Origin of the sequence: Pseudomonas sp. PsB, from assembly GCF_043658375.1 — a bacterium.
Classification (GTDB): Bacteria; Pseudomonadota; Gammaproteobacteria; order Pseudomonadales; family Pseudomonadaceae; genus Aquipseudomonas; species Aquipseudomonas putida_Z.
Genome location: NZ_JBIGLU010000016.1, coordinates 56390 through 111806 on the forward strand (window position 1 = coordinate 56390; position 55417 = coordinate 111806).

At 63.9% G+C, this 55417-nt stretch carries 53 protein-coding genes, 1 tRNA gene and 1 pseudogene (2 of these 55 cut by a window edge); 31 read left to right on the top strand and 24 right to left on the bottom strand.

The window, feature by feature from the left end; all coding sequences use genetic code 11:
• A protein-coding gene (locus ACGLHT_RS18950; RefSeq protein WP_003256313.1) for a DUF3015 domain-containing protein crosses the window boundary here: on the bottom strand, positions 1 to 421 show its 5' portion. It extends 68 nt beyond the left edge of the window; only the first 421 of its 489 coding nucleotides appear in the window; its start codon is at positions 419 to 421; the stop codon falls past the left edge of the window.
• A gap of 253 nt (positions 422 to 674) precedes the next feature.
• Between ACGLHT_RS18950 and ACGLHT_RS18955 the strand changes: the two genes are divergently transcribed.
• From ACGLHT_RS18955 to ACGLHT_RS18975, 5 genes are all read left to right on the top strand, one after another.
• On the top strand, positions 675 to 3113 hold the full coding sequence (locus ACGLHT_RS18955) for a Lon protease family protein (protein WP_013970817.1): 2439 nt from the start codon (positions 675 to 677) through the stop codon (positions 3111 to 3113).
• Between the two features lie 161 nt (positions 3114 to 3274).
• Positions 3275 to 3613 (top strand): hypothetical protein, encoded by a 339-nt coding sequence (locus ACGLHT_RS18960; RefSeq protein ID WP_003247487.1) that lies wholly within the window; start codon positions 3275 to 3277, stop codon positions 3611 to 3613.
• 192 nt (positions 3614 to 3805) lie between these two features.
• Positions 3806 to 4294 carry a TIGR00645 family protein gene (locus ACGLHT_RS18965; RefSeq protein WP_003247486.1) on the top strand — a complete coding sequence of 163 codons (489 nt, stop codon included), beginning with the start codon at positions 3806 to 3808 and terminating at the stop codon, positions 4292 to 4294.
• A gap of 158 nt (positions 4295 to 4452) precedes the next feature.
• Entirely contained in the window at positions 4453 to 4758 is a 306-nt protein-coding gene (locus ACGLHT_RS18970) for a DUF6482 family protein (protein WP_013970818.1), read from the top strand.
• 85 nt (positions 4759 to 4843) lie between these two features.
• The gene (locus ACGLHT_RS18975; protein ID WP_003256315.1) at positions 4844 to 5461 is read left to right on the top strand and encodes an FKBP-type peptidyl-prolyl cis-trans isomerase; all 618 of its coding nucleotides are present in this window, start codon (positions 4844 to 4846) and stop codon (positions 5459 to 5461) included.
• A 127-nt stretch (positions 5462 to 5588) separates the two neighbouring features.
• Here ACGLHT_RS18975 and ACGLHT_RS18980 read toward each other — a convergent pair whose 3' ends face one another.
• From ACGLHT_RS18980 to ACGLHT_RS18990, 3 genes are all read right to left on the bottom strand, one after another.
• Entirely contained in the window at positions 5589 to 5834 is a 246-nt protein-coding gene (locus ACGLHT_RS18980) for a hypothetical protein (protein WP_003256316.1), read from the bottom strand.
• Between the two features lie 84 nt (positions 5835 to 5918).
• On the bottom strand, positions 5919 to 6260 hold the full coding sequence (locus ACGLHT_RS18985) for a zinc ribbon domain-containing protein YjdM (RefSeq protein ID WP_009686103.1): 342 nt from the start codon (positions 6258 to 6260) through the stop codon (positions 5919 to 5921).
• A gap of 166 nt (positions 6261 to 6426) precedes the next feature.
• A complete protein-coding gene (locus tag ACGLHT_RS18990; RefSeq protein WP_003256318.1) occupies positions 6427 to 7395 on the bottom strand; it encodes a polyprenyl synthetase family protein in 969 nt (322 codons plus the stop codon).
• Between the two features lie 244 nt (positions 7396 to 7639).
• On the opposite strand from ACGLHT_RS18990, the gene rplU reads away from it, so the two are divergent.
• The 5 genes from rplU (at position 7640) to ACGLHT_RS19015 (ending at position 11336) form a co-directional block, all read left to right on the top strand.
• A complete protein-coding gene (gene rplU / locus ACGLHT_RS18995) occupies positions 7640 to 7954 on the top strand; it encodes a 50S ribosomal protein L21 (RefSeq protein WP_003247466.1) in 315 nt (104 codons plus the stop codon).
• Between the two features lie 38 nt (positions 7955 to 7992).
• A complete protein-coding gene (gene rpmA / locus ACGLHT_RS19000) occupies positions 7993 to 8250 on the top strand; it encodes a 50S ribosomal protein L27 (RefSeq protein WP_003247464.1) in 258 nt (85 codons plus the stop codon).
• Between the two features lie 189 nt (positions 8251 to 8439).
• A complete protein-coding gene (gene cgtA, locus ACGLHT_RS19005; RefSeq protein WP_274119765.1) occupies positions 8440 to 9666 on the top strand; it encodes an Obg family GTPase CgtA in 1227 nt (408 codons plus the stop codon).
• Positions 9667 to 9751: 85 nt separating this feature from the next.
• On the top strand, positions 9752 to 10870 hold the full coding sequence (gene proB, locus ACGLHT_RS19010; RefSeq protein WP_025337635.1) for a glutamate 5-kinase: 1119 nt from the start codon (positions 9752 to 9754) through the stop codon (positions 10868 to 10870).
• A gap of 22 nt (positions 10871 to 10892) precedes the next feature.
• Positions 10893 to 11336 (top strand): CreA family protein, encoded by a 444-nt coding sequence (locus ACGLHT_RS19015; RefSeq protein WP_274079183.1) that lies wholly within the window; start codon positions 10893 to 10895, stop codon positions 11334 to 11336.
• Positions 11337 to 11462: 126 nt separating this feature from the next.
• On the opposite strand, the gene mksF is transcribed toward ACGLHT_RS19015, so the two are convergent.
• Genes mksF through mksB form a run of 3 tightly spaced genes read right to left on the bottom strand, consistent with a single transcriptional unit; the run spans position 11463 to position 16280 of the window.
• A complete protein-coding gene (gene mksF / locus ACGLHT_RS19020) occupies positions 11463 to 14297 on the bottom strand; it encodes an Mks condensin complex protein MksF (protein ID WP_015268901.1) in 2835 nt (944 codons plus the stop codon).
• The gene (gene mksE / locus ACGLHT_RS19025) at positions 14294 to 15001 is read right to left on the bottom strand and encodes an Mks condensin complex protein MksE (protein WP_013970824.1); all 708 of its coding nucleotides are present in this window, start codon (positions 14999 to 15001) and stop codon (positions 14294 to 14296) included. Before mksE ends, mksF begins: the two co-directional genes overlap by 4 nt.
• Positions 14991 to 16280 (bottom strand): Mks condensin complex protein MksB, encoded by a 1290-nt coding sequence (mksB, locus tag ACGLHT_RS19030; protein ID WP_274079177.1) that lies wholly within the window; start codon positions 16278 to 16280, stop codon positions 14991 to 14993. The genes mksE and mksB overlap by 11 nt, the downstream gene beginning before the upstream one ends.
• Positions 16281 to 16707: 427 nt before the next feature.
• Here mksB and ACGLHT_RS19035 point away from each other — a divergent pair, with 427 nt between their 5' ends.
• The 3 genes from ACGLHT_RS19035 to can are packed head-to-tail and all read left to right on the top strand — an operon-like array spanning position 16708 to position 18636.
• Positions 16708 to 17493 carry an energy transducer TonB gene (locus ACGLHT_RS19035; protein WP_274119764.1) on the top strand — a complete coding sequence of 262 codons (786 nt, stop codon included), beginning with the start codon at positions 16708 to 16710 and terminating at the stop codon, positions 17491 to 17493.
• On the top strand, positions 17490 to 17945 hold the full coding sequence (gene rimI / locus ACGLHT_RS19040; RefSeq protein ID WP_063911193.1) for a ribosomal protein S18-alanine N-acetyltransferase: 456 nt from the start codon (positions 17490 to 17492) through the stop codon (positions 17943 to 17945). Before ACGLHT_RS19035 ends, rimI begins: the two co-directional genes overlap by 4 nt.
• 52 nt (positions 17946 to 17997) lie before the next feature.
• A complete protein-coding gene (can, locus tag ACGLHT_RS19045) occupies positions 17998 to 18636 on the top strand; it encodes a carbonate dehydratase (protein ID WP_025337641.1) in 639 nt (212 codons plus the stop codon).
• A 54-nt stretch (positions 18637 to 18690) separates the two neighbouring features.
• Here can and ACGLHT_RS19050 read toward each other — a convergent pair whose 3' ends face one another.
• Complete coding sequence (locus ACGLHT_RS19050; protein ID WP_137164761.1) at positions 18691 to 19380, bottom strand: NYN domain-containing protein; 690 nt, start codon at positions 19378 to 19380, stop codon at positions 18691 to 18693.
• 284 nt (positions 19381 to 19664) lie between these two features.
• Between ACGLHT_RS19050 and ACGLHT_RS19055 the strand changes: the two genes are divergently transcribed.
• Positions 19665 to 20249, top strand: coding sequence for a D-Ala-D-Ala carboxypeptidase family metallohydrolase (locus ACGLHT_RS19055; protein WP_170978810.1), 585 nt, complete (start codon positions 19665 to 19667; stop codon positions 20247 to 20249).
• Here ACGLHT_RS19055 and ACGLHT_RS19060 read toward each other — a convergent pair.
• Positions 20189 to 21106 carry a LysR substrate-binding domain-containing protein gene (locus ACGLHT_RS19060; RefSeq protein WP_085617302.1) on the bottom strand — a complete coding sequence of 306 codons (918 nt, stop codon included), beginning with the start codon at positions 21104 to 21106 and terminating at the stop codon, positions 20189 to 20191. The genes ACGLHT_RS19055 and ACGLHT_RS19060 overlap by 61 nt on opposite strands.
• A gap of 244 nt (positions 21107 to 21350) precedes the next feature.
• Here ACGLHT_RS19060 and ACGLHT_RS19065 point away from each other — a divergent pair, with 244 nt between their 5' ends.
• Complete coding sequence (locus ACGLHT_RS19065) at positions 21351 to 21965, top strand: LysE family translocator (RefSeq protein WP_025337645.1); 615 nt, start codon at positions 21351 to 21353, stop codon at positions 21963 to 21965.
• Positions 21966 to 22064: 99 nt separating this feature from the next.
• On the opposite strand, the gene ACGLHT_RS19070 is transcribed toward ACGLHT_RS19065, so the two are convergent.
• Both ACGLHT_RS19070 and ACGLHT_RS19075 read right to left on the bottom strand, forming a co-directional pair.
• Positions 22065 to 22141, bottom strand: a tRNA-Met gene (locus tag ACGLHT_RS19070).
• A 130-nt stretch (positions 22142 to 22271) separates the two neighbouring features.
• Positions 22272 to 22832, bottom strand: a pseudogene (locus ACGLHT_RS19075) (FecR family protein); the annotation flags it as partial.
• A 181-nt stretch (positions 22833 to 23013) separates the two neighbouring features.
• Between ACGLHT_RS19075 and ACGLHT_RS19080 the strand changes: the two are divergent.
• The 3 genes from ACGLHT_RS19080 (at position 23014) to ACGLHT_RS19090 (ending at position 25792) form a co-directional block, all read left to right on the top strand.
• Positions 23014 to 24228, top strand: coding sequence for an MFS transporter (locus tag ACGLHT_RS19080; RefSeq protein WP_023661338.1), 1215 nt, complete (start codon positions 23014 to 23016; stop codon positions 24226 to 24228).
• A gap of 185 nt (positions 24229 to 24413) precedes the next feature.
• On the top strand, positions 24414 to 24551 hold the full coding sequence (locus ACGLHT_RS19085; RefSeq protein ID WP_166674214.1) for a hypothetical protein: 138 nt from the start codon (positions 24414 to 24416) through the stop codon (positions 24549 to 24551).
• An 83-nt stretch (positions 24552 to 24634) separates the two neighbouring features.
• A complete protein-coding gene (locus ACGLHT_RS19090) occupies positions 24635 to 25792 on the top strand; it encodes an MFS transporter (protein ID WP_025337647.1) in 1158 nt (385 codons plus the stop codon).
• 160 nt (positions 25793 to 25952) lie between these two features.
• Here the strand turns inward: ACGLHT_RS19090 and ACGLHT_RS19095 are convergent, their stop codons facing one another.
• From ACGLHT_RS19095 to ACGLHT_RS19105, 3 genes are all read right to left on the bottom strand, one after another.
• Entirely contained in the window at positions 25953 to 28421 is a 2469-nt protein-coding gene (locus ACGLHT_RS19095; RefSeq protein WP_274119763.1) for a TonB-dependent receptor, read from the bottom strand.
• A gap of 95 nt (positions 28422 to 28516) precedes the next feature.
• Positions 28517 to 29473, bottom strand: coding sequence for a FecR domain-containing protein (locus ACGLHT_RS19100; protein ID WP_137162960.1), 957 nt, complete (start codon positions 29471 to 29473; stop codon positions 28517 to 28519).
• Positions 29460 to 29975: a sigma-70 family RNA polymerase sigma factor gene (locus ACGLHT_RS19105; RefSeq protein ID WP_137162961.1), complete on the bottom strand. Its 516-nt coding sequence runs from the start codon at positions 29973 to 29975 to the stop codon at positions 29460 to 29462. The genes ACGLHT_RS19100 and ACGLHT_RS19105 overlap by 14 nt, the downstream gene beginning before the upstream one ends.
• A 172-nt stretch (positions 29976 to 30147) precedes the next feature.
• On the opposite strand from ACGLHT_RS19105, the gene ACGLHT_RS19110 reads away from it, so the two are divergent.
• The 3 genes from ACGLHT_RS19110 (at position 30148) to ACGLHT_RS19120 (ending at position 34449) form a co-directional block, all read left to right on the top strand.
• Positions 30148 to 30774 carry a DNA-3-methyladenine glycosylase gene (locus tag ACGLHT_RS19110; RefSeq protein WP_085592599.1) on the top strand — a complete coding sequence of 209 codons (627 nt, stop codon included), beginning with the start codon at positions 30148 to 30150 and terminating at the stop codon, positions 30772 to 30774.
• Between the two features lie 148 nt (positions 30775 to 30922).
• Positions 30923 to 31981, top strand: coding sequence for a bifunctional DNA-binding transcriptional regulator/O6-methylguanine-DNA methyltransferase Ada (gene ada / locus ACGLHT_RS19115; protein ID WP_274119762.1), 1059 nt, complete (start codon positions 30923 to 30925; stop codon positions 31979 to 31981).
• Between the two features lie 56 nt (positions 31982 to 32037).
• Positions 32038 to 34449 (top strand): DUF3772 domain-containing protein, encoded by a 2412-nt coding sequence (locus tag ACGLHT_RS19120; RefSeq protein ID WP_274119761.1) that lies wholly within the window; start codon positions 32038 to 32040, stop codon positions 34447 to 34449.
• 114 nt (positions 34450 to 34563) lie between these two features.
• Here the strand turns inward: ACGLHT_RS19120 and ACGLHT_RS19125 are convergent, their stop codons facing one another.
• From ACGLHT_RS19125 to ACGLHT_RS19150, 6 genes are all read right to left on the bottom strand, one after another.
• Positions 34564 to 35781 carry a DUF3422 domain-containing protein gene (locus ACGLHT_RS19125; protein ID WP_137162964.1) on the bottom strand — a complete coding sequence of 406 codons (1218 nt, stop codon included), beginning with the start codon at positions 35779 to 35781 and terminating at the stop codon, positions 34564 to 34566.
• A gap of 182 nt (positions 35782 to 35963) precedes the next feature.
• Positions 35964 to 36200: a DUF6429 family protein gene (locus ACGLHT_RS19130; RefSeq protein WP_075043732.1), complete on the bottom strand. Its 237-nt coding sequence runs from the start codon at positions 36198 to 36200 to the stop codon at positions 35964 to 35966.
• A gap of 124 nt (positions 36201 to 36324) precedes the next feature.
• Positions 36325 to 36570 carry a hypothetical protein gene (locus tag ACGLHT_RS19135; protein ID WP_143493469.1) on the bottom strand — a complete coding sequence of 82 codons (246 nt, stop codon included), beginning with the start codon at positions 36568 to 36570 and terminating at the stop codon, positions 36325 to 36327.
• A gap of 419 nt (positions 36571 to 36989) precedes the next feature.
• On the bottom strand, positions 36990 to 38420 hold the full coding sequence (locus ACGLHT_RS19140; protein WP_274078972.1) for an aldehyde dehydrogenase family protein: 1431 nt from the start codon (positions 38418 to 38420) through the stop codon (positions 36990 to 36992).
• Between the two features lie 13 nt (positions 38421 to 38433).
• A complete protein-coding gene (locus ACGLHT_RS19145; protein WP_274119760.1) occupies positions 38434 to 39933 on the bottom strand; it encodes a cytosine permease in 1500 nt (499 codons plus the stop codon).
• A gap of 94 nt (positions 39934 to 40027) precedes the next feature.
• Positions 40028 to 40417, bottom strand: a complete 390-nt coding sequence (locus tag ACGLHT_RS19150) for a nuclear transport factor 2 family protein (RefSeq protein WP_274119759.1) — start codon at positions 40415 to 40417, stop codon at positions 40028 to 40030.
• Positions 40418 to 40597: 180 nt separating this feature from the next.
• On the opposite strand from ACGLHT_RS19150, the gene ACGLHT_RS19155 reads away from it, so the two are divergent.
• Both ACGLHT_RS19155 and ACGLHT_RS19160 read left to right on the top strand, forming a co-directional pair.
• Complete coding sequence (locus tag ACGLHT_RS19155) at positions 40598 to 41587, top strand: Fic family protein (protein WP_274119758.1); 990 nt, start codon at positions 40598 to 40600, stop codon at positions 41585 to 41587.
• Between the two features lie 306 nt (positions 41588 to 41893).
• Positions 41894 to 42913 (top strand): transporter, encoded by a 1020-nt coding sequence (locus ACGLHT_RS19160; RefSeq protein ID WP_024086247.1) that lies wholly within the window; start codon positions 41894 to 41896, stop codon positions 42911 to 42913.
• 15 nt (positions 42914 to 42928) lie between these two features.
• On the opposite strand, the gene ehuA is transcribed toward ACGLHT_RS19160, so the two are convergent.
• From ehuA to ehuB, 4 genes are all read right to left on the bottom strand, one after another.
• Complete coding sequence (gene ehuA, locus ACGLHT_RS19165) at positions 42929 to 43723, bottom strand: ectoine/hydroxyectoine ABC transporter ATP-binding protein EhuA (RefSeq protein ID WP_274119810.1); 795 nt, start codon at positions 43721 to 43723, stop codon at positions 42929 to 42931.
• A gap of 59 nt (positions 43724 to 43782) precedes the next feature.
• Positions 43783 to 44439, bottom strand: coding sequence for an ectoine/hydroxyectoine ABC transporter permease subunit EhuD (ehuD, locus tag ACGLHT_RS19170; RefSeq protein ID WP_137162968.1), 657 nt, complete (start codon positions 44437 to 44439; stop codon positions 43783 to 43785).
• Entirely contained in the window at positions 44436 to 45095 is a 660-nt protein-coding gene (gene ehuC / locus ACGLHT_RS19175; RefSeq protein WP_025337663.1) for an ectoine/hydroxyectoine ABC transporter permease subunit EhuC, read from the bottom strand. Before ehuC ends, ehuD begins: the two co-directional genes overlap by 4 nt.
• Before the next feature lie 62 nt (positions 45096 to 45157).
• Entirely contained in the window at positions 45158 to 46012 is an 855-nt protein-coding gene (gene ehuB, locus ACGLHT_RS19180) for an ectoine/hydroxyectoine ABC transporter substrate-binding protein EhuB (RefSeq protein ID WP_085665074.1), read from the bottom strand.
• A gap of 239 nt (positions 46013 to 46251) precedes the next feature.
• On the opposite strand from ehuB, the gene ACGLHT_RS19185 reads away from it, so the two are divergent.
• The 8 genes from ACGLHT_RS19185 to ycaC form a co-directional block, all read left to right on the top strand.
• On the top strand, positions 46252 to 47646 hold the full coding sequence (locus tag ACGLHT_RS19185; RefSeq protein WP_274119809.1) for a PLP-dependent aminotransferase family protein: 1395 nt from the start codon (positions 46252 to 46254) through the stop codon (positions 47644 to 47646).
• A gap of 214 nt (positions 47647 to 47860) precedes the next feature.
• The gene (gene eutB / locus ACGLHT_RS19190) at positions 47861 to 48832 is read left to right on the top strand and encodes a hydroxyectoine utilization dehydratase EutB (RefSeq protein ID WP_274119757.1); all 972 of its coding nucleotides are present in this window, start codon (positions 47861 to 47863) and stop codon (positions 48830 to 48832) included.
• Positions 48833 to 48863: 31 nt separating this feature from the next.
• Positions 48864 to 49856, top strand: coding sequence for an ectoine utilization protein EutC (eutC, locus tag ACGLHT_RS19195; protein WP_274119756.1), 993 nt, complete (start codon positions 48864 to 48866; stop codon positions 49854 to 49856).
• A gap of 36 nt (positions 49857 to 49892) precedes the next feature.
• Positions 49893 to 51083 (top strand): ectoine hydrolase DoeA, encoded by a 1191-nt coding sequence (gene doeA / locus ACGLHT_RS19200; protein ID WP_025337668.1) that lies wholly within the window; start codon positions 49893 to 49895, stop codon positions 51081 to 51083.
• 3 nt (positions 51084 to 51086) lie between these two features.
• Positions 51087 to 52106: a N(2)-acetyl-L-2,4-diaminobutanoate deacetylase DoeB gene (gene doeB / locus ACGLHT_RS19205; protein WP_025337669.1), complete on the top strand. Its 1020-nt coding sequence runs from the start codon at positions 51087 to 51089 to the stop codon at positions 52104 to 52106.
• Between the two features lie 36 nt (positions 52107 to 52142).
• Positions 52143 to 53609: an NAD-dependent succinate-semialdehyde dehydrogenase gene (locus ACGLHT_RS19210; protein WP_274119755.1), complete on the top strand. Its 1467-nt coding sequence runs from the start codon at positions 52143 to 52145 to the stop codon at positions 53607 to 53609.
• Positions 53610 to 53621: 12 nt separating this feature from the next.
• Positions 53622 to 55007 carry an aspartate aminotransferase family protein gene (locus ACGLHT_RS19215; protein WP_075043744.1) on the top strand — a complete coding sequence of 462 codons (1386 nt, stop codon included), beginning with the start codon at positions 53622 to 53624 and terminating at the stop codon, positions 55005 to 55007.
• Between the two features lie 124 nt (positions 55008 to 55131).
• Positions 55132 to 55417: the 5' portion of an isochorismate family cysteine hydrolase YcaC gene (gene ycaC / locus ACGLHT_RS19220; protein ID WP_010951959.1), read on the top strand. 335 nt of this gene lie beyond the right edge of the window; 286 of the gene's 621 nt are visible here — the first part of the coding sequence; it begins with the start codon at positions 55132 to 55134; its stop codon lies beyond the right edge, outside the window.

Below are 55417 nucleotides of genomic sequence, written 5' to 3' on the forward strand. Positions count from 1 at the left end.
CGGTTTCGGCAGTGACGTCGGCGCTGCTGAAGATCTGGTTGAAGTGCTGATGGGTGACCGATGCGAAGTAGCCACGGTCTTCAGGGGCCACGCCGAGAACCACGGCATAGGTGGTCAGTGCTTCGCCCTGGCCCATGGCCATGTCTTCGGAAAGCTCATTCATCATGCCGTTCATGGCGAACCAGGACTTGCCGCCGTAGGTCAGCGACGCTTTGGTCGAGCAACCGTTGGTGCCGGAGGTCATGCCGAAGGTGGCGTTACCGGAGGTGCCGTTGGTGGTGGAAGCCAGGAAGTGTGCCGGAGTGCCGCGCTGGCCTTCGAACAGCATGTTGCCCCAGCCGCAGTTCGGGCCGCCTGGCGCTTCGGCCATGGCATTGATCGAGACCACGGTGAACAGAGTACCCAGAAGAATCCGTTTCATAGCATTTGTTCTCTATTTGACTTAACCAAGGGTCAGGGTTTCTGGCAACTCGGTTGCCAGGTCGGGAAAGCTTTTCACCCACCCGCGCAGCTTGGAGTTTAGGCACGATCTAAGAGTTGCGTTGTTGATTGCGAAAAATTTGCTGTTGCATGACCCGCACCGGCTGCGACATAAAGTCCTGCGGAGCCTTGCAAGGCGCGCGCGGGCAGCGCCAGAATGCTGCGTATCTGCCCCGCCGAAGTAAGGAAACCCAATGCCCGATCCTGTCGCTGCGCGCCTGCGTCTCGCGCCTGAAGCCCTGACCCGGCGTTTCTCCCCCGAGCAGTTTGCCTTTACCAATACCGACGATCTGGAGCCGTTTCGCGGAGTCCTGGGCCAGGAGCGTGCTGTCGAGGCCCTGCAGTTTGGCGTGGCCATGCCGCGCCCTGGTTACAACGTGTACGTGATGGGCGAGCCCGGCACCGGCCGCTTCTCGTTCGTCAAGCGCTACCTCAAGGCCGAGGGCAAACGTCAGCAGACCCCGGCCGACTGGGTTTACGTCAACCACTTCGATGACACGCGCGAACCCCGCGCACTGGAATTGCCGTCCGGCACCGCCGGGGCGTTCATCGCCGACATGAACGGGCTGATCGACAACCTGTTGTCGACCTTCCCTGCGGTATTCGAGCACCCGTCGTACCAGCAGAAGAAAGGCGCCATCGACCGCGCCTTCAACCAGCGTTACGACCGCGCCCTGGATGTGATCGAGCGCGCCTCGCTGGAAAAGGACGTGGCCCTGTACCGCGACGCCAGCAACGTCGCCTTCACCCCGATGGCCGACGGCAAGGCGCTGGATGAAGCCGAATTCGCCCAGTTGCCGGAAGAGGTGCGCGAGCAGTTCCACGAGGATATCGCCCTGCTCGAGGAACGCCTGAACGAAGAGCTGGCCAGCCTGCCGCAATGGAAACGCGAGTCGAACAACCAGCTGCGCCAGCTCAACGAAGAAACCATCACCCTGGCCCTGCAGCCGTTGCTGGCGCCGCTGTCGGAGAAGTACGCCGAGAACGCTGCGGTCTGCGCCTACCTGCAGTCTGTGCAGCTGAACCTGCTGCGTACCGTGGTCGAGCAACTGGTCGATGACAGCAAGACCGACGCGGCCGCGCGCAAGCTGCTGGAAGAGCAGTACGCCCCAAGCCTGGTGGTCGGCCACCACGCCGATGGCGGTGCGCCGGTGGTGTTCGAGCCGCACCCGACCTACGACAACCTGTTTGGCCGTATCGAATACAGCACCGACCAGGGTGCGCTGTACACCTCTTACCGTCAGCTGCGCCCAGGCGCGCTACACCGCGCCAACGGCGGCTTCCTGATTCTGGAAGCCGAGAAGATGTTGGGCGAGCCGTTCGTCTGGGACGCGCTCAAGCGTGCGCTGCAGTCGCGCAAGTTGAAGATGGAGTCGCCACTGGGCGAGCTGGGGCGGGTGGCCACCGTTAGCCTGACGCCGCAGATGATCCCGCTGAACATCAAGCTGGTTATCATCGGTTCGCGCCAGCTTTACTACGCGCTGCAGGACCACGACCCGGACTTCCAGGAAATGTTCCGGGTGCTGGTGGACTTCGACGAAGACATGCCCATGGTCGACGAGAACCTGGAGCAGTTCGCCCAGCTGTTGCGCACCCGCACCAACGAAGAGGGCATGGCGCCACTGACCAGTGACGCGGTGGCGCGTCTGGCCACCTACAGCGCCCGCCTGGCAGAAAACCAGTCGCGCCTGTCGGCACGTATCGGCGACCTGTTCCAGCTGGTCAGCGAAGCCGATTTCATCCGCCAGCTGGCCAGTGACGAAATGACCGACGCCGGGCACATCGAGCGTGCGCTCAAGGCCAAGGCCACCCGCACCGGGCGTGTTTCGCAGCGGGTGCTGGACGACATGCTCGCCGGCATCATCCTGATCGACACCGAAGGCGCGGCCATCGGCAAGTGCAACGGCCTGACCGTGCTGGAAGTGGGTGATTCGGCGTTCGGTATGCCGGCGCGTATCTCCGCCACCGTGTACCCGGGCGGCAGCGGTATCGTCGACATCGAGCGTGAGGTAAACCTCGGGCAGCCGATCCACTCCAAGGGTGTGATGATCCTCACCGGCTACCTGGGCAGCCGCTATGCCCAGGAGTTCCCGCTGGCGATCTCGGCGAGTATCGCCCTGGAACAGTCCTACGGCTATGTGGACGGTGACAGTGCCTCGCTGGGCGAAGCCTGCACGCTGATCTCGGCCTTGTCGCGCACGCCGCTCAAGCAGTGCTTCGCCATTACCGGCTCGATCAACCAGTTTGGTGAAGTGCAGGCGGTGGGTGGGGTCAACGAGAAGATCGAAGGCTTCTTCCGCTTGTGCGAGGCGCGTGGCCTGACCGGCGAGCAGGGGGTGATCATCCCGCGTGCCAACGTTGCCACGCTGATGCTCGACGAGCGTGTGCTGCAGGCAGTGGAGAACGGCATGTTCCACGTGTACGCGGTCAGCCAGGCCGACGAGGCGTTGAGCCTGCTGGTGGGCGAGGAGGCCGGTGTGCTGGATGACAAGGGCCAGTTCACCGAAGGCAGCGTCAACGCGCGGGTGGTGGAGCGCCTGCGTGAGATTGCCGAGATGATCAGCGAGGAAGAAATCGAGAAGGCGGAGAAAGAGCGCCTGGAAGAGGTGATTGCCCAGGCCAAGCCGGCCTGAGTCAAGAAACCGGCGCTGGCGGCGATGTGCTACCGTTCAGCGCCGGTTTTCCATCTTTCTGTACCGTTCTTCTATGCTGGAACTTAAGGACGGTAACAGCGTTCAGGATGGAAACAGCCTGAGGTTCAGGCTGAACAAGGCTTATTGGAGGGGGCGCGGCCATGCGCAATCTCAGCCTCACACGCCAGTGCCTGGGCCTGGTGACCCGCATCGAATGCAGCATCCGTCCGCTGGCCGGGGATAACGGCATGTGGACGCTGCTGTTCGCCGCCGGCATGGCCGGTGAACAACCGTCCGCGATCAAGGCCCAAGGGCCGTTCCATGGGCCGCTGGTGGCCGAATCTGTGCTCAATGCCATTGTCGACAGCCTGACCTTGCATGGGTACCAGGTGGCCGAGGATCCGCAGATCTGGTGTTTGCATTTGCAGGCGCAGTTGCGGCGGATCAACGGTGAGCGGTGTAGGAATCTGGGGGATTACCAGTTTCATCCTGAGACCTGATTGATGCAGGGGGCCGCTTTGCGGCCCATCGCGACACAAGGCCGCTCCTACAAGGGACCGCGATCTCTTGTAGGAGCGGCCTTGTGTCGCGATGGGCTGCAAAGCAGCCCCGTTCACCGGGCTTTTGCTGTAACAGGTGGCTGGCTATACTCGCCGTCGCTTTTTTAGTCACCTGATGAGTCCCGAAACTCCATGGAACGTATCCTCGAAAATGCGATGTATGCCTCGCGCTGGCTGCTCGCCCCCATCTACTTCGGCCTGTCCCTCGGCCTGCTGGCCCTGGCGCTGAAATTCTTCCAGGAAGTGGTCCACGTCCTGCCCAACGTCTTCGCCCTCAGCGAAGCCGACCTGATCCTGGTGATCCTGTCGCTGATCGACATGTCGCTGGTGGGCGGCCTGCTGGTGATGGTGATGATCTCCGGCTACGAGAACTTCGTCTCGCAACTGGACATCGACGAGAGCAAGGAAAAGCTCAACTGGCTGGGCAAGATGGACTCTTCGTCGCTGAAGATGAAGGTTGCCGCATCGATTGTGGCCATTTCGTCCATCCACCTGCTGCGGGTGTTCATGGACGCACAGAACATCTCCACCGATTACCTGATGTGGTACGTGATCATCCACATGACCTTCGTGGTCTCGGCATTCTGCATGGGTTACCTGGACAAGCTGACCAAGCACTGAACCTTTCAGGCCTCTTCGCAATCCCTCTGGGAGCGGGCAAGCCCGCGAAGAGGCCGGCACGGTCCAACTGACGAGCGGCGTCAGTCATGCCTTGTGCATTCGCCCTTTCTGTACAAAAAATGAGCTCTCATGCGTGGTTCCCATCGCGAGGTGCTCTCATGAACCTGCATCAGCTCAACACCGAGGCCAGGGCTGGCCATGTCGACGAACTGAACCTGATCGCCATCGAAGGCGGTGACTACCTGCTCGAAGCGCGGATCAAAGGCCACCCCCATCCTCTCTCCGACACCCGTGGTGAACGCTTGCGCGTGCATTCGGTGGAGGATGCGCGCAAGTTGCTGCAAACCATCCCCATGGTCTCGATGAACCTGGTGCACTGGTCGGTGCAGGACGAAATGTGCGGCATGGGCACGCACCCGGAAGAAGACTTGAAGGTGCCGATTTCCCAGCGCTCGGCCTGGTAGCTGCTCGCAGCGCCCCAGTGTGCTAGGCTGCTCGCCCTTTTCATCAAGGGCGCGGCTTCACTGCGCCCTGCAGTGGAGCACGACAATGTCCGAACTCAACCTGTCCACCGACGAAACTCGCGTCAGCTACGGCATCGGCCGTCAGCTGGGCGGCCAGCTGCGCGACAACCCGCCACCGGGCGTCAGCCTGGAAGCCATCCTGGCTGGCCTGACCGATGCCTTCAACGGCGCCGACAGCCGCGTCAGCGAAGCCGACCTGTCGGCCAGCTTCAAGGTGATCCGCGAAGTGATGCAAGCCGAAGCAGCTGCCAAGGCTGAAGCCGCTGCTGCCGCTGGCAAGGCATTCCTGGTCGAGAACGCCAAGCGTGACGGCATCACCACCCTGGCTTCGGGCCTGCAGTTCGAAGTACTGACCGCAGGTGAAGGCGCCAAGCCGACCCGCGAAGACAATGTGCGCACCCACTACCACGGCACCCTGATCGACGGCACTGTGTTCGACAGCTCCTACGACCGTGGTCAGCCGGCTGAATTCCCGGTAGGTGGTGTGATCGCTGGCTGGACCGAAGCCCTGCAGCTGATGAACGCTGGCAGCAAATGGCGCCTGTACGTGCCGAGCGAGCTGGCCTACGGCGCCCAAGGCGTTGGCAGCATCCCGCCGCACAGCGTGCTGGTGTTCGACGTCGAGCTGCTCGACGTTCTGTAATGCCCTCGGGGCCGCTTTGCGGCCCATTCGCGGGCAAGCCCGCTCCCACAGGTACAGCGCAGGATTCAAATGCTGTGGAGTCCCTGTGGGAGCGGGTTCACCCGCGAAGAGGCCGGCCCTGCCAGCCTCAATTCCAGTCTGTCCCCCCGGGGCGCAACGCCCGCGCATAGCAGAACAGAAACAGATTCCGCACCAGCTCCTTGAGTACCCCCGGTTCACTCGAATTCAGCCCGCTCATGTCCAGGTCGCCCTGGTCACGCAGCTCGTCGAGCGCTTCTTCTTCAAGCACCGCGCACACTTCGCCGGTTTCCCGATGAAGAATGCGCAGGTAGGGGTGAGGGCGGTCCAGCCAGGCGTCGATCAGATAAGTCATGGCTATTCTCCTTGGATAGCAGTCCCAATGAGAATAATTCTTATTATCTGAATAGCAAGCGCCAATTGGCGGTTTTTTGGAAAATCAGACCTTGCGTACGAACTCGGACTTCAGCTTCATGGCGCCGATGCCGTCGATCTTGCAGTCGATGTCGTGGTCGCCGTCGCACAGGCGGATGTTCTTGACCTTGGTGCCGACCTTGACCACCAGGGACGAGCCCTTGACCTTGAGGTCCTTGATCACGGTGACGGTGTCGCCATCCTGCAGGATGTTGCCGACCGAGTCCTTCTTCACCACCTCGTCGCTGGCCGCTTCGGCGTCGCCGCTGGCCGACCACTCGTGGGCGCATTCAGGGCAGATCAGCTGCGTGCCATCCTCATAGGTGTATTCGGAGTTGCATTTCGGGCAGGGTGGCAGAGTGCTCACTTCGGTTCCTCAAACAAACAGACGGGCGGTTAAAAACCCGAATTGTATAAGGTATTTTTTCGGAAGTGATTATGTCCGGACAAAAGCATCGCGGGCAAGCCAGCTCATACAGGCGACGCAATCCTGTAGGAGCGGGCTTGCCCGCGAATGAAGACGACTCGGTCTATCAGTGAGTACGCGCGACAGCAAACTCGCTCAACTCGACCAGCGCATCACGATATTCGCTGGCCGGCAGCACTTCCAGGCACTGGATGGCACGCTTCACATAGTCACGCGCCAGCTCCGCCGTGTACTTCAGAGCACCCGACTCCTCGACTGCCACGCGAATCTGCTCCAGGTCTTCCAGGCCACCCTTCTGGATCGCCTGGCGCACCAGCGCAGCCTGTTCGGCGGTGCCTTCGCGCATGGTGTAGATCAGCGGCAGGGTAGGCTTGCCTTCGGCCAGGTCGTCACCGACGTTCTTGCCCAGGGTCTGCGAGTCGCCCTTGTAGTCCAGCAGGTCGTCGACCAGCTGGAACGCCACGCCCAGGTGGTCACCGAAGGTACGCAGGGCCTCGCGCTGTTCGTCGGTTGCTTCGGCCAGCGCGGCGGCGCTGTGGGTCGAAGCCTCGAACAGCATCGCGGTCTTGCCGCGGATGACCTCCATGTAGACTTCCTCGGTGGTGCTGGCGTCGCGTACCCGCGACAGCTGCAGCACTTCACCTTCGGCAATCACGCGGGTGGCCTTGGACAGGATCTGCATGACCGGCATCGAGCCCAGTTCGACCATCATCTCGAACGAGCGCGAATAGAGGAAGTCGCCCACCAGCACGCTCGGCGCGTTGCCCCACAGGGCATTGGCGGTGGAGCGGCCACGGCGCATGCCGGACATGTCGACCACGTCGTCGTGCAGCAGGGTAGCGGTGTGCAGGAATTCGATGGTGGCAGCCAGCAGGCGCAGGTCGTCGCCTTCGCGGCCCAGGGCCTTGCCACACAGCAGCACCAGCAGGGGGCGCAGGCGCTTGCCACCGGCGGACGTGATATAGTCGCCGATCTTCGATACCAGCGGCACGCGCGAGGTCAGCTGCTTCTTGATGATCTCGTCGACGGCGCTGAAATCATCAGCCACCGCGCGGTAGAAGGATTGGGGTTGCATCGGCTGCTCCAGTGAGGTTGCGCGGCATGCTAGGTCGCGGGTCCCGGTGTGTCAAGGCGCGGTGCCAGCGCCCCGGGGGCGGCACTTGCAAGCAAAACCGCGGTTGCGTACAATCGCGCACCCTAACTTCCTGGGCAGCACCTGCCTTACGCAATTGCACCGGGCCGTTCCAGCCCTGTGCAGCCATGCCAGCCAATACTCATCATATAAAGCGCTGGGTGAGCAGGATTATCGGAGAAATACCATGTCTTACGCAGTAATCGTTACCGGCGGCAAGCAGTACAAAGTCGCTGAAGGTGAATTCCTCAAGATCGAAAAACTGGAAGTCGCCACTGGCGAATCCGTGACCTTCGATCGCGTCCTGCTGGTCGCCAACGGTGAAGAAGTCACCATCGGTGCTCCAGTTGTTGCTGGCGCTAAAGTAGTGGCCGAAGTCGTTTCGCAAGGCCGCCACGACAAGGTTCGCATCATCAAGTTCCGTCGTCGTAAGCACCACATGAAGCGTATGGGCCACCGCCAGTGGTTCACCGAGATCAAAATCACCGGTATCCAGGCTTAATCCCCTAGATCCCCTGAATTTATTTGGAGAATTGAACCATGGCTCACAAGAAGGCTGGTGGTAGTACTCGTAACGGTCGCGACTCAGAATCGAAACGCCTTGGCGTGAAGATGTATGGCGGCCAGGTTATCAAGCCAGGCAACATCATCGTCCGTCAGCGCGGCACCGAATTCCACGCTGGCTACGGTGTTGGCATGGGCAAGGATCACACCTTGTTCGCCAAGATCGAAGGCGTGATCAAGTTCGAGAAAAAAGGCGAGTTCATGCGCCGTTACGTGAGCATCGTCGCCGCTTAATCGCGACGTCGCTCCAGAAGCCCCGTCATGCGACGGGGCTTTTTCGTTTGTGGTGAGCCTCTTGCAAAGCTGTTTGTATGGGCTGCCGGCGTGGGTTTCTACGGTCGTACGGGGCCGCCGCGCTCATTTTTGCAAGAGCCTCAGGTTTTTCAGGTATTCAACTCGCCAGCAGGCGAGAGGCGGTTTTGAATGAAGTTTGTTGACGAAGTATCCATTCGGGTCAAGGCCGGTGACGGCGGCAACGGTTGCATGAGCTTCCGTCGCGAGAAGTTCATCGAGAACGGTGGCCCCAACGGTGGTGACGGTGGCGACGGTGGTTCGGTGTACATGATCGCCGACGAAAACCTCAACACCCTGGTCGACTATCGCTACACCCGTCACCACGAGGCCCAGCGTGGCGCTAACGGCGGCAGCACCGACTGCACCGGCAAGAAGGGCGACGACCTGTACCTGCGTGTGCCGGTCGGCACTACCGTGATCGACGCCTCCACCCAGGAAGTGATCGGTGACCTGGTCACCCCGGGCCAGAAACTGATGGTCGCCCAAGGCGGCTGGCACGGCCTGGGCAACACCCGCTTCAAGTCCAGCACCAACCGTGCACCGCGCCAGACCACCCCGGGCAAGCCAGGTGACCAGCGTGACCTGAAGATGGAAATGAAAGTGCTGGCCGACGTCGGCCTGCTGGGCCTGCCGAACGCCGGCAAGAGTACCTTCATTCGCTCGGTTTCGGCCGCCAAGCCGAAAGTGGCCGACTACCCGTTCACCACCCTGGTGCCGAACCTGGGCGTGGTCAGCGTCGACCGCTGGAAGAGCTTCGTCATCGCCGACATCCCCGGTCTGATCGAAGGTGCTTCCGAAGGCGCCGGCCTGGGTATCCGCTTCCTCAAGCACCTGGCGCGTACCCGCGTGCTGCTGCACCTGGTGGACATGGCGCCGCTGGACGAAAGCAGCCCGGCCGATGCCGCCGAAGTCATCGTCAACGAGCTGACCCGCTTCAGCCCGTCGCTGGCCGAGCGCGAGCGCTGGCTGGTGCTGAACAAGGCCGACATGGTCATGGACGACGAGCGCGACGAGCGGGTCAAGGAAGTGGTCGAGCGTCTGCAGTGGGAAGGCCCGGTCTACGTGATTTCGGCCATATCCAAGCAGGGCACCGAAAAGCTCAGCCACGACCTGATGCGCTACCTCGAAGACCGCGCCGACCGCCTGGCCAACGACCCGGCTTATGCCGAAGAGCTGGCTGACCTTGACCAGCGCATCGAAGACGAAGCCCGTGCCCAGCTGCAGGCCCTGGACGACGCCCGCACCTTGCGCCGTACCGGCGTCAAGAGCGTGCACGACATCGGCGACGATGACGGTTGGGACGATGATTTCGAGGACGACGAAGACGGCCCGGAAATCATTTACGTGCGCGACTGACCGGTTGCAGTACACTAAACGCCGCTCTTCGGAGCGGCGTTTTTGTATCCACGGTATCTACAGATTCGACATAGGTTGGAAGAAGATGCGAAGCAAGGTGACGGGCGCCAAGCGCTGGGTCGTGAAGATTGGCAGTGCTCTGCTGACCGCCGATGGCAAAGGCCTCGACCGCGGTGCCATGGCCGTTTGGGTCGAGCAGATGGTCGCGCTGCGTGAGGCAGGCGTGGAGTTGGTACTGGTCTCCTCCGGGGCCGTGGCTGCCGGCATGAGCCAGCTGGGCTGGACGTCGCGACCGAGTGCGATGAACGAGCTGCAGGCGGCTGCCTCGATCGGCCAGATGCGCCTGGTGCAGGCCTGGGAGTCGAGCTTCGGCGAGCACGGCAAGCACACCGCGCAGATCCTGCTGACCCATGACGACCTGTCCGACCGCAAGCGCTACCTGAACGCCCGCAGCACCCTGCGCACGCTGGTCGACCTGGGCGTGGTGCCGGTGATCAACGAAAACGATACCGTGGTTACCGACGAGATCCGTTTCGGCGACAACGACACCCTGGCGGCGCTGGTGGCCAACCTGGTCGAGGCTGACCTGCTGGTGATCCTCACCGACCGCGATGGCATGTTCGATGCCGACCCGCGCAACAACCCCGACGCCCAGCTGATCTACGAGGCCCGCGCCGACGACCCGGCACTGGACGCCGTGGCCGGCGGTACCGGTGGCGCCCTGGGCCGTGGCGGCATGCAGACCAAGCTGCGCGCCGCGCGCCTGGCAGCCCGTTCCGGTGCTCACACCATCATCATCGGTGGCCGCATCGAGCGCGTGCTGGATCGCCTCAAGGCTGGCGAGCGTCTGGGTACCTTGCTGTCGCCCGAGCGCGGCATGCTTGCCGCGCGCAAGCAGTGGCTGGCCGGCCACCTGCAGACCCGTGGCACCCTGGTGCTGGATGCCGGTGCCGTGCAGGCGCTGCGCCAGGCCAACAAGAGCCTGCTGCCGGTTGGCGTGAAGACCGTGCAGGGCAGCTTCCGCCGTGGCGAGATGGTGGTGTGCGTCGGCCCGGACGGCCATGAAGTGGCGCGCGGCCTGGCCAACTACAGCGCCCTGGAGGCGCAGAAGATCATTGGCCAGCCATCGGATGCCATCGAAAGCATCCTGGGCTATATCGCGGAGCCTGAGCTGGTGCACCGCGACAACCTGGTTCTGGTCTGAGGGCGCGCACGTGCTGAAAAGGATGATTACCGTGGCGGCACTGGCGTTGCCGATGCTGGCCGGGGCCGAGGAAATCGGCCAGGTGTCCACCGTGTTCAAGTTCCTCGGGCCGAATGACCGTATTGTGGTCGAGGCGTTCGACGACCCCAAGGTCGAGGGTGTGACCTGCTACCTGTCGCGGGCCAAGACTGGCGGCGTGAAGGGTGGGTTGGGGTTGGCGGAGGACCGGGCGGAGGCATCGATTGCCTGTCGTCAGGTCGGGCCGATCAGCTTCAAGGGTGAGCTGAAGGATGGCGAGGAAGTGTTCAAGGAACGCACCTCGCTGGTGTTCAAGACCATGCAGGTGGTGCGCTTCTTGGACAAGAAGCGCAATACGCTGGTGTACCTGGTGTACAGCGACCGCATGATCGAAGGCAGCCCGCAGAATGCGGTGACCGCGATTCCGATTCTGCCTTGGGCTCATTGATAGCTTGGTAGATCCTGGGAGGCCTTTGGCCTCCATCGCGACACAAGGCCGCTCCTACAGGGGGACGCGAATCCCTGTAGGAGCGGCCTTGTGTCGCGAAAGGGCCGCAAAGCGGCCCCAATTACCTCAGGCCAATTCCTCGGCCTGATGATCCTCACGCACAACCGCCTTCACCTCATCGCGACGGCTGATGAACTTCCAGTCCGCCTCGTCGATGTAGATGCCATTCGGCCCGCTACCACCTTCCAGGTCGATCGCCACGCGTGCAGACACCTGCGGCTTCACGCTCGCCAGGATCGGCACGAAGCCCAGCTGCAGGCTGGTTTCCAGCAGCGCAGCCTGGTTGCGTTCGTCGATGTCCGCCGCTTCGTCCAGGTAGTACGGCAGGCGGATGCGCCCGGCCAGGTCGCGGTCCATCAGGTGCAGCAACAGGTACATGTTGGTCAGCGCCTTGATGGTCATGGTGGTGCCGTTGGATGCCGCGCCGTCGATGTCGGCATGGATCACCGGCTGGCCGTTGACCTTGGTGATCTCGAACGCCAGCTCGAACAGGTCCTTCAGGCCCAGCTGGTTGTGGTTGGCTGCCACCAACCGTGCCAGGTATTCCTTGGCCTCTTCGTTCTTGTTGTCCTGCTCGGCGCTCTGGGTCAGGTCGAACACCGACAGGGTTTCGCCTTCTTCGTACTGACCGGCGCTGTGGATGATCTGGTCAATGTGCTTGAGCGCTTCCTTGTTCGGCGCCAGCACCACGCGGAAGCTCTCCAGGTTGGATACCTGGCGCTTGTTGATCTCGCGGTTGAACAGGGCCAGCTGGTGCTCGAGGCTGTCGTAGTCGCTGCGGATGTTGCGCAGGGTCCGGGCGATGTCGGTGACCGCGGCGCGGCGGGCCTTGGCCAAGGTCAGGGCTTCGTCGGTGCGGTGCGCATAGGCATTCACCAGCAGTTGCAGGCGGCGTTCCATGTCGTCTTCGCTGTCGAACTTGGCCACGCCTTTCAGGCGCACCTGGGCGTACAGCGCCTCGATCTGGTTGTCCACCCGCTGCAGGCTCTGCCAGCTGTCCTGGTAGTCGTTGAGCAGTGGCAGCAGGTTGTCCATCGAGTCGTCGATGGCTTCCATGTACGGCGTGCCGTAGGGCAGGTCGGCCGGCAGCAGCTGGCGACGGCGCAGGGCGTCTTCCAGGGTGCGCTGCTTGGCCTCGAGGTCGCCGATCTGCCGGCCGACCAGTTGCAGCTTGGCCGACAGCTGCTGGACGCGTTCGGTGAAGGCGTCGCTGGAGCGCTTGAGTTCGTCCTGGGCGGCTTCGAGCTGCGACAGCTGCTCCAGCTTCTCGGGCTCTTCGGCGGCCAGGGTTTCGCTGCGGCGGAAGTCTTCCAGCGCTTTCTGCGCGTCCAGTACTTCCTGGTACAGGGCCTCGGTCTGCGCCTTGGAGGCGGAGCGGTCGGCGGCCACGGCCTGCTGGGTCTTGAGCTGCTTCAGCTCTTTTTCCAGGCGCTCTTTCTGGTCACGCAGGGCAGCACGGTCGGCCAGGGCCTGCAGCGCCGGTGGGTCGATGTGCGACAGGTCGATGGACAGGCCCGGGGCTTCGAAGCGTTCGCCCTTGAAGCCGTCGAGTACCGCTTCCAGCGATTTTACCCACAGGTCGCTGTCGTCCAGTTCGATACCGCGGTCACCCAGCGGCAGGCTGAACAGCGCGCCATTGAACAGGCGCATCAGGCGGTCGACGTCCTGCTGCGAGAACTCTTCGCGCAGGCGGGCGTAGCTGTTGTTGTCGGCGTGGTCGAGCTGCTGCTTGACCTGCTTCAGGCGCTTTTCCAGGTCGCGGACGCGTTCGTCCAGGTCTTCGGCGCTGAACTGCCGCGACTGGGCCAGGGCGCCGGCCAGTTCGTCGTGGGCGTCCTTGGCCGCCAGCAGTTGCTGCTCCAGCACCTTGACGTCATCGACCAGGGCGAAGCGGTGCTTGAGCACCGACAGCTCGCCCAGCCAGCGCTGGATACCGGTGATTTCACGCTCCAGGCGCATCAGCTCCTGAGTACCGCCGCGCTGGTCGTTCTGCAGGCGGTCCTGCTCGCCACGGTAGTGCTCGGCCTGGATCACCAGCTCTTCCTTGCGCGCCATGGCGTATTCCTGCCAGGTGCCCAGCAGGGTGTCGAGCACTGGCGAAATGCGGTGCAGCTTGCCGCGCAGGATGTCGCGCTGGGCCACGCCACCGGCCAGGGCCTCGACCAGCGGGCCGGCGGCGACCAGGGCGTTGTAGTCCTGTTCCATGCGGCGCACGTCGCGGAAGGCTTCCTCGCACGCGGCGATATAGTCGACGCTACCAGAGCGCAGGCTGTGCTCGAAGGCGTCGAGGAACAGTTGCTTGAGCTTGGCGGCGGTGATTTCGCGCATGTGCAGCAGGTTGATGAACAGCGCGCGGAAGGTTTTCAGGCTTTGCTCGCTGGTCGAGCGCAGCGGGATCATGGTCAGGTCCAGCGGCACCGAGGTGTGGCCACCGACCAGCAGACGACGCAGTTCGTCCGGCTTCAGCTCGTAGGCCTTGATCCCCAGGCGCTCGAGGTTGGTGAACAGCTCTTTCTGGCGCAGGCAGGTGTCGTTCTTCTGGTAGTGGGCCAGGTCCAGTTCGCCCTTGTAGGCAAAGAACTGGTGGCCGAAACCGCCGCCCGGGCCGCGGCCGACAACGCCGATGACGTGCGGGCCGTGGGGCAGGCTCAGTTCGCAGAGAATGTACGAGGTGTCGCTGGCGAAGTAGAAGCGGCGCGACTGCTCGAGGCTGTACTTGCCGAAGCTCATGTCCGACATGCGCGCCAGGATCGGGAACTGCAGGGCGTTGATCGACGCCGATTTACCCAGGTTGTTGGCACCGTATACCGACAGTGGGTGCTCCAGCGGGAACAGGCCAAGGCTGTAGCCGGCGGTGTTGAGCAGTGCGAAGCGGCGGATGCCGTAGCGTTCCTGGCTCATGCGTCAATCTCCTGTTGCTCTTCGCGGATCGCCCGGGCCAGGGCTTCCTCTTCGCTTTCCTCGCCCTCGAAGGGGCTGAGGTCGAGCGGGTCGTCGGTGCGGTTGAGTTCTTCGGGGCTTTCTTCCTCGACCAGTACCGGGGTCGGCAGCGGTAGGTCGCTGTGCAGCGTGGCCGCCAGGTCGCGGTCCTGCTGCACGGCCAGGCACACGTCGAGGAAGCGATGCATCGGTGGCAGGAAGCGGTAGATGCCGCCTTCCTCGAAGGCGAAGCCGAGCTGGGTCATGCGGCGCAGGATTTTTTCTTCCAGCTCGTCCACGGTCTGCACTTCGGCCTGCAGGAACAGGTCGCGGTACTTGTCCAGCAGCGAGGGCAGTTCGTCACGGCCGATGCTGCCGCCATCGAGCACGGCCATCGGGTCGCGGCCCTGGTCGGCCAGGTGTTCGACCAGGATGAAGGTGAACAGCGACAGGCGTTGCGCGGTCTTGTTGACCTGCGCGGCGGTCATGTCCGGCACGAAGTAGTAGAAGCCACGGGTGTCGCACACCAGTTCGAAGCCCAGGGCCTTGAACAGGGTGCGGTACTGGTCCTGGAAGTTCGACAGCTGGGCGTACAGCTCGGGGTCGCGGCGGCTGACGTGGAAGCCTTTGAACAGCTCGCGGAAGATCGGCGCGAGCTGGGACAGTTCGGAAAGATCAAGATGCATGGGCTGGGCTCGCGTTGGATTCGGTAGGCGCGCTGGCGGCGTCTTCGCGGCTGGAGGTCAGGGCGAACGAGCGCAGGCTGACCAGGTGTTCCTGGGTGATGTACTCGCGGCGGTCGAGGCGTTCGCGCTTGAAGCGCTTTTCTCGCGACAGGCGCGAGAACCAGTACAGCAGCTCGTCGGTGGCGCCTTCGGGTTCTTGCTCCAGCAGCCAGACCATCAGGTCGGGCAGCGGCAGGGCCTGTTCGCAGCGTTCGGCCATTTCCTTGACCGTGCGCGGTGCACGGGGCAGGGCGCCGGACTGGATCTTGTGGGCCTTGGGGAAGCGCGCCGGCTTGGGCTCGAAGCGGGCCAGGGCGTAGACATAGGCCTCGACCTGGCTGGCGCTGCCGAGGAAAGTGCTTTGCGGGCGGGTGAACATCGGCATGGCCGCTTGCGGTACGGCGTCGATGCCCTTGCGCCGGATCACCGACAGGGCCAGTGCGGCGCCACGGGTCACGGCGTTGTGCCGGCGGGCTTCCTCACGCAGCGGCAGCAGCAGTTCGCGGGCGTGGCGCAGGGTCAGCTGGGCGCTGGTCTGCATTTCCAGGATGCGCGCGTGGGTGCGCAGCAGCATGTCGTCGTCGACCAGGTGGCCCAGGCGCGCCTGTTCGCCCAGCAGCTTCAGCAGCACGGTCTCGACCTTGCGCACGCCCTGTTCGAAGGCACCGTCGGCGTTGACCAGCTGGATCATCGGCTCGACATACTCGTCCCAGGTCGCCAGTACTTCGGCATAGCGCTGGCGCAGGGGGATCTGGCGGTTGCTGGTCTTGGCCCGCTCGGCCACGGCCACCAGTGCCTGCTCGTCGTTGTCGAGCTTCTTCAGTACATCGCGCACGCGCATGTCGAGCAGGCGCAGCTGGCGCGCCAGGTCGTCGCTGTCGCGGTTGTCGAAGGCGTCCTGGATATGCCCGGCCAGGCGCTCCAGGTGGCGCAGGTAGGCTTCGATCTCCAGGCACAGGCCCAGCCGGTGTTCGCGGCGCAGGTAGGCGAGGAAATCGTGGATCTGCGCGTTGAGCTCGAAACGGTTCGGGCTCTTGGCCACCGGGACCAGGATATCCAGGCGGATCCACACGTCGAGCAGCTGGGTGATGTCCTGCGGGGTGCTCTCGACCTGCTGGCGGGCCACATGCTGACGCAATTCGACCAGGCTCAGGGTGCCCTGGTCGAAACGCTCGCACAGCGGCTCGATCAGGGCCCAGTGTTCGGCTAGGGCGCGCAGGACGCGCTTGGGTTCGATCATTGGCTTCGACTCGTTGCCAAGAAAAAGGGAGCGATTGTACTGCATACGGGGGGGAGGTTTTCACCCCTTGGTCTGTAATGAGAAATAGCCTTGTGTGTATATGGGTATGGTTCGGTTTTTGTAGTGGCATTTAGATCGAGCGCCGCCCGCGCGGCGCTTCGCAGCACAAGGCTGCTCCTACATCTGTTTCGGGCCAATTATTTCTGAAGGAGCGGCGCGCGGCCCTTTGGTGTTCACCTCGATATCGTGCAGGGCAAACAAGGCGGCCGCGTGCGCGGGGACAGGCGTGACTGGCCAGAAACAAATGTAGGAGCAGCCTTGTGCTGCGAAGCGCCGCGCGGGCGGCGCTCGGTCTGATAGGCGCTGCAAAAACCAAGGCGTACACGTTAGAATGGCCCTTTGTCTCCACCCCTCGGAACCCCGCCCCTTGCTCACCGAACCCCGTCGCCGCGCCTACCTTTCCGCCATGCAAGTGGTGCACTGGCTGCCGCGCGCCGAACTGCCGTTCGCCGCACCGTCGCGGCCCGAGCTGCTGCTGCCGGTGGCGCCGGTCGAGGACCTCGATTTCGACGTCAGGCCGGCACCGGCTGCCAACGAGGCGCCAGTCACCTCCCAGGCCCGCTCCGGCGAGCGACCGAAAATCGAGATTCCGCGCCCGAGCAATGCGCCCAAGCCGGCCGCCAAGCCCGCCGAGGCCGAGGAGCAGGCCGCGCCACCGCGCCCGGCCCCGGTGCCACCCCCGCGCTTCTCGTTGCAGTTGCTGCGTGCCGGCAGCTGCCTGCTGCTGGTGGAGTTGGCCACCGGCCAGCCGTTCCAGAGCCGCGACCCGTCCTACCTGCTGCTCAAGGACATGCTGCGCGCCGCCGGCCTGCCCGACGCCCCGCAGATCATCGGCGAGCCGGTGCGCTGGCCGCTGCTGGTGCGCGGCAACATGGACCAGGGCCCGGAGGCGGCGCGCGATTTCGTCCAGGGCTTTGTCCAGGCGCGCCTGGAAGACGCCCCGTGCACCTGCCTGTGGCTGGTCGGCCTGCCGGCGCTGCGCTTTGCCGCCAATGTCGACGGCGAAGCCTATTACCAAACCCTGAAGCTCGAGGGCCTGGGCGAAGCCTGGGCGTTGCCGGGCCTTGAACTGTTGATGGACGAGCCGCAGCGCAAGGCGGACGTCTGGAAAGCCATGCGCCAGCTGATGGCGCGCTGGAAGAGCGTTGAATGAGTGACTCGATCAGCTTCCGCCCGATGACCGAGGCGGATCTGGATGCCGTACTTAAGATCGAATATGCCGCGTTCAGTCATCCCTGGACTCGAGGGATCTTTCAGGATGCGCTCAAGTCGTACGAAATCTGGCTGATGTTCGACGGCCAGCAGCAGGTGGGCCATGGGGTGATCAACGTGATCATCGACGAGGCGCACCTGCTCAACATCACCGTCAAGCCGGAAAACCAGGGCCGCGGCCTGGGCCTGCGCCTGCTCGAGCACCTGATGGCCCGGGCCTACCAGCTCAATGGCCGGGAGTGCTTCCTGGAAGTGCGCGCCAGCAACCAGTCGGCCTATCGTTTGTACGAGCGCTACGGTTTCAACGAAATCGGCCGCCGCCGCGACTATTACCCGGTTGCCGGTGGCCGTGAAGACGCCCTGGTGATGGCCTGCACCCTGCTCGAGGACTGACCTTGCAGGGGCTGGCGCTGTCACGCAGGCAAACCCTGATGAGGCAACGACCATGCACGACCTGCAGGAACTGATCGACAACAACGCCCGCTGGGCCGACGCGATCAACCAGCGCGACCCCGACTTCTTCGCCAAGCTGGCCCGCCAGCAGACTCCCGAATTCCTCTGGATTGGCTGCTCCGACGCCCGCGTGCCGGCCAACGAAATCGTCGGCATGCTGCCGGGCGATCTGTTCGTCCACCGCAACGTTGCCAACGTGGTGCTTCACACTGACCTCAACTGCCTGTCGGTGATCCAGTACGCGGTGGAAGTACTGAAAGTGCGGCACATCCTGGTCACCGGCCACTACGGTTGCGGTGGTGTGCGCGCCGCCATGCAGGACCGCCAGCTGGGCCTGATCGACGGCTGGCTGCGCTCGATACGCGACCTGTATTACGAAAAGCGCGCCGAGCTGGCCAAGCTGGACAACGAAGAGGCGAGGGTCGACCGCCTGTGCGAACTGAACGTCATCCAGCAGGTGGCCAACGTGGCCCATACCAGCATCGTGCAGAACGCCTGGCACCGTGGTCAGGAACTGTCTGTGCATGGCTGCATCTATGGCATCAAGGATGGCCGGTGGAAGAGCCTGGACACCACCATCAGCGGCTTCGCCCAGCTACCGCCGCAGTATCGGTTGCGGGCGTTGGAGTAGCAGTTTGTCGCAACTCTCCTTGCGGCAACCCGGGTTTTGAAACGGCTTTCATCATCACCAGTACGCGGGCTTCAGTGCCGGTTTTTTCTGGGTGGGAACCCGATCGGGAAACTGATGGGAGGCTAGTTCGTCCTCCGTTACCATCTGGCGCATCCAGTGGGCGTTATTTCTGAGTGAGCCCGGCAGCGTTCGCTTCATGCCTTTCCGATGCGGCAGGATCACACCCAATCGCAAATCGGGGAAGTCTTCGCGGATGGCTCTCAATGCTGGTGTCAGGTCGGTGTCAGCGGAAACCAATACCAGTTGTTGGACTCGCTGATCCGCTGGGAGCCTACTTTCTTGGGCTGCGAGTCGATACATGCTGATGGCGATGTGTACATCCGTTTCTTTTTCTTCCAGCTTCCAGATAGCCACCTGGTCGAGCCTGGAAGGTGGCGTTTCCTTGTTGACGAAGCGAGGCGCGTTGCGCGGCTCGAGTTGATGCCGGCCGTAATGCACGTCGACACCTTGCGCGATCAAGGCGCGCAGGTAGCTATCCTGCGCCTCTTTTGAAAGGTTCCCGCGGCTGGCGAGCGATGGCTTAACCCCGGAAGTAAAAAAGCTGATGGCTGTCAGTTCGCTGTCAGGTTGTTCGACGCAGAGAATGTGCTTCAGTAAGGCAGGCAGGTTCAGCCACTTGTAGCTTGTGCCTGCCACCAGGCCATAGAACACGTTGTAGCCATCAACAAAACAGGCAGTACGCAAGGGTTTCATTTCCCTGAAAACGAAAAAACCGGCACTAGGCCGGTTTTCTCACCCCAACAGCCGACGAACTGAATCATCGCGTACGAGGCTGAGTAGTGAATGGAATTATGCCACCGTGGCTGAGTCAGTCAACGGGTGTGCATGATCCGGCGAGCAGTTACAGGGCAATGATGGCTGACAATGGCCGATCTTGGGGGATCAATAACTAGGAAGTGTGTTTCCCGGCGTTGCACACGAAATGGCCTGAAACATAAGCATTGAACACGTTAGGCGAAGGAGCCGATATGGGCAGCACAAGGTGCTGGTTGCTGACGCTGGGTTTGGCGTTGGGCGGAGTGGCCCACGCCGACGAACGCGACCTGTGGATGTTCGCCCAGTGGGCTGGCGACCATCACACTCGTCCCTTCCGTGAAATGCTGGTGGATGCCCGCCTTTACGGCATAGTGCCTATCCATCAGCTGCTGCGTTCGGCTTCGGACTGGAAGCTGTGCCACGCGTCCCCCTTCGCCGTGCCGCCTGCCAGCAACTGGCCGGCAGTGCGTTCTACGCTCTCGCTGATCAAGGCGCTCGACGACCAGGGCATCCTGCGCCAGTTCGAGGTGGTTTCGGCCTATCGAGACCCACGCCTGAACGTCTGCGCCGGCGGGGCTACCAACAGCGCCCATACCCGGGCCTTCGCCGTCGATATCCTGCTACCCGACTGGGCGGACCCCAACCCGCTGTGCCGTTTCTGGCAGCAGTATGGCCAGGCCTGGAACATGGGCCTGGGGCGCTATCCGTCCGGGCGGATTCATGTGGATACCGCGGGTTACCGCACCTGGGGTGGTGACGGCCGTGCAGGTTCGTCGTTCTGTATCAAGCCCAGATGAGCCAGGCAGCTCCTGCATTCGCCCATCACCCACGTGGCGAAGCGCTGGCGCTTGCCGTCGTCTTCCAGCGGCTGAGGGCTGAGCAGGTGGTAGGCCGAGCCGTCACGCACAAAGCCGAACGGCGCCTGCAACTGCCCGCTGTCGAGTTCGTCGCGCACCATGAGGGCTGAGGCCATGGCCAGGCCCAGGCCGGCGCTGGCGGCCTGAATCGACAGGTAGAAGTGCTCGTAGTCGCTGCGCTCGGTATGCCGGGCCTGCTGGCCGCTCAGGCGCAGCCAGTTGGGCCAGGCGCCGGGGCGGGTGGCGCTGTGCAGCAGGCGTTGGCCTTCAAGTTGGATGGGGGCGGTGGGGTGGCAGACCGGGCCGATCCATTCGTCGCAGATCTTCTGGTTGTACAGCTGCTTGTCCCAGTGGAAGTCATCGCGGCGAATTGCCAGGTCGACACCACTGCGGGCGAAGTCCAGTGGCCCGCCTGCGGCCACCAGGTGCAACTGCAGGTCGGGATGGGCGGCATGGAAGCGGGGCAGGCGCGGGATCAGCCAGCGCATGGCGATGGTCGGCTCGCACGACAGCACCAGCACGTTGTCGCGGGCCTGTTGTTGCAAGCGCTGCACGGCGCCTTCGAGCTGTTCGAAGATCGCTTGGGTGGTGCCCTGCAAGGCGCGGCCGGCAGGGGTGAGGAAAATGGCCCGGTTGCGGCGCTCGAACAACTCCACACCAAGGCTTTCTTCAAGCAGGCGCACCTGGCGGCTGACTGCGCCATGGGTGACGTGCAGGTGCTCGGCGGCGCGCACGAAGCTCTCGGTTTCGGCGGCGATGTCGAAGTAGCGGAAGGCATTGAGTGGCGGCAGTTTCATGGCATTTGTGTTGCCAGTACCGGCCTCTTCGCGGGCTTGCCCGCTCCCACAGGGTTTCACAGCGACTGAGAGTTGTGGGTTACCTGTGGGAGCGGGCGAGCCCGCGAAGAGGCCGGCACCGGCACTACACCTCTGTGAAGAAAACTATCAGATTTGCTTCACTATAAATCGATTTTTCCTGGGCTATAAGCTTTCGATAATTACCTGGTCTGTGCATTTCCATCGCCTATCGAGAGCCACCAGCATGACCGAACTCATCGCCGTCGCCCTGTTCACCCTGCTTGCCGTCATCAGCCCCGGTGCCGACTTCGCCATGGTCACCCGGAGCAGTTATGCACAGGGCCGCAAGGCCGGGCTGGCTGCCGCCGTGGGCATTGCCCTGGGAGTGCAGGTGCACGTTCTGTACACGGTGCTGGGCATCGCGGTGATCATCAGCCAGAGCCCGACCCTGTTCCTGGGCATGAAAGTGCTGGGCGCGGGTTACCTGGTCTACCTGGGTTACCAGTCGCTGACCAACACCCGGCGCATCAGCCTCGACGGGGTTGCCGCATCGGCTGCCAGCGTAACGCAGGCCCTGCGCACGGGCTTTCTGACCAACGCCCTCAACCCCAAGACCATGCTGTTCGTCATCAGTGCCTTCACCCAGGTGGTGCAGCCTGGCAGCTCGCTGGCGCTGGATTTTGCCTATGGCGCTTTCATGTCCGTTGCCCACTGGCTGTGGTTCAGCCTGGTGGCGGTGTTCTTCTCCAGCACGGCATTGCGCAAGGCGATGATCGAGCGGCAAAGGCTGGTGGACCGGGTAATCGGCCTGGCGCTGATCGGGTTGGGCCTGGCTGTGGCGGTGACCGGCATGCGTTGAGGTAGCGATTGCATGGCCTGTGGGGGAGGGGGCAGGCCTGTGGTATTTTTCGCAGGCAAAGAAAAAGGGCTTACCTTGCGGTAAGCCCTTCGTCTTGTTTGGTGGCTACACAGGGACTTGAACCCCGGACCCCAGCATTATGAATGCTATGCTCTAACCAACTGAGCTATGTAGCCGATGGCGCGCATTATTCTCTTGAACGGCCCCCCTGTCAACACTCATTTCAAAAAAAATTTGCACGCTTTCAAAAACTTAGCGGCCAGGCCCTGGTTCTGCGTTGCCCAACGGCATGTCGCCGGCTTTCTACTGCCCGTTGCGCCAGCCATCGGTGCCCTTGAGGTCGGCTTTCTGTAACGGGCCGATACGCCCGCCATCGAAGGTTACCCGCTCGCCCGCCGATACAAGGCGCTGTTCGCCACCCTGGATAACCATGGCCTTGCCACTGAACACCACCAGTTCGTCATGCCCGGCATGGCGGGCGACCTGCAGGCGGGTACCGAACACCTGGATGCGCGCATCGCCCACTGTCACCTCCATGGCCCGGCCGTCGAGCATCACTTCCAGGTATACCCGGCCCTGCACCAGCTGCAGCTGGCGCGTGCGGCCGCGCAGGTCGGCGTTCATCGCGCTGGCGCTGCCCAGGTGCAGGGTGGTGCCATCGGCCAGGCGGATACTGCGGCGTTCACCTGCATCGGTGTGCAATTCGCTGCCCAGGCGCTGCATCAGCGGCCAGGCCAGGTAGGCTGCAGCGCCCAGCCCCAGCAGGAATAGCAGCGCCAGCCATTTGCCCAGGTGGCTGCGGCGCGTGTTGATCTGCCGTGGGCGGGGGCGGTCAGGCTGCTGCTGATTGGCGAGCATCTGGCTCATGGGTTCGATCTGCTCGCGATAGGGGCCGTTTCGCCCAACGATGACAAGGTATGTGGCAAGGATGCTAATTATATTGATAACCATTTTCAAGTACGTCGCGACAGAGGGATAAAAAAGGTAGCTATGTATCTATTTGTTTCCCGATAATCGGATCCCAAACTGCTGACGGAGATTCAGGCACATGGCTATCAGTAGCGCCTCCACGGCGCCCACCAGTGCGGCGGCGAGCCAAGCCACGCCGCTGGTGATGCGCATCATCGGTTTCTGCGCCCTGGCGCACCTGATCAATGACCTGATCCAGTCGGTGCTGCCGGCGATCTACCCGATGCTCAAGGCCAACTACGACCTGAGCTTCGCCCAGATCGGCATGATTACCCTGACGTTCCAGATCACCGCCTCGCTGCTGCAGCCTTGGGTTGGCTTTTTCACCGATCGCCGACCGGCGCCGAACCTGCTGCCGCTGGGCACCCTGTGTACCCTGGTGGGTATAGTGATGCTGGCCTTCGTCGGCAGCTTCCCCATGATTCTGCTGGCCTCGGCGCTGGTGGGGATCGGTTCGTCGACCTTCCACCCGGAAACCTCGCGTATTGCGCGCCTGGCCTCGGGCGGGCGCTTCGGCCTGGCCCAGTCGACCTTCCAGGTCGGCGGCAACACTGGATCTGCGCTGGGCCCACTGCTGGCGGCGGCCATTGTCATTCCGTTCGGCCAGAGCCACGTGGCCTGGTTCGGCCTGGCTGCGCTGTTCTTCCTCGGCGTCACCCTGATGCTGCGTGGCTGGTACAAGGAGCACCTCAACCAGGCCAAGGCGCGCAAGGCAGTGCAGGCGACCCACGGCATTTCCCGCGGGCGGGTGGTCGCAGCGCTGATCGTGCTGGGCCTGCTGGTGTTCTCCAAGTACTTCTACATGGCCAGCTTTACCAGCTACTTCACCTTCTACCTGATCGAGAAGTTCGATGTGTCGGTGGCCAGCTCGCAGCTGCACCTGTTCCTGTTCCTCGGTGCGGTGGCGGCAGGTACCTTCTTTGGCGGGCCGATCGGTGACCGCATCGGGCGCAAGGCGGTGATCTGGTTCTCGATCCTCGGCGTGGCGCCGTTCACCCTGGTACTGCCGTATGCCGACCTGTTCTGGACCACCGTATTGAGCGTGGTGATCGGCTTTATCCTGGCTTCGGCGTTTTCCGCGATCGTGGTGTATGCGCAGGAGCTGGTGCCGGGCAGCGTGGGCATGATTGCCGGGATCTTCTTCGGGCTGATGTTCGGCTTTGGTGGCATCGGTGCAGCCTTGCTGGGGTATGTGGCGGACCTGCGTGGCATCGAGTACGTGTACGAGGTGTGTTCGTTCCTGCCGTTGTTCGGATTGCTGGCGGTGTTCTTGCCAAGTACCGGCAAGCGCTGAGGTTGCCGGGGCTGCTTTGCAGCCCATCGCGACACAAGGCCGCTCCTACAGGGGACTGCGTACTGTTGTAGGAGCGGCCTTGTGTCGCGAAAGGGCCTCATAGAGGCCCCCTGGGCAATTGACGAGCCAACCTGCGGTGGCCTAGAGTCCGCCTTTTCCCAACCACCTGCGTAGTAGTCAAAGCAATGTGCCGTACCCAGTCCCTGCCAAACGCCCGCCAGCCTGCCTTCCAGGCCCTGCGTCGCGCGTGGCCGAGCGATACGGTGCTCAAGCGTCGCCGCAGCGTGCTGTTTGCCTTCACCTTCTCGCCACACCTCGCCTGAACTGATCTGCGCTTTCGCGTCGCTCGCCGCCCTGGCGTGCGCGCCTGTGTCTGCACGTCTTTTCGGTTTGCAAGGAGTGGTACATGAACATGCGTTTGCTGGCGGGCCTGTTGTTCGCCGTTTCGGTCGTGGGTTTCAGTTTGGGGGCCAGCCTGCCGCTGGTGTCGTTGCGCCTGCATGAAGCCGGTGCGAGCACCCTGGAAATCGGCATCATCTCGGCCATCCCCGCTGCGGGCATGATGCTCTCGGCGTTCCTGGTCGACGCCTGCTGTCGCCACCTCACCCGGCGCACCATCTACCTGCTGTGCTTCAGCCTGTGCACGCTCAGCATTGGCTTGCTCGAGTCGGCGTTCGGCTCGCTGTGGCTGCTGGCGTTGTTGCGCCTGGGCCTGGGGCTGGGCATGGGTATCGCCATCATCCTCGGCGAGTCGTGGGTCAACGAACTGTGCCCGGAGCACAACCGCGGCAAGATCATGGCCCTGTACGCCACCAGCTTCACCGGCTTCCAGGTGCTCGGCCCGGCCATGCTGGCGGTGCTGGGCGCCGACAGCCCATGGATCACCGGTGTGGTCACCGCCTGCTATGGCCTGGCGCTGCTGTGCATCGTGCTGACCGTGCCCAACGACCATGTGGAACATGAAGAGGGTGAAAAGAGCTTCGGCCTGGCCGGTTTCTTCCGTGTGGCGCCGGCGTTGTGCGTGGCGGTGCTGTTCTTCTCGTTCTTCGATGCCGTGGTGCTGTCGCTGCTGCCGGTGTATGCCACCAGCCATGGCTTTGCCGTGGGCGTGGCGGCGCTGATGGTGACCGTGGTGTTTGCCGGTGACATGTTGTTCCAGTTGCCGCTTGGCTGGTTGGCCGACCGGGTGGAGCGCACCGGGCTGCACCTGGTATGCGGGCTGCTGGCGATGGCGATCGGTATCGGCCTGCCCTGGCTGCTGAACCTGACCTGGCTGCTGTGGCCGCTGCTGGTGCTGCTGGGCGCCGTGGCAGGGGGCATCTATACGCTGGCGCTGGTGCTGATCGGGCAGCGCTTCAAGGGGCAGGACCTGGTTACCGCCAATGCCAGCGTGGGCTTGCTGTGGGGTGTGGGTAGCCTGGTCGGGCCGCTGGTCAGCGGTGCGGCGATGGATGTGGCGCCGCATGGTCTGCCCATCGCGCTGGCGCTGATGGCCGGGTTGTTCGTGTGTTTTGCCCGGCAGTCTTACCGGCGCGCGGGGCGGTTGCGGGCGGTGGCGGACTGACGTCCTCCAGGGCTGCGCAATACCTGTGGGAGCGGCCTTGTGTCGCGAAAGGGCCGCAAAGCGGCCCCAGCAATCTGTCCGGGGCAGTTGAAACCCTGGGGCCGCTTCGCGGCCCTTTCGCGACACAAGGCCGCTCCCACAAGGCGACCGTGTTGCCCTTTCAGAAACTCCCGCGCAAGGTCACCGACACATTGCGCGGCTCCCCCCAGTAGTACCCCGTCGCCGTGGTACCGATCTGCCGGTAGTACTTTTTGTCGAAGATGTTGTTGGCGTTCAGTTGCACTGAGTAGTTGTCGTTGATGCGATAACCGAGCATGCCGTTGTACACCGCATACCCCGCCTGGGTCGCCTTGGCCGTGCCGCTTTCGGAATAGATGTCGCTCTGCGCCTGCACGCCGCCGCCAATGGTCCAGGCATCCAGCGTGCCCGGCAGGCGGTAGCTGGTGAACAGCCGCAGCATGTGCTCCGGGTCGGTGGTGCGGATCGCGTTGCCATTGGTGGCTGCCGAGTTCTTCAGGTACTCGGTGGTGTTGTAGGTGTAGCCACCGGTGACCTGCCAGCCCGGCAGCACTTCGCCGGAAATCTCCAGGTCGATGCCCTCGCTGCGGCTCTTGCCCGAGGCGATCTTGCAACGGCCGGTGGTGCCGTTGCAGCCGATCTCCGTGGACATGTCATCCACCGGCGTACCCACCTGGTTGATACGGAAAAACGCCAGGCTGGTGTTCAACCGGCCATCGTAGAACTCGCCCTTGATGCCCGTTTCGTAGGCTTCGCCGATGATCGGGTCGAGCACCGAGTTGTTCTTGTCCACCACTGTCTGCGGGCTGAATATCTCGGTGTAGCTGGCGTACACGCTGAAGTTGTCATTCAGGTCGTAGATCAGCGCCGCGTACGGCACGATCTTCTCATCGACGCTGAACTTGCCGTTGGCTCCGGTGTTGTTTTCCTGCTCGTAGTCATACCAGTTGGCCCGCGCGCCGATGATAGCGGTCAGCGGTTCGGCCAGCGAAATGCGCCAGGTGGCGTGCGCAGCTTGCTGGGTGGTACGGGTGCGCACCGGGTGTGCGGTGATGTCGATGTCCGGCTCGGGCAGGCTGGTTTTCGGGTCCCAGTAGCGGATGTCGTACAGCCCGGAAATTACCCGGTTGGTGGCCGACGCGTAGGAGTCGTTGCGAATCCGTTCGACGCCGACCATCAGCTCGTGGGTGCGGCCAAACAGGTCGAACGGGCCGTTGAGGGTGGCGCTCAGGTTGTTCTGCAGGCTTTCGCCGCCGTCGCCTTCGGTAACCTGGTATTGCATCAGGTACGGGTTGCCGGTGGGGTTCAGGTTGGCCGGTGCGCGCTCCATGTAGGTTTGCTTGAAGCCATGGTCGTCCAGCTCGAAGTGGGTACGCAGGGCCATCAGCTTCAGCGTCCAGTCGTTGTCGAAGCGGTGTTCCAGTTCGGCAAAGGTGTTCAGGTTGCTGCGGTCCCAGCGGTTCCAGTCGGCGCCCAGGTAGGTGCTGCGGCCGAAGGGCAGGGGGGCGCCGCTGGCGTCGGCGGGCAGGTTGCCCCAGGCGCCAGTGGCGTCGAGCTTGGTCCACTCGACACCGGTGGTCAGCGTGGTGCTGTCGTCCAGATCGAAGGCCAGCGAGCCGCCGAACGCTTCCTTGCGCTCCATGCGCGAGTCCTGGAACAGGTCGCGGTCGTCATGCACGGCGATCACCCGCCCGCGTACGTTGCCGGTTTCGGTCAGCGGGCCGGAGATATCGGCCACATAGCGCTGGGCATTCCACGAGCCCAGGGTCACGCTGCCCGTAGCCTGGAAGTCATGGGTCGGGCGCTTGCGCACCAGGTTCACCGTGCCCGACGGGTTGCCGGCGCCACGCAGCATGCCGGTGGCGCCGCGCAGCACTTCGGCGCGGTCGATGAACGCCGAGTCGGTCTGGATGAACGAACCGCCACCGCTGCTCTGCACCACGGTGGCGCCGTCATACTGGATGGCATCGATGGCAAAGCCACGCGAGTAGTACTGCACCCGCTCGCTGTCGGTGTAGTTGACCACCAGCCCGGGTGTCTGCTCCAGCAGGTTGGTCAGGTTGGTGATGTTCTGGTCATCGATGCGCTGGCGGGTTATCACGCTGACCGATTGCGGGGTATGGCGCAGGGTTTGCGGCATCTTGCCGATGGTCACTTCGCCGGTAGTGTAGGAGCCGGTGTGCTCGGTGGTTTCGCCCAGGCGGTCGCTGGAAATGCTGGTCGCGCCCAGCTCAAGGGCGTTTCCCACATCCAGCGCCGGGATCAGCAGGAAGCTGGTTGCGCTTTCCTGCTGGACCTGCACGTTGCTGCCCTGCAACAGAATCGATAGCGCCCCTGCACTGTCATGCCGGCCCTGCACGCCGCGGGTGGTCTTGCCTTGCAGGCTGTTCGCGTCGAACGACAGGCTCAGGCCGCCCTGGCGGGCCAACTGGTCCAGCGCCGGGGCCAGCGGGCCGGCCGGGATGTTCCAGTCGGTCTGCTGGCTCTGGCTGGCCACTGCAGCCTGGGCCATGGCCGGGAAGGCACCGCCAGCTGCCAGGCCAAGGCCGAACACGGCCGCGCGCACGGCACGGCGCAGCCTGTCGTTGCGAGGGGAACACGGGGCAATCATGAAGCGCTCCTGAAGGTTGTGAAGACCACTTTTCGGGTTTTGTTCCTTCAGGCCGGACGAGAATGAGATTCCACCTCATTTATTTTCGGAAATTTTCAGGCCGCACCGATGCTCACCCAATAACGCGTGCGGTAGTCGACCCGCACCGGCAGGCTGCGGGTGAGCAGCTGCAGGATCTGCCCGGTGTCGGCCAGCTGGTAGGTACCGGACACCTTCAGGTCTGCCACTTCCGGGGCACAGCGCAGCAGGCCCGGGCGGTAACGCGCCAGCTCGGCGATGAACTCGCCCAGCGGCATCTGCTGCACGCTGAGCACGCCGTCGGTCCAGCCCCAGGGGTCGCTGTGCAGCGTCACCGCCTGGAAGCTGCCGCTGGCCCACACCTGCAAGGTTTCGCCTGGCAGCACCCGACGTGGCGAGGCCGAGGTGGGGAACAGCGTGACGTCGCCCCGGCGTACCGCCAGCAACAGGCCCTGGTCGTTCTCGCGCAGCAGCAGTTGGCCGTCGAGGGTGGCCAGTTGGCCAATGTGGGTGTCGATGCGGAACGGGCGGTTATCGTTGGGGTTGCTGTCCAGGCTCACCTCGCCACGCACCAGTTGCAGCCGGCGCTGCTCGGCGCTGTAACGCAGGTCGATGGCGCTGGCGGTATTGAGCTGGATGCGGCTGCCATCGCTGCCTTGCAACTGGCGGCGTTCGCCGGTGGCAGTGCTGCTGTCGGCCAGCAGCTGGGGTATGCCCAACGGTTCGCGCGCGGCCCAGCCCAGGCTGCCGCCCACGGCCAGCACGGCCAGCAGCTTGAGGTGGTCGCGGCGGCTGATGCGCTGGCGCTGGCTGCCATCCAGAGTGCGGCGGCTCAGGCCCTTGGGCAGCCCGGCCAGTTCGTCACTGAGGTGGCTGACCCGCTGCCAGGCCAAGGGGTTGTCCGGATGGCTGGCCAGCCAGTGCTGGAACTGCTGCTCGGTACGCGGGCAGGGGCAGTCGAAGCGCAGCTTCACCAGCCAGTCGATGGCCTGGTCGACCTGCGCCTGCGCGGGCGCGCTGTCAGGCGTCGGCATAGCGCAACCGGTAGCAGACGCCCAGGGCCTTGGCCAGGTCCCGCTCGACGGTGGCCCGCGACACACCCAGGCGCAAGGCGATCTGCACGATGCTCAAACCATCGAGCTGAGCCAGCAGGAAAGCCTGGCGGGCACGCGGTTTCAGCTGGTGCAGGGCAAGGTCGAGGCGCGCCAGGGTATCCAGGATGACCAGTCGATCTTCTTCGCTGGGCACTTCGGCTTCGGGGAGGTGAGCCAGGCTTTCCTGGTAGGCCCGTTCCAGCGCGCGGCGGCGGAACTGGTCGATCATCAGGCCGCGGGCGATGCTGCTGAGGTAGGCGCGTGGCTCCTTCAGCGGCGAAAGCTGGCGGGCCCGCAACAGCCGCACGAAGGTATCCTGGGCCAGGTCGGCGGCATGCTCGCTGCAACCGACCCGGCTGCGCAGCCAGCCGCTGAGCCAACGGTGGTGGGCCTGGTAGAGCAGAGCGACCTCGGTCGGCTTGAGCGTGTCGTTGATCCGCATCTTGGCGAAGGCCCGGTCCTGTGGATATATGCGATTGTGAATAGTTCTCAATTCTATGCGGGGACGATGACGCGGAGCAATGGCATGCCAGGAATTAGCCGCGCAAGAACCGGCGTTTGCCCGATGAACGGCTGCGCTAAGCTGGACCTGCAATCGACTTGATGGAGGTGTCATGATCCGGGCCGACCTTTCGCCTGACGCGTACCGCGAGGCCACCGAATACCTGGCGGCGCTCGACCCGGACTGGTCGCGGCATATCGCGGCGACCGGGCCTTGCCTGCACCAGGCCACGCCGGGGCGTGAGCCTTACGAGGTGTTGGTGCGGGCGATTGCCTACCAGCAACTGCATGCCCGTGCTGCCGAGGCAATTCTTGGGCGCTTGCTGGCGCTGTTCCCGGAGGCTGCGTTCCCAGGGCCGGAGCAGTTGTTGGCGGTTACACCAGAAACCATGCGCGCCTGTGGTTTTTCCGCGAGCAAGATGGCGACGATCCAGGGTATTGCCCAGGGCCGCCTGGATGGCCTGGTGCCGAGCCGGGAAGAGGCACTGGCCATGGCTGACGAGGCGTTGATCGAACGGCTGGTGGCATTGCGCGGGGTAGGGCGGTGGACGGTGGAGATGTTGCTGATCTACAGCCTGGCGCGTTCGGACGTTCTGCCGGTCGACGATTTTGGCGTGCGCGAGGGGTATCGGCGGCTGAAAGGGCTGGACAAGGCGCCGACACCGGCGCAAATGCGTTCGCTGGGTGGCGGCTGGCGGCCATACCGTACCGTGGCGGCCTGGTACCTGTGGCGGGCCTGAGGTCTTGCACCGCCTGTGCCGGCCTCTTCGCGGGTAAACCCGCTCCCACAGGTACTGCATCGACTTACAAAGCTGTGGAAGTGCCTGTGGGAGCGGGTTTACCCGCGAAGAGGCCGGCACAGGCAACAACCTATCTGGACATTTACCAATGAACCTCTACACCACCCCCGACCAACGCTGGCAAGCCGTAGAATCCCGCGAAACCGCCGCCACCGGCCACTTCGTCTACGCCGTGCGCACCACCGGCATCTACTGCCACCCCGGTTGCAAATCGCGCCTCGCCAAACGAATCAACGTCGAGTTCTACGACACCCCAGCCGCCGCCGAAGCCGCCGGCTACCGCGCCTGTAAACGTTGCACCGCCACCACCAGCGCCAGCGCCACCCGCCACAGCCAGCTGGTCACCCGCGCCTGCCGGCTGATCGAAGCCAGCGACCCCGCGCCCAGCCTCGATCAACTCAGCGCCCAACTGGCCGTCAGCCCTTTCCACCTGCACCGCCTGTTCAAGGCCGAAACCGGCCTCACCCCCAAGGCCTACGCAACCGCTTTCCGTGCCCGGCGCCTGCGCGCGCACCTGGAAGATGGCCAGCGCTCTGTCACCGATGCCATCTATGACGCCGGCTACAACTCCAACAGCCGTTTCTACGAAAGCGCCGACCAGCGCCTGGGCATGCGCCCGCGGCAATACCGCGCCGGCGGCGCCGGGGCAACCATCCACTTCGCCCTCGGCCAGTGCTCTCTGGGCGCGATCCTGGTGGCCCAGAGCGAGAAGGGCATTTGCGCGATCCTGCTGGGCGACGACCCCGAGGCCCTGCTGCGCGACCTGCAGGACCAGTTCCCCAAGGCCCACCTGGTCGGTGGCGACAGTGCCTACGAACGGTTGGTCGCCGAGGTGGTGGGCTTCGTCGAAGCCCCGGCGCTGGGCCTGGCCTTGCCCCTGGATGTGCAAGGCACTGCGTTCCAGGAGCGGGTGTGGCAGGCCCTGCGCGAGGTGCCGGCCGGCAGCCGGGTCAGCTACACCGACATCGCCGAGCGCATCGGCGCGCCCAAGGCGGTGCGTGCGGTGGCCATGGCCTGCGCGGCCAACCACATCGCTGTGGCCATCCCATGTCATCGGGTGGTGCGCCGCGACGGCGACATCAGCGGCTACCGCTGGGGCGTCGAGCGCAAACAGCAACTGCTCAAACGAGAAACGGCACTCTCCTGATTGCCTGAAGCCGCGTAGAATCCCCCGCCAAATCGAATTGTAAAGAGGAATATTCGATGAGGCGTGTCAGCCTTGCCCGTTTTTGCCCAGGCCTGATGGTTTTGATGGCCTTGATGCTGGCCATTGCCAGCCCGGCCTGGTCGGCCCCGGCCACGCCCTTGTCCAATCTGGCGGTTGCCGAAGCGAACGTGCTGGATGAAAACGCCAGCATCGAGCAGTTGAGCGATCGACTGGACCAGATCCGCCAGGGTGTCACCAGCGAGGCCAACGACGATCTGCTGTCGCAACTGCGCCTGGGCGCCATGCAGGTCCAGCGCCAGGCCGATGCGTTAAGTGCCCTGCGCACCACGGATGTGGAGAAAGTCGACGACAAGCTCAAGGTCATCGGGCCGCTCCAGCCGGACGAGGCCGCCACCCTGACCCAGCAGCGCAAGGAGCTGGAGGCCGAGAAGAAGGCCTTGGTAGCCCAACGGGACCAGGCAACCAAGCTGACCCAGTCGGCCCGCGACCTGTCCACGCAAATCGTCAACCTGCGCCGCAGCCAGTTCAACTCGCAGATCACCAGCCGCGCGGCCTCACCGCTGAGCCCGGCGTTCTGGCAGAGCATCATTCGCCCCACCCAGGACGACGTGGCACGCCTGCGTGACCTGCGTGGCGAGACGGCCGATGCCATCGGTAGTGCCTTCAGCGCCGAAAATCGCTGGCTGTTCATTACCAGCCTGGTGGCGGCAATCCTGGTCTGGACCTTGGTGCGCCGCGTGCTCGAGCGCCTTCTGGCCGACGCCATGGTCAGCTGGCTACCCGAAGGCCGCCTGCGCCGCAGCTCATTGGCGCTGGGCGTGAGCCTGGCAACCCTGGGTACCATCGCCGGTTCGGTCTCGCTGCTGCGATGGGGGCTGGAGAGCAGCGCCGAGCTGGGCGCCGATATTGCCAGCCTGGCCAACCATGTACTTGCCCTGGTGGTGTTCAGCGCCTTCATCACCGGCCTGGGCCGCGCCATGCTGATGCTGCAACGCCCGTCCTGGCGCCTGCCGCCGATTCACGACGAAGTGGCCAGCGCCCTGGGCTGGTTCCCCAAGGTGCTGGCATTGGCGCTGATGGTCATGATGACCATGGAGCGCATCAACAGCGTGATCGGTGCCAGCCTGGCGCTGACCGTGGCGGTCAACGGCCTGACCGCGCTGGTAGTGGCGGTCACCTTCGCCGGTGCGCTGCTGCGTTACCGCCGCACCCTGCGCAAGCATGACCTGGAGCGCCCCACGGGCCTGGCCGGGCTGATCCCGTTCGTGATGGTCATCTGGCTGACGCTGATCCTGCTGGCCCTGCTCGCCGGTTACCTGACACTCGCCTACTTCCTCACCGCCAAGCTGCTGTGGGTCAGCCTGGTGATCACCTGTGCCTACCTGCTGACCACGTTCTTTGGCGACCTCTGCGAAACCCTGCTGTCGCCCCGCCAGCCCGGCGGCCTGGCGCTGGCCTCGACCTTGGGCTTGGCGCCGCGTCACCAGGCGCAGGCCAGTACCATCCTGGCCGGCATCGGCCGCACCGTGGTGCTGTTCCTGGCGTTGTTGCTGGCATTGATGCCATCGGGCACCAGCCCCAGCGAACTGCTGCTGAGCCTGGGTGATTGGGACGAGACCGGCGGAAAGCTGCTGGGCAACATGAACATTGTCCCCCAGGACATCCTGTTGGCGGTGGTGATGTTCCTCGGCGGCCTGTTCGCCATCCGCGTGGTCAAGCGCTGGCTGAGCGATCGTCTGCTGCCGGAAACCGACATGGACGCCGGCATGCGTGCCTCGCTGGTGACCCTGGTGGGTTACCTGGGCTTCATCTTCCTGGCCATGCTGGTGATGTCGACCCTGCGCATCAACCTCACCAGCCTGACCTGGGTGGTCAGTGCCCTGTCGGTGGGTATCGGTTTCGGCTTGCAGCAGATCGTGCAGAACTTCATTTCCGGCCTGATCCTGCTGACCGAGCGCCCGGTCAAGGTGGGCGACTGGGTCAGCCTGGCGGGCGTCGAGGGCGACATTCGCCGTATCAACGTGCGCGCCACCGAGATCCAGATGTCCGACCGCTCGACGGTTATCGTGCCCAACTCGCAGTTCATCTCGCAGAACGTGCGCAACGTGACCATGGGCAATGCCCTTGGCGTGGTCGGCATTACCCTGACCATGCCGCTGGAGACCGATGCCAACCGCGTGCGTGAACTGCTGCTGGCGGCTTACCAGGAGCACGAGGCGATTCTGGATGCGCCGGCCACCTCGGTCACCTTCAAGGACCTGACCAGCAGCGGCATGGTGATAGGTGTGAGTGGTTACGTGGCGGGGCCGCGGCAGGTGTCCGGTACGCGCAGTGACCTGTTGTTCACCATTCTTGGGCGCCTGCGTGATGAAGGTATTGCCCTGTCGTCGCCGCAGAGCATGGTGTTGGTGCAAGAGAATGCACGGCCGGCTGACGAGCCGGTGTGAGCATCGGGGGCTGCGTTGCAGCCCATCGCGACACAAGGCCGCTCCTACAGGAAATGTGCAGTCCCTGTAGGAGCGGCCTTGTGTCGCGATAGGGGCGCAAGGCGCCCCCAATCCTCAATGCTGCTTGGCCTGCCTGATCCTCAGCAAAATCACCAGCAACACCAACAGCACAGGCGGCGCCATGGCCAACAGCCCATCCCGCGCCGTCAGCCCCAACCCCAGCACATTCAGCCCGCCATACAGCAGCTTGAACAAGTTCAGCAGGTAGTAGGTGATGGCAATGATCGACAGCCCCTCCACCGCCCGCTGGATCTTCACCTGGGCATCGGCCCGGGCATTGAGGCTGCGCAGGATCTCGGCGTTCTGTTCTTCCATCTCCACTTGTACCCGTGCCTGCAACAGGTCGCCCAGGTTGGCCACATTCTTCGCCAACTGCTCCAGGCGCTGCTCGGTGGCCGCGCAGTAGCGCACGGTCGGTTTGAACCGGCGTTCGATGAACACCCCCAGGCGCTGGCAGTCGCCCACATGGCTTTCCCGCAGCTCGCCCAGGCGCTCGAACACCAGTTGCGCATAGGCTTGCGTGGCACCGAAGCGGTGGCGGGTTTTCACCGTGCGGCTGACTACCTGGCGTGACAGGTGGGCAATGGCCTCCAGCAACCCTTTGGAATCATGGCCATCGACCCCGGCACTGCGCTCCGAGAGGCTGACCAGGGTTTTGTCGAAGGCATCCAGTTCCTGGCTCAGGTCCTTGGCCGTGGTCAAGGTCAGCGAGGCCATCATGCGGTAGGTCTCGATCTCCAGCAGACGGCGGATCATGCGGCCCTGGCGGTAGGCATTGAGGCGACGGTTGATGAACAGGAAGCGGTTGGTGCCGTCTTCGGTCAGGCGAAAATCGCTCCACACCACCGCATCGCCACCGCCGACGCAGGAGCCGCACGGGTCCTTGAAACCGTAGTGGGGCAGGTCCAGTTCCTGTTCGTCACGGACCAGCACCTGCACCGCGTTGATCACCTGCGCCGCTTGCGGGGCGATAGCCTCGGCCAGCACCGGCGGCAGCGTTTGCCACTCGGTGTCGGCGGCAGTGCAGGGCACCACCAGGGTCAGGGTGAAGAACTCGGTGTGCCGTTCCCACTTGAACGGATGACCATCCAGGCGGGTGATGCCTTGGGCGGCAGCGGTGTCCAGGGCATCCGGGCAGCAGCGTTGCAGCAGTGCCGCACAGGCAGCATCGCCGCCGAGCAAGGCCAGGTGGAAGACATGCGCCGGGCCGTCGAAATACAGCGACGGGCGGGCGTGCAGTTCGTTGTGCAAGGCGGTGCGTTGAGGGTGCATGGGTGGTCCGGCCTGGTGTTGTGATTGTGGGGGTACCAGGAAGTGGGACTTTGCGGGGGGAGGGGAAAGTCACGCGGGCGCAGAGTTTTGTGTCGCCTGTGCCGGCCTCTTCGCGGGCAAGCCCGCTCCCACAGGTAGCACGCTGCCCTTCAGGCCTGCGCCGCAAAGAAGTCCCGGTATCATTACTGTTCGGGCTTTTCAGCGAACAGCTGATCTGCGATTTGCTTCCCTCGCTCCATGCCTTCAGGTGTCAACCGAACTGATTTCGCCTTGCCCCGCGGTTGAGTAATAAAGCCCTGCTCATGCAGATTGTTCATTACCTCGAAGTCAAAACCTTTCCAGGCACTGCCTCCGTTGAAGCTGAAGGTGGCTAACAGGGCAAGTACAGCTTCTTCGATCAACTTGTCGTCATAGGTCATGATCTCGGCCTCGTTCAGTGCAGCATCTATGTGTCGCTGCCAGCGACATGTTTGCCAAACGTGTTCTCGAAATGGCGTTTTTGCGACACATCCTGTGAAGCCTGTACCGGCCTCTTCGCGGGCCTTATTCGCGGTTCAACAGCAACTGGTTGAGCGCCCGGGTCATTTGCACGTTATGCACAGTATTGACCAACAACCCGATGCCCGGTTCGCCAGCGTTGGCGCAGATGTATTCGTCGAGGCTGTCCTCGATGCCAAGCAGCAACTGCGAGACGTATCGCAGTGCCTCGGGTGAGGGCAAGTCGTTGTTGATGGTGTAGAACGGGCGGGAGCCAGGTTTTACAGGTGGATCGGGCACAAGTTTATTCATTGCGTTTCCCCAGGTCGGTCAGGAGCTACCACCCCATTCCCTCTCACAGGATCGGGTGGCAGCCGTACGCGGGGTGAGAGACCGGAGACCTAGGAACCCGGCCAGGACCAAGCCTGCCCGCGCACAGCTACCGTTGAGGTTGCAACCAGATCAGCACGGGCTCTCACACCCGGTCGCCATTTGTGACGACCCGGGGAAATTAGCCCTGATGCTCCTGTTCAACAACAGAGAAACGGCTGCGGCGCGGGTAGGATAATTCCCAAGCTACTTCCAGCTGAAGCATTTGGTTTCAGGTTGGGAAAAGTCTTACATCTGAGGGGCCAAGGCGAGGGCTTCGTCCTCGATCGCCGGCAAGCCAGCTCCCACAGGGATTGCATATGGCTTGCCGGCGAAAGGGCCGCAAAGCGGCCCCGGAAACCTCAACCCAGACAGCGCGTCACATGCTTGACCGATTGGTAGGCCGACAACCCCCAAGGCCCCAGCTCACGCCCGATCCCGCTGCCCTTGGTGCCACCCCACGAGGTCTCGACGAACACCGCCTGCACCGAGTTGATCCACACATGGCCAACCTCCAGCGCATCGGCCACCCGCTCGGCGCGCTCCAGGTCGGCGGAGCACACCGTAGCCACCAGCCCGAAGCGGCTATCGTTGGCCTCGGCAATCGCCTGTTCCTCGGTCGCAAAGCGACGCGCGCACAGCACCGGGCCAAAGATTTCCTCGGTCCACAGGCGGCTGTCTTTCGGCACATCGGCATACAGCGTCGGGCTGACGAACCAGCCATCACGGTCCAGCGCCTTGCCACCGGCCAGACACTGCAGGCCTTCCTCACGCGCCGTGGCAAAGTAGCCGGCCACCTTCAGCCACTGCGCCTGGCTGGTCAGCGGCCCCATTTCGACCTCTTCGGTCAATGGATTACCGACCCGTAGCTGTTCCAGTGCGGCCTGCAAACGCGGCAGCAATGCATCGGCAATGCCGTCCTGCACCAGCAGCCGCGAAGTGGCCGAGCACATCTGCCCGGCGTTCCAGGTAATGCCGGCGACGATCCACTCCACCGCCTGGCCCACGTCGCAATCATCGAACACCACGATCGCCGACTTGCCGCCCAGCTCCAGCGTCACTGGCCGGCACTGCGCCGAAGCGCTGCGCATTACCTGGCTGCCGACACTATTGCTGCCGGTGAACGACAGCTTGTCCAGGCCATTGTGGTTGCTCAGCGCAGCACCGGTCTCGGCCTTGCCGTTGACGATGTTCAGCACCCCGGGCGGCAGCCCCAGGGCATCGGCGATCTGGCCGTAGGCCTGTTCGATCAGCGGGGTGACTTCCGACGGCTTGAGCACCACGGTGCAACCGGCGGCCAGGGCCGGGGCGAGCTTCCAGGCGCTGGTCACCAGCGGGAAGTTCCATGGCACGATCAGGCCGACCACGCCCACCGGTTCCAGGCGGGTACGAGCGCTGAAGCCCGGCGCAGCCAACGGTACTTCAATGTTCTTCGATGGCAGTTGCTCGGCCAGTTCGGCGTAGTAGCCGAAGGTGGCGATAGCGTCGTCCAGGTCGATTTCCGCCTCGTGACGTGGCTTGCCGTTGTTGCGCATCTGCAAGGTGATCAACGCTTCGCGGCGCTGCCCGAGCTGTTCGGCAAAGCCGCGCAGGTAGGCGGCGCGTTCGCTGGCGCTGGTGTTTTTCCAGGCGGGCAGGGCGCCACGGGCAGCGGTCACGGCCTGGTCTACCTGGGCGACGCTGGCGGCCATCAGTTCGGCAAACGGTTGCCCAAGGGCCGGGTCATTGACGCTGATGCAGTCGCTGCCCTGGCCTTCGACCCAGCGGCCGGCAATGTAGTGGGAAGTGGTCATGGTCGGTTTCCAGTCAGGCCATTTCGGCGGTGGTTACCGGCGTGTGCGCGGTGCTTTTGCAACGCACCCAACGCGGGCCCTGGGGGCCATACACTCCGGCAGGTTCGGGGAACAGGTTGAGCAGCAGCAGGTACAGCACGCCGGCCAGCCCCAGGGTGACAGGCAGGCTCAGGTCGATGCCGCCGGCCAGGTCGCCCAGCGGGCCGACGAACTGCCCTGGCAGGTTGACGAAGCACAGGCCCACCGCCGCGCTGGGGATCCACGCCCCCATGCCGCGCCAGTTCCAGCCATGCAGGAACCAGTAGTGGCCGCCACGCTGGCCGCGGGTGAACACCTGCAGGTCGTCGGCATGGTAGAAGCCGCGGCGGGTGATCAGGCCGAGGCTCATGATCACCATCCACGGGCTGGTGCAGGTGATGATCAGCACGGCGAAGGTCGACACGCTCTGCACCAGGTTGAAGGTGAAGCGGCCGACGAAGATGAAGCCGATCGCCAGCACGCCGATCAGCAGTGTGGCGCCGGCACGGCTGAGCAGGCGTGGGAACACGCTGGACATGTCCAGGCCGGTGCCGTACAGCGCCGTGGTGCCGGTGGACATGCCGCCGATCACCGCAATCAGGCACACCGGCAGGAAGAACCAGCTTGGCGCCACCGCCAGCAGGCCACCGACGTAGTTGTTGGCGGCGATGTAGTCCGGTGCCTGGGTGGCCACCAGGGTGGCGGTGCACAGGCCGAACAGGAACGGGATCAGTGTCGCGCCCTGGGCCGCGATCACCGCCAGCATGATGCGCGCCTTGGGCGTTTCACGCGGGATGTAGCGCGACCAGTCGCCGAGGAACGCACCGAACGACACCGGGTTGCTCATGGCCAGGATCGCCGCACCGACGAATGCCGCCCAGAAGCCCGCCTGACCGAGGTTTACGCTGCCCGCATAACCAGCGTCGAACGGCCCGGCAAAGGCAACGATGCCCAGCAGGAACAGCAGGCTCGAGGCCCACACGGCAATCTTGTTGACCCACAGCATGAAGCGGAAGCCGAAGATGCACACCACCAGCACCAGCACCGCGAACAGGCCATAGGCCAGGCCCAGGGTCAGGTCGGTTTCCGGCAGGCCGGCCAGGCGCTTGGCGCCGCCGACCAGGGCGTCGCCCGAGCTCCACACCGACAGCGAAAAGAACGCCACCGCGGTGAGCAGCGACAGGAACGAACCGACGATGCGCCCGTGCACGCCAAAGTGCGCACCCGACGATACTGCGTTGTTGGTGCCGTTGAGGGCGCCGAACAGGCCCATGGGCGCAAGGATCAGCGCGCCCACGCCGACGCCGAGCAGGATCGCCCACACTCCGGCCTGGAACGACAGCCCGAACAGCACCGGGAAGCTGCCCAGCACGGCCGTGGCGAAGGTATTGGCGCCGCCGAAGATCAGGCGGAACAGGTCCAGCGGGGAGGCGTCGCGTTGATCGTCGGGGATCTGTTCGACGCCGTTGGTCTCGATACCGGTCGAGTGGCTCATGGTGATGCTCCAGCGCGGTTGTTGTGGGCCGGCGCAGTACGCAGGCCTTATTGTGGGTGCGATGGCAGGGCGGCAGGGCCGCGTAAATGGATGATCAGGCCGGCGATGCGACCGACAGGTGCTCGTGGCAGGCCAGCCACCTTTCGCCGTGGCGGCGGAAGACAATGGTTTCGCGCTCGCTCAACTGGTGTTCTTCGCCGGCGATGCGGATGTGCGTGGCCACATCATGCATGAAGATCGCCACGTCACCTTGCAGGCTCACCTGGGCATTGCCCGATTCGCAGGCGAGCACCGCAAACCCGTCGGCCTGCCACTGGGCCCAGAGTTGCTCGTAGGCATGGCGCGACAGCAGCGGTTGCGGCAGGGTGTGGAAAAGGAAGGTGGCGTCTTCGCTGAAGCAGGCGAAATAGCGAGCGGTGTCGTTGCTGGCGAATGCCGCAACGAGGTCGGCGGCGGCTTGCCGTACCTGGAGTGTCTGGTCCACAGGAGTGGCCTCACGGTTCTTGTGATTGTGGTGAAGCGATTCTGGTGGCGGTTGGCGAGGGGAAAAATCGCTGCGGGCAAATAATCAGTTCAGGAATTTGTGAAGTGATGGCTGCGCTTTCTTTACCCCCCGCGTGATCTGTGGATTAAGGTGACAGCTGATCCCCATGGGCTGTAGGCAATGAGCAATTACCAACCACCACTGACGGTGACACCCCGCATTCTGGCTCTGGTTGCCGAAATCAGCGAGCAAGTGGGATTGTTGACTGCCTACCGTGATGGCGCGCTGACGCCACAGCTGCGCCGAGGCAACCGTATCCGCACCATCCAGGCGTCGCTCGCCATCGAGAACAACACCCTGAGCGTGGAGCAGGTAACCGCCTTGCTGGATGGCAAGCGGGTTCTGGGCTTGCCACGTGAAATCCAGGAAGTCCGTAACGCGTTCGCGACCTACGATGCGATGCCTGGTTGGCGCGCTGAGTCCCAGGACGATCTGCTCACTGCGCACGGCATGCTGATGCATGGGCTTATAGATGACGCTGGCCGCTACCGGCGTGGAGGGGGGGGCATCTATCGCGGCACTCACCTGCTGCATATGGCGCCACCGGCCAGCCGGGTGGCGACGCTGGTGCGGGATTTGTTGCACTGGCTCGCGAACAACGATTGGCATCCGCTGATTACCAGTTGTGTATTCCACTACGAGTTTGAATTCATCCACCCATTTGCTGACGGTAATGGGCGAATGGGACGGTTATGGCAGACCCTTCTCCTCAGCCAGTGGCGGCCGGTGTTGGCGTACCTGCCGGTGGAAACCGTTATTCGTGAGCAGCAGGACGCTTACTACGCTGCCCTGGCCGCCGCCGACCAAGCTGCTGAAGCAACCCCATTTGTCGAATTCATGCTCGAAGCCTTGTTGCAGGCGCTTATCGAAGCAGAAGACAGTGACCAAGTAACCGACCAAGTAACCGACCAAGTAGCGAGTCTCTTGAATGTGCTGCCTGCAGGCGTTGCTTTGAAGAGCAGCGAATTGATGCACCAGCTGGGCCTCTCGCACCGTGGCACATTCCGCAAGAGTTACTTGTACCCGGCACTCGCTGCCGGGTTGATCGAAATGACCGATCCCGAATCGCCACGGAGCCCCAAACAGCAGTATCGGCGGGTTGCAAGGTAGGTTTCGCGCCGCGCACCCTGTGGGAGCGGGCGTGCCCGTTCTCACAAGACTGCACATAACTCATTGAATTAGCAGGGACCCTGTGGGAGCGGCTTTAGCCGCGAACACCGGCGCAGCCGGTGCCAGGCACCGCGTTGGATTCTTCGCGGCTAAAGCCGCTCCCACAGGGTATGCGGACCGCTTGCGAATTCGGCTCTCTACGCGACAGCGCAGCCCAAAGGGCTTTCCGCTATCCAGCTGTCATCTGACTGCAACGAATATTCAGCAACCTTTCTGCCATCTCCCCGTGCCTCATTGCGAGTTCGAATGGGCCATCCCGCGCTGCATCTGCCACAGGACCACGACCTGTTCGGCCTGCTCTACGCCTTCGCCTTCCGTCCTGGCCAGCCGGGGCGCGAAATCGATTCGGCGCAGTTGTTGCGCACGCTCGGCCAGCCGCTGGAACCTGGCGAGTTTCTCTGGGTGCACCTGAACCTGGCCCACGCTGCCTGCGAACGCTGGCTGCGCACCCACCTGCAGTTGCCCGAAGCCTTCTTCGAAACCCTGCGCGAAGGTTCGCGCTCGACCCGTATCGAACACGCCGACTCGGCGCTGCTGGCGGTGGTCAACGATGTGGTGTTCAACTTCGGCCTGGTGTCCTCGGACATCTCCACGCTGTGGGCCTGCGCCAGCAGCCAGTTGCTGGTGAGCGCGCGGTTGCAGCCGCTGCATTCGGTGGACAAGCTGCGCTCGTCGGTCAAGCATGGCGAGCGCTTTCATTCGTCCATCGAGTTGCTGGTCCATCTGTTGCGCGACCAGGGTGATGTGCTGACCCAGATCGTGCGTGAAACCACCACCAGCGTCGACCGCATCGAAGACCAGTTGCTGTCCCAGCGCCTGAGCGACAACCGCGCCGAACTGGGCAGCATGCGCCGGGTGCTGGTGCGCCTGCAGCGCCTGCTGGCGCTGGAGCCGGGGGCGCTGCTGCGCCTGCTCAACCGGCCGCCCGACTGGCTGCAGGAACAGGACATACGCCAGCTGCGGGCGGCCACAGAAGAGTTCACCCTGGTGATCAGCGACCTCACCGCCCTCGGTGAGCGGATCAAGCTGCTGCAGGAAGAAATCGCCGCCAAGCTCAACGAACAGACCAACCGCACCCTGTTCACCCTGACCGTGGTGACCGTGCTGGCGCTGCCCATCAACATCATCGCCGGTTTCTTCGGCATGAACGTCGGGGGTGTGCCGCTGGCGGAAAACCCCCATGGTTTCTGGGTGCTGGTGGCCCTGGTGGCGACCTTCACCGTGCTGGTGGGGCGCTGGGCGTTTCGCAAGCGGCGCGAGTACTGAAGCGACAATCGTCGGTCAGTTCGCCTCCCGCACTGCACTGAGGAACGCCCGGGTCCGCTCCTGTTGCGGGTTTTCGTAGATCTGCGCCGGCGTCCCCTGTTCGTGGATCTGCCCCTTGTAGAAGAAGCACACTCGATCCGCGAACTCCCTGGCAAAGCCCATCTGATGCGTCACCATCAGCATGGTCAGGTTGTGCTCGCTGCCCAACCGGCGGATCACGTTCAGCACTTCGCCACACAGTTCCGGGTCCAGCGCCGAGGTCACTTCGTCGAACAGCATCACCTTGGGCCGCATCGCCAGCGCCCGGGCAATCGCCACGCGCTGTTGCTGGCCACCGGACAACTGCGACGGGTAATGCTCGAACTTGTTGCCCAGGCCAACCATCTCCAGCAGCTCGGCAGCCCGTTCGCGCGCCTCGGCCGGCTTCACGCCCAACACCTGGACCGGGGCCTCGATCACGTTCTGCAAGGCACTCATGTGCGGGAACAGGTTGAAACTCTGGAACACCATGCCGATCTTCGCCCGCACTTTGCGTACATGGCGCTCGTTGGCGATGAGCTGCGCGCCGTTGCGCCCGGGCATGTGGGTGAGCGATTCGCCATCGACTTCGATCATGCCCTGGTCGATGCCCTCAAGCGTCATCAGTACCCGCAGCAACGTCGACTTGCCCGAGCCGCTGGGGCCGATGATCGCCACCTTTTCGCCGGGGGCGACATCGAGGTTGAGGCCGTCGAGCACGGTGAAGCTGCCGTAGCGTTTGGTCACGTCCCTGAAGCTGACGATCGGTTGGGCAATGGCCGGTGTGGGCATGTGGGTGCCCAGCGGCTGGGTGGCGGTGGCAGTGGCGAAGTGGGTCACAGGGGCGATCATCAGCGGAGCTCCAGGCGCACTTCAAGGCGCCGAACGAGGTAGGCCAGAGCGACGCTCAAGGCCAGGAAGAACAGACCGACCAGGGTGATCGGCTCGAGGTAGCGGAAGCTTTCGGAGCCGATGTTCTTGGCCTGCTGCATGATTTCCACCACGGTGATGGCCGACAGCACCGGGGTGTCCTTGAGCATGGCGATCAGGTAGTTGCCCAACGGCGGCAGGATCGGCCGAATCGCCTGGGGCAGGATGACTGCCCGGTAGGCGGTCCACGGCGCGAAGTTGAGGGCGACCACCGCTTCCCATTGGCTGCGCGCTACCGAGTCGAGGCCGCCGCGGTAAACCTCGGCCAGGTAACAGGCGTAGTGCACGCCGATACCGATGATGCCGGCCTGCATGGCCGTCATGTTGACCCCGTAGTTGGGCAGCACGTAGTAGAGGAAATACACCTGGATCAGCAGCGGCGTACTGCGGATGAACTCGATCAGCAATGCCACCGGCCACGACAGCCAGGCCTGGCGGCTGCGTCGGGCGATGGCCAGAAACAGGCCCAGCACCACTGCGATCAGGAAGCCAACCAAGGTGATGCCCAGGGTTTTCAGCGACGCCTGCAGCAAGTCGGGCAGGATTTGCGCGACGTAGTTCCAGTCCCAGAAATTCATGACAGGCTCCCCCGCAGGCGACCGCGGCTCAGGCGCCGTTCGACCCGACGCATGAGGAAGTTGATGACCTGCGCCAGGACGAAGTAGAGCAGCAGGGTGAGGCTGAAGATTTCCAGGGTCTGGAAGGTCGCCTGGTCCAGCTGACGGGCGCGGAAGCTAAGGTCCGACAGGGTGATCAGCGACACCAGCGAGGTGTTCTTCAGCAGTTCGATCAGCAGGTTGGTGCCAGGTGCGATGGCCGCCAGCAATGCCTGCGGCAGGATGATCCGCCGGAAGCGGATGGTGGCGGGCATGTTCAGCGCGGTGCAGGCTTCGTACTGCCCCTTGGCCACCGAGCTGATCGCCCCGCGCATCACTTCGGCACCGTAGGCACCGATATGCAGCCCGAGGCCGACGATGGCCACGGTGTAGGCGCTGAGTTCGAGGTTGAACGGTGGCAGCGGCAATACGAAGAACAGCCAGAACAACTGCACCAGCAACGAGGTGCCGCGGAACAGCTCGATGTAGGCCACGCACAGCCAGCTCAATGGCCGCCATGACGAACGCCGGCCGAGGGCGGCGAGGATCGCGGCGACGATGGCCAGCAGCGAGCCGAAGAAGGTGACCTGGATGGTGATCCAGGCGCCTTGCAGTAACAACGGTATCAATTCACCCATGGTTCGACCTGAATAATCGGTTTACACAGGGAATGGCACGGCAAGCGCCATGCCACCTCGATTCACTGCTGGGCACAGAGCTCGGCGGCGGTCTTGTCAGTCACGTTGCTGCGGTCGAAGCCGAACGGCGCGACGGTCTTCAGATGCTCCTCGCTGCCCAGCCACTTCTTCATCTCGGCGTTGACCGCGTCGCGCAGGGCTTTGTCCTCGGGGCGGAAGGCCAGGGCACCGTAGCCGGTATGGGCCGGGTCATCGGTGAAGTCGCTGATTGCCTCGACCTTGTCGCCACCCTTTTTTGCCAGGCCCTTCATGGTCAGCTGGGTGCCCACGGCAGCATCGGCGCGGCCGGCGCGCACGGCCTGCAACTGGGCGGTGGTGTCCGGCACCTGAAGGATCTGCGCATCCGTGATGCCGGAGTCGCGGGCATAGGCGAGGTTGACCGTGCCGGCCATGATCGCCAGCTTCACGTCCGGGTTCCTGGCGATGTCGGCGTAGCTGTGCAGGTTCTTCGGATTGCCCTGTGCCACCAGCAGGGTGTCGGGCAGGGCGTACTGCGGGTCGGTGAAGATCACCTGCTTGCAGCGTGCCGGGGTGATGTACATGCCGGCGGCAATCACATCGAAGCGCCCGGCGCGCAAGCCCGGGATCAACGAACCCCACTCGGTGAGCACGCCATCGACCTGTTTGATGCCCATTTTCCCGAAGATGATCTTGGCGATTTCCGGTGACTCCCCGGTTACCCGGCCATCGGTCTCGGTGAAGGCGAACGGGGTTTCGTTGGCGTAGCCGATGCGGATGTGGCTGGTTTCCTTGATTTCGTCCAGGCTGGCGGCCTGGGCGCTGGCAAGCACACCGAAGGTGGCACAGGCCATCAGCAGGCGCTGGAAGGGGCGTGGAACGTTGAAAGGCTGGCTCATCAATGAAGCTCCTGTTTGTTATAAAAACCGTCGTCGACGGCTCTGTGTTAGGAGGCAGTGGAGCAAAACAGCGAAAGCAGGTCGGTCTTTTGTTCGAAGCTGCCGGGCAGCGGGAGTTCGACCTTGGGCCGAGCATACAAAAGCTGAAACGGCGATGGCATTGCACTAGGACAATTGCCCGAAGCACTTGTACGGGGGATGCTGTGACCCTGGCCCCGGCAAGTGAAGCGAACATCATGATGCACAGTTGGAAGGCAGCCCTGGACGCCGCCCGCATCGGCGAGTCCAAATACAAGATCCTGGTCCAGGCCGTCACCGGCGAGATCGAGCGCGGCGTATTGGTACATGACCAGCGCCTGCCACCGCAGCGGCAGGTAGCCGATGCCCTGGGCATCAGCGTGCAGACCGTGACCAATGCCTACAAGGAACTGGAGCGCCAAGGCCTGGTGCGTTGCGAGATCGGCCGTGGCAGTTTCGTCAGCCGGCGCATGAGCGACCGTGTGTCGGATGACATCATCGACCTGCCCGAGCGAACCCTGGTCGACTTCTCCATCACCCGCATCCTGCACACCCAGGTGCATGAGCGCATCTGGCGCGACACCTGCGCCGAGCTGGCTTTGGAGGAGGAGCAGCCGTGGATCCATGCCTACCGGCCCATCGCCGGTTTCGAGAGCCACCGCGAGGCGGCGGTGCGCTGGCTTGCCGGCCTGGGCATGCAGGTCGAGCGTGACGATGTGCTGGTCACCAACGGCGCCGCCCACGCCATCTTCCTGGCCCTGGCCTCGCTGGCCGGGCCGGATGATGTGGTGCTGTGCGAGGGGTTGACCGACCATGGCGTGATCGGCAATTCACAGGTGCTCGGTTTTACCCTCAAAGGCCTGGAGATGGACCGCGAGGGTATCAACCCGGAGCATTTCGAGGACATCTGCAGCAACGAGCGGGTGACCGCGCTGGTGTGCACACCCAACCTCAACAACCCGACCGTCAGCCTGATGCCCGACAGCCGCCGCCAGGAGATTGCCGAAATTGCCCGGCGCTTTGGTGTGCATATCATCGAAGATGACGTTTACGGGCCGCTACTGGGTGGCAGCCATGCCAGGCCACTCAGTTCCTATGCGCCGGAGCTGTCGTTCTACTGCACCAGCATGACCAAGTCGGTGCTTACCGGCCTGCGCGTGGGCTATCTGGCCATGCCCAAGCGCCTGGCGCTGCGCACCGAGAGCATCTTGCGGGTCAACAGCTGGATGGCCACGCCCTTGGTGGCGGAGATTGCATCGCGCTGGATCAACGACGGGCGCGCGGCGCAGCTGGTGGCGCTGCAGCGCACCTTGCTGGGCGAGCGTCAGGCGTTGTTGCGTGAATACCTGGGGGATTATGTGCGTGGTCAGCACGCCCATGCCCTGGGGGCGTGGCTGAACATTCCCGAGCGCTGGGAAGTGGACAGCCTGGTGCGTGCCTTGCGCCGCCTGCAGATTGCGGTGACGCCGCCGGAGCCGTTCCTGGTGCGCGGTACACCGCGGCCACGGGCCGTGCGCTTGTGCGTGGGCGCCGAGTGTTCCGAGGCAAAGTTGCGCCAGGCCTTTGGCGATATGCGGGAGTTGTTCGGGCAGTATCCGCAAATCCACGAGCTTTGAGCGGCCTGTACCGGCCTCTTCGCGGGTAAACCCGCTCCCACAGGTTCCGTGCGAGGTTCACGAAATGCGCGATTCCTGTGGGAGCGGGTTTACCCGCGAAGAGGCCGGTACAGGCTAAAACAAATTCCGACGCAAATTGCCCTAGTACATTCATCACGACAATTTTCGCCTCATACACTCCGCCCAACATCAGCTCACTTGTTGGGTCCCGGTCATGTCAGCGCTCTCGCTTCACGATCTCTACCTCGCCCGCCAGCGTATCCACGGCCTGGTGCGCAGCACGCCGCTGGAACTTTCCCCCAGCCTGTCACGGCACCTGGGCACGGCGGTCTACCTGAAGCTCGAAGCCCTGCAGACCACCGGCAGCTTCAAGCTGCGCGGCGCCAGCAATGCCATCGCCGCACTCAGCGCGGAACAACGCGCTTGCGGCGTGGTTACGGCCTCCACCGGTAATCACGGCCGGGCGGTGGCCCACGCTGCTGCACAACTGGGCGTGAAGGCAACCGTGTTTCTTTCGCAACTGGTGCCAGCCAACAAGGTCCAGGCCATCCGCGACCTGGGCGCCGAAGTGTGCATCGTCGGCCACTCCCAGGACGATGCCCAACAGGCCGCGCAAGAACATGCCGAGCAACAGGGTGCAACGCTTATTCCACCTTTCGATCACCCTCAGGTCATCGCCGGCCAGGGCACGCTGGGCCTGGAAATCATCGAGCAGTTGCCCGAGGTGGAGCAGGTGCTGATTCCGCTCTCCGGTGGTGGCCTGTTCGCGGGTGTGGCGTTGGCCATGAAAAGCATAAAGCCGGCGATCACCACCCATGGCATCAGCATGCAGCGCGGTGCGGCGATGTACGCCAGCCTGCAGGCCGGCAGGCCAGTCGAGGTAGAAGAGCTGCCGACACTCGCCGACTCGCTTGGTGGCGGCATCGGCCTGGGCAACCAGCACACCCTGAGCATGACCCAGCGTCTGCTCGACCAACTCCACCTGCTGCCGGAAGCGTCGATCGCCAATGGCATGCGCCACGCCTACCAGCACGAACGGTTGGTACTCGAAGGTGCCGGCGCAGTCGGCATCGCCGCGCTGCTCGACGGCCTGGTGACGGCCCGCGGCCCGGTCGTGGTGGTGGTCAGCGGGCGCAACGTCGACAGCGCACAGCATCAGCGCGTCATCAACGGCGGCGACGCCTGAAATTCACGTTTCCTTCACTGGAGGTATTCGAATGCCGGCCATCACCTTGCTCAGCGAAGCCGACCTGCGTAGCTGCATCACCCTCGACCGCAACGCGATCGATGCCATCGAGCAGGCCTTTGCCCTGCTTGCCACGGCCAAGGTGGCAATGCCGCCGATCCTGCGCCTGGATGTGCCCGAGCACAACGGCGAGGTGGACGTGAAAACCGCCTACCTGCCTGGGCTGGAGCGTTTCGCGATCAAGGTCAGCCCGGGCTTTTTCGACAACCCCAAGCTTGGCCTGCCCAGCCTCAACGGCATGATGATACTGCTGTCGGCCCGCACTGGCCTGCTCGATGCCTTGCTCCTCGACAACGGCTACCTCACCGCTGTGCGCACCGCTGCAGCCGGTGCGGTAGCTGCACGCTGGCTGTCGCGGCAGGACAGCCGCAGCGTGGCCTTGATCGGCAGTGGCGAACAGGCACGCCTGCAGCTGCAGGCACTGCGCCTGGTGCGGCCGATCGAGCAGGTCAAGGTGTGGGGGCGCGATGCGCAGAGAACCGCAGCGTTATGTGATGACCTGGGGCGTGATGGGCAACTGCAGGTACAGGCCTGCGACAGTGTCGACCAGGCCATGCAGGCGGTCGATATCGCCATCACTTGCACCCCCAGCCGCGAGCCGCTGATCCAGCCGCATCACCTGCAACCGGGGCTGCACATCACTGCCATGGGCTCGGATGCCGAGCACAAGAACGAGATCGCGCCCACGGCCCTGGCCCGGCTCGATCGTTATGTCGCCGACCGCCTGAGCCAGACCCGCGTGCTGGGCGAACTGCACCACGCCTTGCGCGCTGGCGCGGTCAGCGAACAGGCCGTTCATTCCGAGCTGGGCCAGATCATCGCCGGCCTGCACCCGGGCCGTGTGCAGGCCGAAGAGGTCACCCTGTGCGACCTGACCGGCACCGGGGCCCAGGACACCGCCATCGCCAACCTTGCCTTCGAACGCGCAATCGCCGCCCACAAAGGCCTGGCGTTTCACAGCTGACAGTTTTCACAACCCACTCACAAGAAGGGCATCCGTATGTCACAGACAGTGGTCAACCTGCCGTTCAGTCGGCAGGAGTACGCCCAGCGCCTGGCCAAGACCCGCGCGGCCATGCAGGCACAGGGCCTGGAGCTTTTGCTGGTTACCGATCCATCGAACATGGCCTGGCTTACCGGCTATGACGGCTGGTCGTTCTACGTGCACCAGTGCGTGCTGCTGGCGCTCGATGGCGAGCCGGTCTGGTTTGGCCGTGGCCAGGACGCCAATGGCGCAAGGCGCACGGTGTTCATGCAGCACGACAACATCGTCGGCTACCCGGATATCTATGTGCAGTCACGCGAGCGCCACCCGATGGACTACCTGTGCCAGGAGGTGATTCTGGCCAAGGGCTGGGGCGGCCTGAGCATCGGCGTGGAGATGGACAACTACTACTTCAGCGCGGCGGCCTACCAGGCGCTGTGCAAGCACCTGCCGCAGGCGCGTTTCAGCGATGCCGCCGGGCTGGTCAACTGGCAGCGGGCGGTCAAGTCGCCGCAGGAAATCGAATACATGCGTATCGCCGCGCGCATCGTCGAACAGATGCACGGGTGCATCCTCGAACGCATCGAGCCCGGCATGCGCAAGAACGAGCTGGTAGCCGAGATCTACCGCAGCGGCATCCTCGGTGTCGATGGCCATGGCGGCGACTACCCGGCCATCGTGCCGTTGTTGCCGACTGGCGCTGATGCCAGCGCGCCGCACCTTACCTGGGACGATTCACCGTTCACCCGCGGCGCCGGCACGTTCTTCGAGATTGCCGGCTGCTACAAGCGCTACCACTGCCCGCTGTCGCGCACCGTGTACCTGGGCAAGCCGCCGCAACACTTTCTCGATGGCGAAAAGGCGGTGGTCGAAGGTATCGCGGCCGGCCTCGATGCCGCGCGGCCAGGCAACACCACCGGTGACATCGCCAGGGCGTTCTTCCGTGTGCTGGAGAAGTTCGGCATCCACAAGGACAGCCGCTGTGGTTACCCGATCGGTATCAGCTACCCGCCAGATTGGGGCGAGCGCACCATGAGCCTGCGCCCGAGCGACACCAGCGTGCTGCAACCGGGCATGACCTTCCACTTCATGCCGGGGCTGTGGATGGATGACTGGGGCCTGGAGATCACCGAAAGCATCCTTATCACCGAGACCGGGGTCGAGACCCTGTGCAACGTGCCGCGCCAGCTGTTCGTGAAGGACTGACCCATGAATGCAATCGCACAGGCCGCCGCCACGGTGGCCAACCCCATCACCTGTACCTTGGATTTCGAGCAGGACGGCGTGCAGCACGGCTTCCTCAAGCTGCCGTACTCGCGTGACGACTCGGCCTGGGGGGCGGTGATGATTCCGCTGACGGTGGTCAGGAACGGCAATGGCCCGACAGCCTTGCTCACGGGTGGCAATCACGGTGACGAATACGAAGGCCCGGTGGCGCTGAGCAAGCTGGCCCAGCAGCTGCAGGCCGGGCAGGTAAGCGGGCGGGTGATCATCGTGCCGTTCATGAACACACCGGCGTTCCAGGCGGGCACCCGCACCTCGCCGATCGACCGGGGCAACCTCAACCGCAGCTTCCCTGGCCGGCCTGATGGCAGCGTGACGGAAAAGATCGCCGACTATTTCCGCCGCACCTTGCTGCCGTTGGCCGATATCGTCCTGGATATCCACTCCGGTGGTCGCACCCTCGATTTCCTGCCGTTTGCTGCATGCCATGTGCTGCCCGACAAGGCCCAGCAGGCCCGTTGTGAAGCTGGCATGCAAGCCTTCGCCGCGCCCTACAGCATGCGCATGCTCGAACTGGATGCGCAGGCGATGTACGACACCGCGGCAGAAGAGCAGGGCAAGGTGTTCATCACCACCGAACTGGGCGGTGGTGGCACCTCCACGGCGAAAAGCGTGGCCCTGGCGGAGCGCGGCGTGCGCAATGTGCTGATTCACGCCGGCATCCTCGCCGGCGAAGTGGAGCAGGGCGAGACAACCCTGCTGGACATGCCCGATGGCGATTGCTTCATCGCCAGCGAGCACGACGGCTTGCTGGAGATGTGCCGCGACCTGGGTGAAACGGTCAGCCAGGGCGAAGTGATCGCCCGTATCCATGACATCCGCCGCACCGGCAGCGCCCCGGTCGAGTACCGCGCCCGACGCAATGGCTTGCTCGCAGCCCGGCACTTTCCCGGCCTGGTGCAGTGCGGCGACACCCTGGCGGTGATCGCCGACGTACTGGCCTGAACCTGGCGCCACGACAACGAGGTATGGAGAACAGTCATGTCACACCACTACCCATTCAACAGCCTGTGCCACGTCGATGGCCAATGGCTGCACAGCCACAGTGGCAACAGCGTCGCCGTGCATGACCCGGCCAACCGCCAGGTCATCGGCCATGTGCCGCTGCTGGACCATGAGCAGATCGTCGCCGCGGTGGATGCCGCCCAGCGGGCTTTCCCGGCCTGGCGTCAGCAGAGCCTGAACAGCCGCGCTGCGCTGTTGCGGCGCTGGGCCGAATTGATGCTCGAGCACCAGGAGGCTCTGGCGCGCATTCTCAGCGAGGAACAGGGCAAGCCGCTGGCCGAAGCACGCGGTGAAATCGCCTATGCGGCAAGCTTCATTCCCTGGTTTGCCGAGGAGGCCCGGCGCCTCAACGGGCAGACCATCCCCAGCCATATTCCGGGTGCCCAGCTGAGTACGCTGAAGGAGCCCGTCGGGGTCTGCGCGCTGCTCACCCCGTGGAACTTCCCCAGCGCCATGATCACCCGCAAGGCGGCTGCGGCGTTGGCGGCCGGCTGCACGGTGGTGGTCAAACCAGCCCACGAAACACCGTTCTCGGCGCTGGCCCTGGCCCAGCTGGCAGAGGACGCCGGCCTCCCACCGGGGGTGTTCAACGTGGTGATCGGCGAGCCGCAGATGGCCATGGAAACCCTGGTGCGCGACAGCCGCGTGCGGACGGTCAGCTTCACCGGCTCGACCCGGGTCGGCAAGCTGGTGCTGCAAGCCGCGGCTCAGGATGTGAAGAAAGTGGCGCTGGAACTGGGCGGCAACGCGCCATTCATCGTCTGCGCCGATGCCGACCTGGAGCTGGCCGTGCGGGTGGCCGTGGCCGCCAAGTTCCAGACGTCTGGCCAGGACTGCTGCGCGGCCAACCGGATCATGGTGCAGCGGCCGTTGTACGAAGCATTCCTGGCGCGCTTCGCCGAAGCGGTGCGGGCGCTGAAGGTTGGCCCGGCGATGGTCGATGGCGAGGAGACGGCCGCAGAGGTCGGCCCGCTGATGCACCAGGCCGCGTTCGATGCCACCCAGGCCCGGGTCGAGGACGCCCTGCAGCGTGGCGCCCGGCGCCTGGTCGGTGGCGAGGGCCATGCGCTGGGTGGCTGGTTCTTCCAGCCGACGGTGCTCGCCGATGTCACGCCGGCGATGCGCATCTACCAGGAAGAAAACTTTGCGCCGATTGCCGGGGTCATGCCGTTCGACACGCTGGAGCAGGCCATCACCCTGGCCAATGACACCGAGTACGGCCTGGCTGCCTACATCGTCGGCAACCGCCTCGATGTCGTGCACCCGCTGGTGCGCCGGCTCGACCACGCGATGGTGGCGATCAACGGCGTCAAGTTCACCGGCCACCCCATCCCGTTTGGCGGCATGAAGGCTTCGGGCCTTGGCCGCGAAGGCGGCAGCGAGGGCTTCGAACCCTTCGTCGAAACCAAATACGTTTGCTTGCACCACCACGGTCAGTTCTAAGGAGTGTTTGCCATGAGCCAAGATTTCAGCCAGCTGTTCGAACAGGACCGCGCCCACTTCATGCACCCCTCGACCCACGCCCATGACCACGCCAGCGGCGCGCTCAAGGGCCGGATCATCACCGGTGCCGAGGGCATCCGCCTGCGTGACCATGAAGGCCGCGAACTGATCGATGCCTTCGCCGGCCTGTACTGCGTGAACATCGGTTACGGGCGTACCGAGGTCGCTGACGCCATCCATCGCCAGGCCAAGGAGCTGGCGTATTACCACACCTACGTCGGCCACTCGACCGAAGCGATCATCGAGCTTTCCAGCCGCATCATCGATTGGGCGCCGGCCGGGATGAAAAAGGTCTATTACGGCCTGTCGGGGTCCGATGCCAACGAGACCCAGGTCAAGCTGGTGCGCTACTACAACAACATCCTCGGTCGCCCACTCAAGAAGAAGATCATCTCTCGCGACCGCGGCTATCACGGCTCGGGCATCATGACCGGCAGCCTTACCGGCCTGCCCAGCTTCCACCAGCATTTCGACCTGCCGGTGGAAGGCGTCAAGCATACGGTCTGCCCGCACTGGTACCGCAAGGCACCGGCCGGCATGGATGAGCAGGCCTTCGTGCGCTATTGCGCCGACGAGCTGGAGCAACTGATCCTGGCCGAAGGGCCCGACACCGTCGCCGCGTTCATTGGCGAGCCGCTGATGGGCACCGGTGGCATCATCGTGCCGCCGAAGGGCTACTGGAAGGCGATCCAGGCTGTGCTCGATCGCTACGACGTGCTGTTGATCGCCGACGAAGTGGTGTGCGCCTTCGGCCGCCTGGGCTCGAAGATGGGCAGCCAGCGCTACGACATCCGCCCGGACCTGATCACCACGGCCAAGGGCCTGACCAGCGCCTATGCGCCTCTGTCGGCAGTGATCGTTGGTGAGAAAGTGTGGAACGTGATCGAAGAAGGCTCGCAGAAGGCCGGCCCGATGGGCCACGGCTGGACCTACTCCGGGCACCCGATCTGCGCGGCGGCGGCGCTGGCCAACCTGGATATTCTCGAGCGCGAGAACCTGACCGAGAATGCCGAAGTGGTGGGGGCATACCTGAACCGGCGCATGCGCGAAACCTTCGAAGGCCACCCGCTGGTAGGTGAAGTACGGGGTGACGGCATGCTTTGCGCGGTCGAATTCATGGCCGATCGCGAGGCGCGCACGGCGTTCGACCCGGCGTTGAAAGTCGGGCCACAGGTGTCGGCAGCGTGCCTTGAGCGCGGGATGATCGCCCGGGCCATGCCGCATGGTGACATTCTCGGTTTTGCGCCGCCGTTGGTGCTGAACCAGGAGGATGCCGAAAAGATCGTCGCCATCACCAGGGCGGCGGTCGATGAGGTGGCTGGCAAGGTGCTCGGCTGAGCATTGCAGGGGCCGCCATGCGGCCCCATCGCCGGCCTCGGCAGGCGAACCGACTGACGGTCCCACCCATCCCGCATCCTTGCCTACGCTGATAGTCCAACCCGCTGAAGCAAGGAGAACCGTCATGGCCTTCCAATACAAGCGTCTGGACAAGAACAACGCCGCCGTGCTGCTGGTCGACCACCAGACTGGCCTGCTCTCGCTGGTAAGGGACATCGACCCCGACCGCTTCAAGAACAACGTCCTGGCTCTGTCGGACTTGGCCAAGTACTTCAAGCTGCCGACCATTCTCACCACCAGTTTCGAGACCGGCCCCAACGGCCCGCTGGTGCCCGAACTGAAAGAACAGTTCCCCGACGCCCCGTACATCGCCCGGCCTGGTAACATCAACGCCTGGGACAACGAGGACT

Coding starts and splice junctions, on each gene's coding strand:
- ehuA (WP_274119810.1), bottom strand. CDS start 43,723: ATGCCCACACCGGCCATTGCCCAACCGATCGTCAGCTTCAGGGACGTG.
- ACGLHT_RS19135 (WP_143493469.1), bottom strand. CDS start 36,570: ATGAATAAACTTGTGCCCGATCCACCTGTAAAACCTGGCTCCCGCCCG.
- ACGLHT_RS19095 (WP_274119763.1), bottom strand. CDS start 28,421: ATGATTGCCCCGTGTTCCCCTCGCAACGACAGGCTGCGCCGTGCCGTG.
- ACGLHT_RS18980 (WP_003256316.1), bottom strand. CDS start 5,834: ATGACTTATCTGATCGACGCCTGGCTGGACCGCCCTCACCCCTACCTG.
- ACGLHT_RS18960 (WP_003247487.1), top strand. CDS start 3,275: ATGCGCAATCTCAGCCTCACACGCCAGTGCCTGGGCCTGGTGACCCGC.
- eutC (WP_274119756.1), top strand. CDS start 48,864: ATGCCGGCCATCACCTTGCTCAGCGAAGCCGACCTGCGTAGCTGCATC.
- ACGLHT_RS18965 (WP_003247486.1), top strand. CDS start 3,806: ATGGAACGTATCCTCGAAAATGCGATGTATGCCTCGCGCTGGCTGCTC.
- eutB (WP_274119757.1), top strand. CDS start 47,861: ATGTCAGCGCTCTCGCTTCACGATCTCTACCTCGCCCGCCAGCGTATC.
- ACGLHT_RS19125 (WP_137162964.1), bottom strand. CDS start 35,781: ATGCACCCTCAACGCACCGCCTTGCACAACGAACTGCACGCCCGCCCG.
- ACGLHT_RS18990 (WP_003256318.1), bottom strand. CDS start 7,395: ATGCAACCCCAATCCTTCTACCGCGCGGTGGCTGATGATTTCAGCGCC.
- ACGLHT_RS19085 (WP_166674214.1), top strand. CDS start 24,414: ATGTGCCGTACCCAGTCCCTGCCAAACGCCCGCCAGCCTGCCTTCCAG.
- mksF (WP_015268901.1), bottom strand. CDS start 14,297: ATGAGCCAGGAACGCTACGGCATCCGCCGCTTCGCACTGCTCAACACC.
- ACGLHT_RS19160 (WP_024086247.1), top strand. CDS start 41,894: ATGGGCCATCCCGCGCTGCATCTGCCACAGGACCACGACCTGTTCGGC.
- doeB (WP_025337669.1), top strand. CDS start 51,087: ATGAATGCAATCGCACAGGCCGCCGCCACGGTGGCCAACCCCATCACC.
- ACGLHT_RS19140 (WP_274078972.1), bottom strand. CDS start 38,420: ATGACCACTTCCCACTACATTGCCGGCCGCTGGGTCGAAGGCCAGGGC.
- ACGLHT_RS19090 (WP_025337647.1), top strand. CDS start 24,635: ATGAACATGCGTTTGCTGGCGGGCCTGTTGTTCGCCGTTTCGGTCGTG.
- doeA (WP_025337668.1), top strand. CDS start 49,893: ATGTCACAGACAGTGGTCAACCTGCCGTTCAGTCGGCAGGAGTACGCC.
- ACGLHT_RS18970 (WP_013970818.1), top strand. CDS start 4,453: ATGAACCTGCATCAGCTCAACACCGAGGCCAGGGCTGGCCATGTCGAC.
- ada (WP_274119762.1), top strand. CDS start 30,923: ATGAACCTCTACACCACCCCCGACCAACGCTGGCAAGCCGTAGAATCC.
- ACGLHT_RS18975 (WP_003256315.1), top strand. CDS start 4,844: ATGTCCGAACTCAACCTGTCCACCGACGAAACTCGCGTCAGCTACGGC.
- proB (WP_025337635.1), top strand. CDS start 9,752: ATGCGAAGCAAGGTGACGGGCGCCAAGCGCTGGGTCGTGAAGATTGGC.
- ACGLHT_RS19155 (WP_274119758.1), top strand. CDS start 40,598: ATGAGCAATTACCAACCACCACTGACGGTGACACCCCGCATTCTGGCT.
- ACGLHT_RS19130 (WP_075043732.1), bottom strand. CDS start 36,200: ATGACCTATGACGACAAGTTGATCGAAGAAGCTGTACTTGCCCTGTTA.
- mksE (WP_013970824.1), bottom strand. CDS start 15,001: ATGCATCTTGATCTTTCCGAACTGTCCCAGCTCGCGCCGATCTTCCGC.
- ACGLHT_RS19145 (WP_274119760.1), bottom strand. CDS start 39,933: ATGAGCCACTCGACCGGTATCGAGACCAACGGCGTCGAACAGATCCCC.
- ACGLHT_RS19105 (WP_137162961.1), bottom strand. CDS start 29,975: ATGCGGATCAACGACACGCTCAAGCCGACCGAGGTCGCTCTGCTCTAC.
- mksB (WP_274079177.1), bottom strand. CDS start 16,280: ATGATCGAACCCAAGCGCGTCCTGCGCGCCCTAGCCGAACACTGGGCC.
- ACGLHT_RS19065 (WP_025337645.1), top strand. CDS start 21,351: ATGACCGAACTCATCGCCGTCGCCCTGTTCACCCTGCTTGCCGTCATC.
- can (WP_025337641.1), top strand. CDS start 17,998: ATGCACGACCTGCAGGAACTGATCGACAACAACGCCCGCTGGGCCGAC.
- ACGLHT_RS19015 (WP_274079183.1), top strand. CDS start 10,893: ATGATTACCGTGGCGGCACTGGCGTTGCCGATGCTGGCCGGGGCCGAG.
- ehuC (WP_025337663.1), bottom strand. CDS start 45,095: ATGGGTGAATTGATACCGTTGTTACTGCAAGGCGCCTGGATCACCATC.
- ACGLHT_RS19120 (WP_274119761.1), top strand. CDS start 32,038: ATGAGGCGTGTCAGCCTTGCCCGTTTTTGCCCAGGCCTGATGGTTTTG.
- ACGLHT_RS19060 (WP_085617302.1), bottom strand. CDS start 21,106: ATGAAACTGCCGCCACTCAATGCCTTCCGCTACTTCGACATCGCCGCC.
- ACGLHT_RS19210 (WP_274119755.1), top strand. CDS start 52,143: ATGTCACACCACTACCCATTCAACAGCCTGTGCCACGTCGATGGCCAA.
- ACGLHT_RS18955 (WP_013970817.1), top strand. CDS start 675: ATGCCCGATCCTGTCGCTGCGCGCCTGCGTCTCGCGCCTGAAGCCCTG.
- ACGLHT_RS19110 (WP_085592599.1), top strand. CDS start 30,148: ATGATCCGGGCCGACCTTTCGCCTGACGCGTACCGCGAGGCCACCGAA.
- rpmA (WP_003247464.1), top strand. CDS start 7,993: ATGGCTCACAAGAAGGCTGGTGGTAGTACTCGTAACGGTCGCGACTCA.
- ACGLHT_RS19080 (WP_023661338.1), top strand. CDS start 23,014: ATGGCTATCAGTAGCGCCTCCACGGCGCCCACCAGTGCGGCGGCGAGC.
- ACGLHT_RS19185 (WP_274119809.1), top strand. CDS start 46,252: ATGCACAGTTGGAAGGCAGCCCTGGACGCCGCCCGCATCGGCGAGTCC.
- ehuB (WP_085665074.1), bottom strand. CDS start 46,012: ATGAGCCAGCCTTTCAACGTTCCACGCCCCTTCCAGCGCCTGCTGATG.
- ACGLHT_RS19100 (WP_137162960.1), bottom strand. CDS start 29,473: ATGCCGACGCCTGACAGCGCGCCCGCGCAGGCGCAGGTCGACCAGGCC.
- cgtA (WP_274119765.1), top strand. CDS start 8,440: ATGAAGTTTGTTGACGAAGTATCCATTCGGGTCAAGGCCGGTGACGGC.
- ACGLHT_RS19055 (WP_170978810.1), top strand. CDS start 19,665: ATGGGCAGCACAAGGTGCTGGTTGCTGACGCTGGGTTTGGCGTTGGGC.
- rplU (WP_003247466.1), top strand. CDS start 7,640: ATGTCTTACGCAGTAATCGTTACCGGCGGCAAGCAGTACAAAGTCGCT.
- ehuD (WP_137162968.1), bottom strand. CDS start 44,439: ATGAATTTCTGGGACTGGAACTACGTCGCGCAAATCCTGCCCGACTTG.
- rimI (WP_063911193.1), top strand. CDS start 17,490: ATGAGTGACTCGATCAGCTTCCGCCCGATGACCGAGGCGGATCTGGAT.
- ACGLHT_RS19215 (WP_075043744.1), top strand. CDS start 53,622: ATGAGCCAAGATTTCAGCCAGCTGTTCGAACAGGACCGCGCCCACTTC.